At 66.1% G+C, this 48,279-nt stretch carries 52 protein-coding genes, 1 tRNA gene and 1 pseudogene; 4 read left to right on the top strand and 50 right to left on the bottom strand.

Annotated features, from left to right (window positions below; translation table 11 throughout):
* A pseudogene (locus tag WCE37_RS14475) lies at positions 1 to 189 on the bottom strand (hypothetical protein); the annotation flags it as partial.
* 235 nt (positions 190 to 424) lie between these two features.
* Here WCE37_RS14475 and WCE37_RS14470 point away from each other — a divergent pair.
* The 3 genes from WCE37_RS14470 (at position 425) to WCE37_RS14460 (ending at position 3,852) form a co-directional block, all read left to right on the top strand.
* Positions 425 to 2,449 (top strand): NADPH-dependent 2,4-dienoyl-CoA reductase, encoded by a 2,025-nt coding sequence (locus WCE37_RS14470; RefSeq protein WP_343279953.1) that lies wholly within the window; start codon positions 425 to 427, stop codon positions 2,447 to 2,449.
* 272 nt (positions 2,450 to 2,721) lie between these two features.
* Complete coding sequence (locus WCE37_RS14465; RefSeq protein WP_343256215.1) at positions 2,722 to 3,177, top strand: cell wall hydrolase; 456 nt, start codon at positions 2,722 to 2,724, stop codon at positions 3,175 to 3,177.
* Positions 3,178 to 3,240: 63 nt separating this feature from the next.
* Positions 3,241 to 3,852 (top strand): glutathione S-transferase N-terminal domain-containing protein, encoded by a 612-nt coding sequence (locus WCE37_RS14460; protein ID WP_343279952.1) that lies wholly within the window; start codon positions 3,241 to 3,243, stop codon positions 3,850 to 3,852.
* A 72-nt stretch (positions 3,853 to 3,924) separates the two neighbouring features.
* Here WCE37_RS14460 and prpC read toward each other — a convergent pair whose 3' ends face one another.
* The 6 genes from prpC to WCE37_RS14430 form a co-directional block, all read right to left on the bottom strand.
* A complete protein-coding gene (gene prpC, locus WCE37_RS14455; RefSeq protein ID WP_343279951.1) occupies positions 3,925 to 5,079 on the bottom strand; it encodes a 2-methylcitrate synthase in 1,155 nt (384 codons plus the stop codon).
* A 55-nt stretch (positions 5,080 to 5,134) separates the two neighbouring features.
* Positions 5,135 to 6,016: a methylisocitrate lyase gene (prpB, locus tag WCE37_RS14450; RefSeq protein ID WP_343279950.1), complete on the bottom strand. Its 882-nt coding sequence runs from the start codon at positions 6,014 to 6,016 to the stop codon at positions 5,135 to 5,137.
* Between the two features lie 118 nt (positions 6,017 to 6,134).
* Positions 6,135 to 8,024 (bottom strand): propionate--CoA ligase, encoded by a 1,890-nt coding sequence (gene prpE, locus WCE37_RS14445; RefSeq protein WP_343279949.1) that lies wholly within the window; start codon positions 8,022 to 8,024, stop codon positions 6,135 to 6,137.
* Positions 8,025 to 8,188: 164 nt separating this feature from the next.
* On the bottom strand, positions 8,189 to 9,175 hold the full coding sequence (locus tag WCE37_RS14440; RefSeq protein WP_343279948.1) for a malate dehydrogenase: 987 nt from the start codon (positions 9,173 to 9,175) through the stop codon (positions 8,189 to 8,191).
* Positions 9,176 to 9,274: 99 nt separating this feature from the next.
* A complete protein-coding gene (locus WCE37_RS14435; protein WP_343279947.1) occupies positions 9,275 to 10,474 on the bottom strand; it encodes an aminotransferase class I/II-fold pyridoxal phosphate-dependent enzyme in 1,200 nt (399 codons plus the stop codon).
* A gap of 130 nt (positions 10,475 to 10,604) precedes the next feature.
* Positions 10,605 to 11,099, bottom strand: coding sequence for a peptidylprolyl isomerase (locus tag WCE37_RS14430; RefSeq protein WP_343279946.1), 495 nt, complete (start codon positions 11,097 to 11,099; stop codon positions 10,605 to 10,607).
* A gap of 189 nt (positions 11,100 to 11,288) precedes the next feature.
* Between WCE37_RS14430 and typA the strand changes: the two genes are divergently transcribed.
* Positions 11,289 to 13,118 (top strand): translational GTPase TypA, encoded by a 1,830-nt coding sequence (typA, locus tag WCE37_RS14425; RefSeq protein ID WP_343255857.1) that lies wholly within the window; start codon positions 11,289 to 11,291, stop codon positions 13,116 to 13,118.
* A gap of 207 nt (positions 13,119 to 13,325) precedes the next feature.
* Here the strand turns inward: typA and WCE37_RS14420 are convergent, their stop codons facing one another.
* The 43 genes from WCE37_RS14420 to tuf (WCE37_RS14210) all read right to left on the bottom strand — a co-directional run bounded on the left by WCE37_RS14420 (position 13,326) and on the right by tuf (WCE37_RS14210) (position 48,273).
* Complete coding sequence (locus tag WCE37_RS14420) at positions 13,326 to 14,720, bottom strand: 3-deoxy-7-phosphoheptulonate synthase class II (protein WP_343279945.1); 1,395 nt, start codon at positions 14,718 to 14,720, stop codon at positions 13,326 to 13,328.
* 69 nt (positions 14,721 to 14,789) lie between these two features.
* On the bottom strand, positions 14,790 to 15,296 hold the full coding sequence (locus WCE37_RS14415; RefSeq protein ID WP_343279954.1) for a disulfide bond formation protein B: 507 nt from the start codon (positions 15,294 to 15,296) through the stop codon (positions 14,790 to 14,792).
* A 91-nt stretch (positions 15,297 to 15,387) separates the two neighbouring features.
* The gene (gene rplQ / locus WCE37_RS14410) at positions 15,388 to 15,762 is read right to left on the bottom strand and encodes a 50S ribosomal protein L17 (protein ID WP_343255859.1); all 375 of its coding nucleotides are present in this window, start codon (positions 15,760 to 15,762) and stop codon (positions 15,388 to 15,390) included.
* Between the two features lie 25 nt (positions 15,763 to 15,787).
* Positions 15,788 to 16,786 carry a DNA-directed RNA polymerase subunit alpha gene (gene rpoA / locus WCE37_RS14405; RefSeq protein ID WP_343255860.1) on the bottom strand — a complete coding sequence of 333 codons (999 nt, stop codon included), beginning with the start codon at positions 16,784 to 16,786 and terminating at the stop codon, positions 15,788 to 15,790.
* A 49-nt stretch (positions 16,787 to 16,835) separates the two neighbouring features.
* The gene (gene rpsD / locus WCE37_RS14400) at positions 16,836 to 17,471 is read right to left on the bottom strand and encodes a 30S ribosomal protein S4 (protein ID WP_343255861.1); all 636 of its coding nucleotides are present in this window, start codon (positions 17,469 to 17,471) and stop codon (positions 16,836 to 16,838) included.
* A 14-nt stretch (positions 17,472 to 17,485) separates the two neighbouring features.
* On the bottom strand, positions 17,486 to 17,875 hold the full coding sequence (gene rpsK, locus WCE37_RS14395) for a 30S ribosomal protein S11 (protein ID WP_343255862.1): 390 nt from the start codon (positions 17,873 to 17,875) through the stop codon (positions 17,486 to 17,488).
* A 12-nt stretch (positions 17,876 to 17,887) separates the two neighbouring features.
* Positions 17,888 to 18,244: a 30S ribosomal protein S13 gene (gene rpsM, locus WCE37_RS14390; RefSeq protein ID WP_343255863.1), complete on the bottom strand. Its 357-nt coding sequence runs from the start codon at positions 18,242 to 18,244 to the stop codon at positions 17,888 to 17,890.
* 345 nt (positions 18,245 to 18,589) lie between these two features.
* Complete coding sequence (secY, locus tag WCE37_RS14385) at positions 18,590 to 19,945, bottom strand: preprotein translocase subunit SecY (protein WP_343255864.1); 1,356 nt, start codon at positions 19,943 to 19,945, stop codon at positions 18,590 to 18,592.
* A 7-nt stretch (positions 19,946 to 19,952) separates the two neighbouring features.
* Complete coding sequence (gene rplO, locus WCE37_RS14380) at positions 19,953 to 20,387, bottom strand: 50S ribosomal protein L15 (protein ID WP_343279944.1); 435 nt, start codon at positions 20,385 to 20,387, stop codon at positions 19,953 to 19,955.
* A 4-nt stretch (positions 20,388 to 20,391) separates the two neighbouring features.
* Entirely contained in the window at positions 20,392 to 20,589 is a 198-nt protein-coding gene (gene rpmD / locus WCE37_RS14375) for a 50S ribosomal protein L30 (RefSeq protein WP_144892887.1), read from the bottom strand.
* Positions 20,582 to 21,115 (bottom strand): 30S ribosomal protein S5, encoded by a 534-nt coding sequence (gene rpsE, locus WCE37_RS14370; RefSeq protein ID WP_343255866.1) that lies wholly within the window; start codon positions 21,113 to 21,115, stop codon positions 20,582 to 20,584. Before rpsE ends, rpmD begins: the two co-directional genes overlap by 8 nt.
* A gap of 172 nt (positions 21,116 to 21,287) precedes the next feature.
* Positions 21,288 to 21,641: a 50S ribosomal protein L18 gene (gene rplR, locus WCE37_RS14365; protein ID WP_343255867.1), complete on the bottom strand. Its 354-nt coding sequence runs from the start codon at positions 21,639 to 21,641 to the stop codon at positions 21,288 to 21,290.
* A gap of 30 nt (positions 21,642 to 21,671) precedes the next feature.
* Positions 21,672 to 22,199 carry a 50S ribosomal protein L6 gene (gene rplF / locus WCE37_RS14360; RefSeq protein ID WP_343279943.1) on the bottom strand — a complete coding sequence of 176 codons (528 nt, stop codon included), beginning with the start codon at positions 22,197 to 22,199 and terminating at the stop codon, positions 21,672 to 21,674.
* Positions 22,200 to 22,212: 13 nt separating this feature from the next.
* A complete protein-coding gene (rpsH, locus tag WCE37_RS14355) occupies positions 22,213 to 22,608 on the bottom strand; it encodes a 30S ribosomal protein S8 (protein ID WP_343255869.1) in 396 nt (131 codons plus the stop codon).
* A gap of 81 nt (positions 22,609 to 22,689) precedes the next feature.
* Positions 22,690 to 22,995, bottom strand: coding sequence for a 30S ribosomal protein S14 (gene rpsN, locus WCE37_RS14350; protein ID WP_343255870.1), 306 nt, complete (start codon positions 22,993 to 22,995; stop codon positions 22,690 to 22,692).
* A gap of 15 nt (positions 22,996 to 23,010) precedes the next feature.
* A complete protein-coding gene (rplE, locus tag WCE37_RS14345; protein ID WP_343255871.1) occupies positions 23,011 to 23,553 on the bottom strand; it encodes a 50S ribosomal protein L5 in 543 nt (180 codons plus the stop codon).
* A gap of 11 nt (positions 23,554 to 23,564) precedes the next feature.
* The gene (rplX, locus tag WCE37_RS14340; RefSeq protein ID WP_343255872.1) at positions 23,565 to 23,879 is read right to left on the bottom strand and encodes a 50S ribosomal protein L24; all 315 of its coding nucleotides are present in this window, start codon (positions 23,877 to 23,879) and stop codon (positions 23,565 to 23,567) included.
* A gap of 22 nt (positions 23,880 to 23,901) precedes the next feature.
* Positions 23,902 to 24,270 (bottom strand): 50S ribosomal protein L14, encoded by a 369-nt coding sequence (gene rplN, locus WCE37_RS14335; protein ID WP_343255873.1) that lies wholly within the window; start codon positions 24,268 to 24,270, stop codon positions 23,902 to 23,904.
* A gap of 12 nt (positions 24,271 to 24,282) precedes the next feature.
* Positions 24,283 to 24,549 carry a 30S ribosomal protein S17 gene (gene rpsQ / locus WCE37_RS14330; protein ID WP_343255874.1) on the bottom strand — a complete coding sequence of 89 codons (267 nt, stop codon included), beginning with the start codon at positions 24,547 to 24,549 and terminating at the stop codon, positions 24,283 to 24,285.
* Between the two features lie 13 nt (positions 24,550 to 24,562).
* Positions 24,563 to 24,748, bottom strand: coding sequence for a 50S ribosomal protein L29 (gene rpmC / locus WCE37_RS14325; protein WP_343255875.1), 186 nt, complete (start codon positions 24,746 to 24,748; stop codon positions 24,563 to 24,565).
* Positions 24,748 to 25,161 carry a 50S ribosomal protein L16 gene (gene rplP / locus WCE37_RS14320; protein ID WP_343255876.1) on the bottom strand — a complete coding sequence of 138 codons (414 nt, stop codon included), beginning with the start codon at positions 25,159 to 25,161 and terminating at the stop codon, positions 24,748 to 24,750. The genes rpmC and rplP overlap by 1 nt, the downstream gene beginning before the upstream one ends.
* Positions 25,162 to 25,164: 3 nt before the next feature.
* On the bottom strand, positions 25,165 to 25,905 hold the full coding sequence (gene rpsC / locus WCE37_RS14315; RefSeq protein WP_343255877.1) for a 30S ribosomal protein S3: 741 nt from the start codon (positions 25,903 to 25,905) through the stop codon (positions 25,165 to 25,167).
* A 4-nt stretch (positions 25,906 to 25,909) separates the two neighbouring features.
* On the bottom strand, positions 25,910 to 26,245 hold the full coding sequence (rplV, locus tag WCE37_RS14310; RefSeq protein WP_343255878.1) for a 50S ribosomal protein L22: 336 nt from the start codon (positions 26,243 to 26,245) through the stop codon (positions 25,910 to 25,912).
* Positions 26,246 to 26,255: 10 nt separating this feature from the next.
* Entirely contained in the window at positions 26,256 to 26,522 is a 267-nt protein-coding gene (rpsS, locus tag WCE37_RS14305) for a 30S ribosomal protein S19 (protein WP_343255879.1), read from the bottom strand.
* Positions 26,523 to 26,528: 6 nt separating this feature from the next.
* Entirely contained in the window at positions 26,529 to 27,356 is an 828-nt protein-coding gene (gene rplB, locus WCE37_RS14300; RefSeq protein ID WP_343255880.1) for a 50S ribosomal protein L2, read from the bottom strand.
* Between the two features lie 10 nt (positions 27,357 to 27,366).
* Positions 27,367 to 27,666, bottom strand: coding sequence for a 50S ribosomal protein L23 (rplW, locus tag WCE37_RS14295; protein WP_343255881.1), 300 nt, complete (start codon positions 27,664 to 27,666; stop codon positions 27,367 to 27,369).
* Positions 27,663 to 28,268 carry a 50S ribosomal protein L4 gene (rplD, locus tag WCE37_RS14290; protein ID WP_343255882.1) on the bottom strand — a complete coding sequence of 202 codons (606 nt, stop codon included), beginning with the start codon at positions 28,266 to 28,268 and terminating at the stop codon, positions 27,663 to 27,665. Before rplD ends, rplW begins: the two co-directional genes overlap by 4 nt.
* 12 nt (positions 28,269 to 28,280) lie before the next feature.
* Positions 28,281 to 28,934: a 50S ribosomal protein L3 gene (gene rplC / locus WCE37_RS14285; RefSeq protein WP_343279942.1), complete on the bottom strand. Its 654-nt coding sequence runs from the start codon at positions 28,932 to 28,934 to the stop codon at positions 28,281 to 28,283.
* Positions 28,935 to 28,944: 10 nt separating this feature from the next.
* The gene (gene rpsJ, locus WCE37_RS14280) at positions 28,945 to 29,256 is read right to left on the bottom strand and encodes a 30S ribosomal protein S10 (protein ID WP_024891232.1); all 312 of its coding nucleotides are present in this window, start codon (positions 29,254 to 29,256) and stop codon (positions 28,945 to 28,947) included.
* Between the two features lie 473 nt (positions 29,257 to 29,729).
* A complete protein-coding gene (gene tuf, locus WCE37_RS14275; protein WP_343255884.1) occupies positions 29,730 to 30,920 on the bottom strand; it encodes an elongation factor Tu in 1,191 nt (396 codons plus the stop codon).
* 52 nt (positions 30,921 to 30,972) lie between these two features.
* The gene (fusA, locus tag WCE37_RS14270; RefSeq protein WP_343279941.1) at positions 30,973 to 33,063 is read right to left on the bottom strand and encodes an elongation factor G; all 2,091 of its coding nucleotides are present in this window, start codon (positions 33,061 to 33,063) and stop codon (positions 30,973 to 30,975) included.
* Between the two features lie 132 nt (positions 33,064 to 33,195).
* Positions 33,196 to 33,663: a 30S ribosomal protein S7 gene (rpsG, locus tag WCE37_RS14265; RefSeq protein WP_343279940.1), complete on the bottom strand. Its 468-nt coding sequence runs from the start codon at positions 33,661 to 33,663 to the stop codon at positions 33,196 to 33,198.
* 102 nt (positions 33,664 to 33,765) lie between these two features.
* Complete coding sequence (gene rpsL / locus WCE37_RS14260) at positions 33,766 to 34,140, bottom strand: 30S ribosomal protein S12 (protein WP_343255887.1); 375 nt, start codon at positions 34,138 to 34,140, stop codon at positions 33,766 to 33,768.
* A gap of 353 nt (positions 34,141 to 34,493) precedes the next feature.
* Positions 34,494 to 38,738 (bottom strand): DNA-directed RNA polymerase subunit beta', encoded by a 4,245-nt coding sequence (gene rpoC / locus WCE37_RS14255; RefSeq protein ID WP_343279939.1) that lies wholly within the window; start codon positions 38,736 to 38,738, stop codon positions 34,494 to 34,496.
* Positions 38,739 to 38,827: 89 nt separating this feature from the next.
* Complete coding sequence (gene rpoB / locus WCE37_RS14250; RefSeq protein WP_343279938.1) at positions 38,828 to 42,985, bottom strand: DNA-directed RNA polymerase subunit beta; 4,158 nt, start codon at positions 42,983 to 42,985, stop codon at positions 38,828 to 38,830.
* A 228-nt stretch (positions 42,986 to 43,213) separates the two neighbouring features.
* A complete protein-coding gene (rplL, locus tag WCE37_RS14245; RefSeq protein ID WP_343255890.1) occupies positions 43,214 to 43,585 on the bottom strand; it encodes a 50S ribosomal protein L7/L12 in 372 nt (123 codons plus the stop codon).
* A gap of 65 nt (positions 43,586 to 43,650) precedes the next feature.
* On the bottom strand, positions 43,651 to 44,175 hold the full coding sequence (rplJ, locus tag WCE37_RS14240; protein WP_343279937.1) for a 50S ribosomal protein L10: 525 nt from the start codon (positions 44,173 to 44,175) through the stop codon (positions 43,651 to 43,653).
* A gap of 349 nt (positions 44,176 to 44,524) precedes the next feature.
* Positions 44,525 to 45,223: a 50S ribosomal protein L1 gene (gene rplA / locus WCE37_RS14235; RefSeq protein ID WP_343255892.1), complete on the bottom strand. Its 699-nt coding sequence runs from the start codon at positions 45,221 to 45,223 to the stop codon at positions 44,525 to 44,527.
* Between the two features lie 4 nt (positions 45,224 to 45,227).
* Positions 45,228 to 45,656 carry a 50S ribosomal protein L11 gene (gene rplK / locus WCE37_RS14230; protein ID WP_343279936.1) on the bottom strand — a complete coding sequence of 143 codons (429 nt, stop codon included), beginning with the start codon at positions 45,654 to 45,656 and terminating at the stop codon, positions 45,228 to 45,230.
* A gap of 178 nt (positions 45,657 to 45,834) precedes the next feature.
* Complete coding sequence (gene nusG, locus WCE37_RS14225) at positions 45,835 to 46,419, bottom strand: transcription termination/antitermination protein NusG (protein WP_343255896.1); 585 nt, start codon at positions 46,417 to 46,419, stop codon at positions 45,835 to 45,837.
* Positions 46,420 to 46,424: 5 nt separating this feature from the next.
* Entirely contained in the window at positions 46,425 to 46,808 is a 384-nt protein-coding gene (gene secE, locus WCE37_RS14220; RefSeq protein WP_343279935.1) for a preprotein translocase subunit SecE, read from the bottom strand.
* 24 nt (positions 46,809 to 46,832) lie between these two features.
* Positions 46,833 to 46,908: transfer RNA gene (locus tag WCE37_RS14215), tRNA-Trp, on the bottom strand.
* A gap of 174 nt (positions 46,909 to 47,082) precedes the next feature.
* Positions 47,083 to 48,273: an elongation factor Tu gene (gene tuf / locus WCE37_RS14210; protein WP_343255884.1), complete on the bottom strand. Its 1,191-nt coding sequence runs from the start codon at positions 48,271 to 48,273 to the stop codon at positions 47,083 to 47,085.
* Positions 48,274 to 48,279 lie beyond the last annotated feature (6 nt).

Genomic DNA, 48,279 nt, shown 5'->3' with positions numbered 1-48,279 from the left:
CGCCGGGGAAATGAACTTGCCGAAGCCAAGCGTTGCGAACGGCGCATCGCGCGTACCGCGGTCATTGTCCTGCAGGTTGAAACCGGCGCCACCGGTCAGGTACCAGCGGTCGTCGAAATCCTGGGCGAAGGCGGCGGGGGCGACGCCCAAGCCAGCCAGCAGGGCTGCGCACAGCAACTTCTTGTTCATCATGGTGTCGCTCCTTGAAAAGGTGCACGGAATCCGGCCGCGCCGGAACCGCATCACTCGAGTTGTAGGGCACGACGGCCGCCTCCCGGGCCGCCATCGGAGTGCAGGTTAGGTTTGAAGATGTGAAGGTGGCGTTAACACCGCTCTAACAACTCGACCGGCGCGGCCAAGCCGGCCGCTTGCCGCGGATGTCACAAGCCCGCATCGTGACCGATCCGTACGCCGACGAATGTGAATGACCACTGCATCTCCGTACCCGCATCTTCTTTCGCCCATCGACCTTGGATTCACCACCCTGCGCAACCGCGTGCTGATGGGTTCGATGCACACCGGGCTGGAAGACCAGCGGCGCAATTTCCCCAGGCTGGCCGCCTACTTCGCCGAGCGCGCCGCCGGAGGCGTCGGACTGATGGTCACCGGCGGCTTTGCCCCCAGCCTGACCGGCTGGCTGAAGCCTTTCGCCGGCAAGCTCACGCGGCGCGCGGAAGTGGCGCGGCACCGGCAGGTCACCGATGCGGTCCATGCCCATGACTCGCGCATCTGCCTGCAGCTGCTGCACGCCGGACGCTACGCCTACCACCCGCTGTCGGTGTCGGCGTCGGCGCTGAAGGCACCTGTCAATCCGTTCCGTCCCCGGGCGCTGTCCGCGCGCGGCGTGGAGCGCCAGATCAACGCCTTCGCCCACGCCGCGCGGCTCGGGCGCGAAGCCGGCTACGACGGCGTCGAGATCATGGGCTCGGAAGGCTACCTGCTGAACCAGTTCACGGTCGCGCGCACCAACCGACGCGACGACCGCTGGGGCGGCAGCGTCGAGAACCGCATGCGTTTCGCCGTGGAAATCGTGCGCCGCGTGCGCGAGGCCTGCGGGCAGGACTTCATCATCATCTACCGCCTGTCGATGCTCGACCTGGTCGAGGACGGCAACGACTGGCCGGCGATCGTGGCCCAGGCGCGCGCGGTCGAGGCAGCCGGCGCGAGCATCATCAATACCGGGATCGGCTGGCACGAAGCGCGGATACCGACCATCACCACCTCGGTTCCCAGAGCCGCCTTTGCCGGGGTCACCGCCCGCCTCATGCCCGAGGTCTCGGTGCCGCTGGTGGCGAGCAACCGGATCAACATGCCCGATATCGCCGAGTCGATCCTCGCCAGCGGGCAGGCGGACATGGTGTCGATGGCACGCCCGCTGCTGGCCGATCCGGACTGGGTGGCGAAAGCCGCCGCCGGCCGCGCGGATGCGATCAACACCTGCATCGCGTGCAACCAGGCCTGCCTGGACCACGTGTTCCAGAATCGCCGCGCGAGCTGTCTCGTGAACCCCCGCGCCTGCCATGAAACCGAGCTGGTCTATCCACCCACCACCGCGCCACGGCGGATCGCGGTGGTCGGCGCAGGGCCGGCGGGCCTGGCCTGCGCCACGGTGGCGGCCGGGCGCGGCCATGCCGTGACGCTGTTCGAGGCCGGCGATGCGATCGGCGGCCAGTTCAACCTGGCGCGGCGGATACCGGGCAAGGAGGAGTTCGAAGAGACCCTGCGCTATTACCGGCTGCAACTGCGCGAAACCGGCGTCGACCTGCGCCTGGGCACCCGTGCGACGCCGCAGCTGCTGGCCGGCTTCGATGCCGTGGTGCTGGCCACCGGCGTGGTTCCGCGCGCGGCGCAGTTCGAAGGCCACGACCATCCTCGCGTGGTGGGCTACACCGACGTGCTGCTCGGCAACGTCAGCCCCGGCCGGAAGGTGGCGATCATCGGCGCCGGTGGGATCGGCTTCGACGTTGCCGAATTCCTGGTCCATGACGGGCCTTCGACCAGCCTGGATCCGGTCCGCTGGATGGAGGAATGGGGCGTCGATCCCACGTCCGCGAAGCCTGGCGGCCTGCAGCCCCCGCGGCCGGGGCCGCCGGCGCGCGAGGTGTGGCTGCTGCAGCGCAGCGCAGGGCGTCCGGGCGCGCGACTGGGCAAGACGACCGGCTGGACCCACCGGGCGACGCTCAAGGCCAGGGGCGTACGCATGACGGGCGGGGTCGAGTACCACCGCGTGGACGATGCCGGCTTGCACGTGGCCATCGACGGCGTCGAACAGGTGCTCGATGTCGACCATGTCGTGGTCTGTGCCGGGCAGGAGCCGCAGCGGGCGCTGGCCGACGCGCTCGCCGGGCATGGCATTGAGGTGCACGTGATCGGCGGCGCGGACGTCGCGGCCGAACTCGACGCAAAGCGCGCGATCGACCAGGGGAGCCGGCTCGCCGCTGCGCTTTGAGGGATTCCCGCGCCCTTCGCAGCCGGCCGCCGACCCCCTGTTCAGCTGGGATTGCGAAAACCGGCAGTACCTTGCGCGCACTTTCTCCGTCGCCACTTCGGCGGAACCGGCACGACCCGCACTCCCGCGGGCTTCGCGCCCGGGCAGCAAAGCGCCACAGAGTGCCGCCGCCCTCCCCAACACGCCAGGCCGATCCGCACTGCGGTGCCCGGACCCACCCAGGGATCCGGCGCCAGATCCGTGCGGGCGGCGCAACGGAGCAAGGAGCCGCCATGAAACTCGCCTGGATCCTGTGGTTGGCATCGATCATGCCGCCACCGGCCGCAGATTCGCTCTGCCTCAGCACCACGCTGTACCTCGAAGCCCGCGACCAGTCCGTCCTCGGCCAGCATGCCGTGGCCGAGGTCGCCCTGCGCCGCGCCGACAGCGGCCTGTGGGGTGATTCGGTCTGCGACGTGGTCACCGCGCGCAAGCAGTTCGCGCCGACCATCGTCTCGCCGAACACGCGCCTGACCAATACTGAAGCCTGGTCGCAGGCCGTGACCATCGCGCTCGAGTCCCAGAGCAACTGGGCGCTGCCGGCCGGTGAACGCAAGGAAGTCGTGCCCGGTGCCAGCCACTTCCTGGCACATGCCATCGCCAGCCCGAGCTGGCGCAACGCCTACCAGGTGGCGACCATCGGCGACCACACCTTCCTGCGCGTGCAGAGCCTGAAGCCCAGGTCGTGACCCGGCCTTGAGCGGGCCGCCCGCTGCGCGGATGATGACGGCCTACCCATCGCGGAGCCGTACATGAAGCTGTATTCGAAGCCGGGCGCCTGCTCGACCGCCGTCCACATGGCGCTGGAGTGGACCGGCACTCCCTATGAGGTGGACATCCTCGACGGCGACTCGATGAAGGCACCGGCCTTCCTTGCCATCAATCCCGCCGGCGCGGTGCCGGCTCTGGTCGACGGCGACTTCGTGCTCACCCAGAACGCCGCGATCATGGGTTACATCGCCGACATCCGTCCGCAGGCCGGCTTGGCGGGCGACGGCTCGCCGCGCCAACGCGCGGAAGCAGCGCGCTGGCTCGCCTTCGTCAACTCGGATCTGCACCCGGCCTTCAAGCCGATCTTCGGGCCGTCGCGCTACATCGCCGACGACGCGCAGCACGATGCAGTCAAGGCCGCGGCCAGGACGGCCGTGCGCAAGCTCATGGAAACCGCCGACAAGCGCCTGTCAGGCACGGACTGGCTGGCCGGATTCCGCAGCTTCGCCGACCCCTACTTCTATATGACGGTGCGCTGGGCGCACAGGACCGGCGTGGACATGTCCGGGCTGGACAACATCGCGGCCTTCAAGGCGCGGATGGAGGCAGACCCGGGCGTACGCGCCGCGCTGCAGGCCGAGGGACTGGAGTAGGCGGCCCCATCTCCGGCACAAAAAAAAACGGCGCCCATCGGGCGCCGTCTTCATCTGCAGCCTGGCCACGCCTCAGCCGCGGGCGGCCATCGGCACCCAGTCGCGATTCTCGGGACCGGTGTAGTTCGCGCTCGGACGGATGATCTTGCCGTCGATGCGCTGCTCGATGACGTGCGCGCTCCAGCCGCTGGTGCGCGCGATCACGAACAGTGGCGTGAACATCGCCGTCGGCACGCCCATCATGTGGTAGCTCACCGCGCTGAACCAGTCGAGGTTGGGGAACATCTTCTTGGCGTCCCACATCACCGACTCCAGGCGCTCGGCGATGTCGTACATCGTGTGGTCGCCCTGCTCTGCCGACAGCTCCTTCGCGACCTCCTTGATGATGCCGTTGCGGGGATCGGAAACGGTATAGACCGGGTGGCCGAAGCCGATCACGACTTCCCTGCGGCCAACCCGTTCGCGGATGTCGGCCTCGGCCTCGTCCGGTGAGTCGTAGCGCTGCTGGACCTCGAATGCGACCTCGTTGGCGCCGCCGTGCTTGGGCCCGCGCAGCGCGCCGATCGCACCGGTGATGCAGGAATGCATGTCGCTGCCGGTACCGGCAATGACGCGCGAGGCGAACGTGGAAGCGTTGAACTCGTGCTCCGCATACAGGATCAGCGAGGTGTGCATCGCACGCACCCAGCTCTCGCGCGGCGGCTCGCCGTGCAGCAGGTGCAGGAAGTGCCCGCCGATGGAGTCGTCGTCGGTCTCCACGTCGATGACCCGGCCGTTGTGGCTGTAGTGGTACCAGTACAACAGGATCGAACCCAGCGAGGCCATCAGCTTGTCGGCGATGTCGCGCGCTCCGGGATGGTTATGGTCGTCCTTCTCCGGGGAAACGCAGCCCATCACCGAAACGCCGGTACGCATCACGTCCATGGGATGCGCCGAAGGCGGCAGCTCCTCGAGCGCCGCCTTGACCGCGGCAGGGATGCCGCGCAGCGACTTGAGCTTCGCCTTGTAGCCGGCCAGCTCGGCCTTGGAGGGCAACTTGCCGTGGACCAGCAGGTAGGCGACCTCTTCGAACTCGGCCGTGGTGGCGAACTGCGTGATGTCGTAGCCGCGGTAATGCAGGTCGTTGCCGCTGCGGCCGACGCTGCACAGCGCGGTGTTGCCGGCGGCGGTTCCGGACAGGGCAACCGATTTCTTGGGCTTGGGCAGGGTGCTGGGGGTTTCGCTCATCAGGTACTCCGTAGCAACGTGTGTGGGTCGCGCAGCGCGCGTGCCGGCGTGGTGGTCAGTCGGCCGAGAACAACGTGTCGAGTTTGTCCTCGTAGGCGTGGTAGCCGAGGAAGTCATACAGCTCCGCGCGCGTCTGCAGGGTGTCGACGATGTTCTTCTGCGTGCCTTCGCGGCGCACGGTCTCGTAGAAGTTCAGCGCCGCCTTGTTCATGGCGCGATAGGCGCCGCAGCAGTAGAGCGCGATGTCGACGCCGGCCGAGCGCAGCTCGTCGGTGGTGAAGAACGGGGTGGAGCCGAATTCGGTGAGGTTGGCCAGGATCGGGACCTTCACCGCATCCTTGAACCTGCGGTAGTCCTCGAGCGACTTCATCGCCTCGGGAAAGATCATGTCGGCGCCGGCCTCCACGTAGGCGATCGCGCGCTCGATGGCGGCGTCGATGCCCTCCACCGCGGCGGCGTCGGTGCGCGCCATGATCACGAAGCCGGCCTCCGTGCGACCGTCCACGGCGGCCTTGACCCGGTCGACCATCTCGCCCTTCGACACCACTTCCTTGTTGGGCCGGTGGCCGCAGCGCTTCTGGCCGACCTGGTCCTCCATGTGCACGGCGGCAACGCCGGCGCGCTCGAAGCTGCGGATGGTGCGCGAGATGTTGAAGGCACCGCCCCATCCCGTGTCGATGTCGACCAGCAGCGGCAGCCCGGTGGCCTCGACGATGCGGCGGGCGTCGATCAGCACGTCCTCCATGGTCGAGATGCCAAGGTCGGGCATGCCCAGCGAGTTCGCGGCGACGCCGCCACCGGACAGGTACAGGGCCTTGTAGCCGGTGCGCCTGGCCATCAGGCCGGCATAGGCGGTGATGGCGCCCATCACCTGCAGGGGGGATTCTTCGGCGACGGCGGTACGGAAGCGCGCGCCTGCGGAAAGGTGCTCGGACATGGGGGTTCTGCGATGGGGAGACAGGACATCATTCTAGCGGAGCAGGCCATGGTCCCGGCCGGCGCGCCCCTTGCCGGACGAGGCCGGGCCGCGGGCCCGCCCGCGACGCAGGCCCGAATCAGCTGCCGGCGTCGGCGCCGCGCTTGATCGCGTCGGCGATCTCGCCCAGCGCGCCGGGGTCATCGAGGGTCGACAGATCGCCCGGATCGCGATGCTCGGCCAGGGCCTGGATGGAACGCCGCAGCAGCTTGCCCGAACGCGTCTTTGGCAGCGCGCCCACGACATACACCCGCGCCGGGCGCGCGATCGCGCCCAGCTGCTCGACCACCCTGCCTTGCATCTCGTGCGCTGCCAGCGCCGCGTCTGCGGCCTGCCGGAGGGTGGCGAACACCACCGGCACCTGGCCCTTGAGCGCGTCGTGCACGCCGATCACCGCCACCTCGGCCACGCCCGGATGGCCGGACACCGATTCCTCGATCTCGCGGGTCCCCAGGCGGTGGCCGGCGACGTTGATGACGTCGTCGGTGCGGCCGAGGATGTAGGTGTAGCCGTCCTCGTCGCGGATCGCCCAGTCCAGCGAGCTGTAAAGCAACTCGCTGAAATGCGAGAAGTAGCTGTCGATGAATCGCTTGTCGTCGCGCCAGACCGTGGTCATGCAGCCGGGCGGCAGCGGCGGCCGGATCACCAGCACGCCCTTTTCGCCGGGAGCGGTTTCCTCGCCGGTGGCCTCGTCGATCACCGCGATGTCGTAGCCCGGGGTCGGCAGTCCCGGCGAGCCGAACTTCACCGGCTTGAGCTCCACGCCCGGCATCAGCGACAGCACCGGCCAGCCGGTCTCCGTCTGCCAGTAGTTGTCGATCACCGTGGTGCCGAGGGCTCCGGTGATCCACTCCGCGGTCGGTTCGTCCAGCGGCTCGCCGGCCAGGAACAGGTACCTGAGCTGCGACAGGTCGTACTTCTCCAGCCACGCCGGATCCTGTTTCTTCAGCACCCGGATCGCGGTTGGCGAGGAGAACATGGTGCGCACGCCGTACTTCTCGCAGATCCGCCACCAGATGCCGGCGTCCGGCGCGGTCGGCAGGCCTTCGTAGAGGATCACGGTGGCGCCGGCGATCAGCGGGCCGTAGACGTTGTAGGAATGCCCGACCGCCCAGCCGACGTCGGAGGTGGTGAACATGGCCTGCCCGGCGCGAACGTCGTAGATCGCCCACATCGACAGCGCCATGGCGACCGCGTAGCCGCCGACGTCGCGCTGCACGCCCTTGGGCTTGCCGGTGGTGCCGGAGGTGTAGAGCAGGTAACTGGGCTCGTTGGACTCCAGCCACTCCACCGGCACCTCCTCGCCGGCGTGGCGGTCGCGCAGGGTGGCGTAGTCGACGTCGCGGCCGTCCACGCACGCATGGCCGGGCGCGAGGCCGCGGTCGACCACCAGCACGTGCGGCGGCGGCGACTTCGCTTCCGCCAGCGCGGCGTCAACCAGGGGTTTGTACGGGATGACCTTGCCGCCGCGGCTGCCGGCGTCGGCGGCGATCAGCAGCTTCGGCTCGGCGTCGTCGATGCGCACAGCCAGGTTGTGCGCGGCGAAGCCACCGAACACCACCGAGTGCACCGCGCCGATGCGCGCGCAGGCCAGCATCGCGAACACCGCCTCGGCGATGTTGGGCATGTAGATGACCACGCGGTCGCCGCGGCCGACGCCGAGCGAATGCAGGATCGCGGCGAAGGTGTTCACCTCGCGGTAGAGCTCGCGATAGCTGAACTCGCGGGTGCCGCCGGCCTCGGTCGAGATCGCCACCAGCGCGAGCTGGTCGCCGCGCTCCTCGAGATGCCGGTCGATGGCGTTGTGGCAGAGGTTGGTCTCGCCACCGGCGAACCACCTGCGGAACGGCGGCTTGGAGTCGTCGAGGATGGCGTCCGGCTGGCGGTGCCAGTGGATGGCCTTGGCCTGCTCGGCCCAGAACGCTTCGGGCGCGTCGATCGAGCGCCGGTAGAACTCTTCATAGCCCATGGCAGGTCTCCGGGAATCTCCCACGAGGCTAGTCGGCCACGGGCGGTGGCGCGTTAAGACGTTGGTCGTATGCCGCACTGCAGCAGCGCCGGCCGGAAACGGAACGACCGGGCCAGGCCCGGTCGTCCGTGTGGCGCGCGGCGGGGCTGCCCGCCGGCGGCCGGTCAGCCCAGGAGGTGGGCGACGCCGGCGCGCTCTTCCTCGAGCTCGGCCAGGGTCTTGTCCATGGCGGCACGGCTGAAGTCATCGACCTCCAGGCCTTCGACGCGGGTGTATTCGCCGTTTTCGGTGATCACCGGGACGCCGTAGATCACGCCCTCGGGAATGCCGTAGCTGCCGTCGGACGGCACGCCCATGGTCACCCACTTGCCGTTCGAACCCAGCACCCAGTCGCGGATGTGGTCGATGGCGGCGTTGGCGGCCGAGGCGGCCGACGACAGGCCGCGGGCCTCGATGATCGCCGCGCCGCGCTTGCCGACCTGCGGGATGAACGCATTCGCGTTCCAGTCGGCGTCCTTGATCCGGTCCTTCAACGACTCGCCCTTGACGGTGGCGAAGCGGTAGTCGGGATACATGGTCGGGCTGTGGTTGCCCCAGACCACCAGCTTTTCGATATCGCCCACGGCGACGCCGGCCTTGTTGGCCAGCTGGCTCAGCGCGCGGTTGTGGTCCAGGCGCAGCATGGCGGTGAAGTTGCCGGCCTTCAGGTCCGGCGCCGACTTCATCGCGATGTAGGCATTGGTGTTGGCCGGGTTGCCGACCACCAGCACCTTGACGTCGCGCGACGCGACCTTGTTCAGGGCCGCGCCCTGGGCGGTGAAGATCTTGGCGTTCTCGAGCAGCAGGTCCTTGCGCTCCATGCCCGGGCCACGCGGGCGGGCACCGACCAGCATCGCGATGTCGGCGTCCTTGAACGCGACTTCCGGATCATCGGTGCCGACCATGCCGGCCAGCAGCGGGAAGGCGCAGTCCTCGAGCTCCATCATCACGCCCTTGAGCGCGGCCTGGGCCTTCTCCATCGGCAGTTCGAGCATCTGCAGGATGACGGGCTGGTCGCGGCCCAGCATCTCGCCGGAAGCGATGCGGAACAGGAGGGCGTAGCCGATCTGGCCGGCGGCGCCGGTGACGGCAACTCGGACGGGGGTCTTCATGTGGGTGGCTCCGGATACGTGGGACGGGAGGGAACGGTACGCGCGAGACCTGACGGTTGGCGGCCGGGACCGTGACGGCCCCGGCCACTGTCGGCCGGCTCAGGACAGTTCGGCGAAGAATTCCTGGATGCGCGCGAGGCCAGGCGCCAGCTGCGGCGTCGGGCAGGTGTAGCTGATGCGCAGGCCGCGCGGCTCGCCGAAAGCCGACCCCGGCACGCAGGCCACGCCCTTGGCTTCGAGCAGCGCGTTGCAGAGGTCGACGTCGTTGGCGATGACCTTGCCGTCGTGCGACTTGCCGAAGGCGCAGCTGATGTCGGGGAAGGCGTAGAACGCGCCCTGCGGCACCGGGCAGACCACGCCGGGAATGGCATTGAGCGCGGCCACGACCTGGTCACGCTTGGCCTGGAACTCGGCGCAGCGCTCGGTCGGCACGTCCTGGGGGCCGGACAGCGCAGCCGTGGCGGCGGCGGCCACGACTTCGGGCAGGCTGGTGATGTGGTTCGAGTTCATCACCGTCACCGCCTGCGCCACGACCTCGGGGCCGGCCATCAGGCCGACGCGCCAGCCCGGCATGCCATAGGTCTTGGACAGCGAATCGACGAAGATCACGCGGTCGCGCAGCTCGGGGCGCGCCTGCACGAAGTTGTGGTAGCCGAGATCGTCGAACACCATCTTGTTGTAGATGTCGTCGGTGATGATCCACGTATCGGGGTGGCGCACGATGACGTCGGCCAGCGCGGCGATCTCGTCCTTCGTGTAGACCATGCCCGTCGGGTTGGACGGGTTGTTGAACAGGAACACCCTGGGCTTTTTCGCCAGCGCGGCGTCGAGCTGGGCCGGCGTGAGCTTGTAGTCCTGCTCGGGCGGGCACGGCAGCAGCTGGATGTCGGCGCCGACGATCTCGGCGATGTCCATGTAGCTGGTCCAGTACGGCGTGGCGAAGGCCAAGCCGTCGCCCTCGTCCAGCAGCGCTTCGGCCAGGTTGTACAGGATGTGCTTGGCGCCGACGCCGGTCGCGCAGTTGGCGCGCGTGTAACCGCTGAGTCCAAGGCCATCCATGTGCGCGATGAACGCGTCAAGCAGGGCGTTGGCGCCGCGATTGTTGCCGTACTGGCCGGAATCGGACTCCAGCGACCTGCGTGCGGCGTCGTAGACGTGCTCGCCGGGCAGGAAGTTGGGGACGCCGATCGAGAAGCTGATGATGTCGCGGCCTTCGGCCTTCAGGCGCTGGGCCGTCTCGGCCACGACCATGATCGCGCTGGGCTTGGCGCGACCCATGCGCTTTGCAAGCTTGGGCATTGCGGGAACCTCGGGATTCTGGGAGGGATTCTGGGGAGTCCGGGACGCGATGCGCGGCTGTCCGCTGCACGCGCGGCAGCCGCCCATTCTAGCATCGCGCCCTGCCCGGCCCGGCTCGGGCCGGCGTCGCTCAGGCCGACATCACCTTGTTCCACTCGGCCACGCGGTCGGCCTTCGCGGCCAGGACCGCGTCGGCATCGCCCTCGATCTTCACCGACTTGATGGCATCGCCCTGCTTGACGGCATCGACCACGTCCAGCCCCTCGGTGACCTTGCCGAACACGGTGTGCTTGCCGTCCAGCCAGTCGGTCTTGATATGGGTGATGAAGAACTGGCTGCCGTTGGTACCCGGGCCGGCATTGGCCATCGAGAGCACGCCGCGGTCATGCTTCACGCCATTGTTGGTCTCGTCCTCGAACTTGTAGCCGGGACCGCCGGTGCCGGTGCCCTTGGGGCAGCCGCCCTGGATCATGAAATCCGGGATCACCCGGTGGAAGCCCAGGCCGTCGTAGAAGCCGCGCTTGGCGAGATTGACGAAGCTGGCGACGGTCAGCGGGGCCTTGTCGGCGTAGAGCTCGACCTTGATCTGGCCACGGTCGGTGTCGAAAACGGCGTTCAGGGACATGTTGGAACTCCTGCAGTGGGGTTGAAAAGCTGGCCGAAGGCGTCGCCGCCGGCCTCCGGGCTGAGATGGAGCCGCCAGGGCGGTTTGGCAATACTTTTGCGCCAGCCTTGAACGCAGTATAATGATCGGCTCACCCGAACCAGGTCCCGCGCGCCCTGCCCCAAGAAGGCACGAGGTGCGGTTTTCCCGATGTCCATTGAACGCCTCCGCAACATCGCCATCGTCGCCCACGTCGACCACGGCAAGACCACCCTCGTAGATTGCCTGCTCAAGCAGTCGGGCACGTTCAATGAACGCACGGTCATGACCGAGCGCGTGATGGACAGCAACGACCAGGAAAAGGAACGTGGCATCACGATCCTGTCCAAGAACACCGCCATCAACTGGAATGGCAACCGGATCAACATCGTCGATACCCCTGGACACGCCGACTTCGGTGGCGAGGTCGAGCGCGTGCTGTCGATGGTCGACTCGGTGCTGATCCTGGTCGATGCGATGGACGGGCCGATGCCGCAGACGCGCTTCGTGACCCAGAAGGCGTTCGCGATGGGCTTCAACCCGATCGTGGTGGTCAACAAGATCGACCGCCCCGGCGCGCGCCCGGACTGGGTGATCGACCAGGTGTTCGACCTGTTCGACAAGCTCGGCGCCACCAACGAGCAGCTCGATTTCCCGATCGTCTACGCCTCGGCGCTGCACGGCTACGCCAGCCTCGACGACAGCGTCCGCGATGGCGACATGACTCCGCTGTACGAAGCGATCATGAAGCACGTCCCGGCGCCGACGGTGGACCCCGATGGCCCGTTCCAGATGCGCATCAGCCAGCTGGACTACAACAACTTCGTCGGCCTGATCGGCATCGGTCGCATCCAGCGCGGCACGGTGCGGACCAACATGCAGGTGAGCGTGGTCGACCGCCACGGCAAGAAGCGCCAGGCCAAGGTGCTTCAGGTGCTGGGCTTCCTGGGCCTGGAGCGCGTCGAGGTCGAGAGCGGCAAGGCGGGCGACATCCTCGCCCTGTCCGGCATCGCGGACCTGTCGATCTCCGACACCATCTGCGCGCTCGACACCCCCGAGGCGCTGCCCGCGCTGACCGTCGACGAGCCGACCATCAGCATGACGTTCCAGGTCAACAACTCGCCGTTCGCCGGCAACAAGGACCGCAGCGGCGGCAAGTTCATCACCAGCCGCCAGATCCGCGAGCGCCTGGAGCGCGAGACGCTGCACAACGTCGCGCTGAAGGTCGAGGAAGGTTCGGATCCGGACAAGTTCCTGGTCTCCGGCCGCGGCGAGCTGCATCTGTCGGTGCTGATCGAAACCATGCGCCGCGAGGGCTTCGAGCTCGCCGTGTCGCGTCCGGAAGTCATCATCAAGACCATCGACGGCCAGCAGATGGAGCCGGTCGAGCAGCTGGTGATCGACATCGAGGAAATCCACCAGGGCGGCGTGATGGAGAAGCTCGGCATCCGCAAGGGCCAGCTGAAGAACATGGAGTCCGACGGCAAGGGACGCGTGCGGCTGGACTACATGATCCCGGCGCGCGGCCTGATCGGCTTCCAGAACGAGTTCAAGACCCTGACCCAGGGCACCGGGCTTCTGTTCCACGTGTTCGACCATTACGGCCCGAAGGAACAGGGCGCGATCGCCAAGCGCAGCAACGGCGTGATGATCGCCAACGCGCCGGGCGCGACCCCCGCGTACTCGCTTGGACCGCTCGAAGAGCGCGGCAAGCTGTTCGCGGCCGAGGGCGACAACGTCTACGAGGGCCAGCTGATCGGCATCCACTCGAAGGACAACGATCTCACCGTCAATGCCATCAAGACCAAGCCGCTGACCAACATGCGCGCCTCCGGCAAGGACGACGCCATCAAGCTGACGCCGGCGATCAAGTACACGCTGGAGCAGGCCCTGGACTTCATCGAGGACGACGAGCTGGTCGAGGTCACCCCGAAGGAAATCCGCCTGCGCAAGAAGCACCTCAGCGAAACCGACCGCAAGCGGGCCAGCCGTTCGGCGTGAGCGGGGCGCTGTTCCCGGGGTGGCGGACCTGGCGCCGCCGCCCCGACCCTCGTTGGCACGCGACCCTGTGCTCCATCGGCTACGACGCGAGGCCCTGGGCGAGTGACCACTGACCGCCGTCGCGCTACGCAAGCGCCCCTGCAGGCCGGACTTTCCCGGCCCTCCAGCGGCGGCAACGATCGTTGATCCGGCGAACGTCCCCGTCGCTCAGGCCCTGGCGGGGACCTTCAGCTGTTCGTGCTTGCGCACGATCAGCATCGCGATCTCGAGCGACTGCTCGTAGTTGAGGCGCGGATCCACCATCGTGCGGTATGCGCGCTCGAGGTCGCCCTCGGCGAGGTCGCGCGCGCCTCCGGTACATTCGGTCACGTCTTCGCCGGTGAGCTCGAGGTGCACGCCACCCAGCCTGGTCCCCGCGGCCGCGTGCAGGTCGAAGCTCTGCTCGATCTCGCTGCGGATGTTGTCGAAGCGCCGCGTCTTGTAGCCGTTGCTGGTCGACTCGGTGTTGCCGTGCATCGGGTCGCAGATCCACAGTACGCGACGCCCCTCCCGCTTGACGGCCTCAAGCAGCGGCGGAAGCCGCTCCGCGACCTTGGCTGCGCCCATGCGACAGATCAGGCCAAGCCGCCCCGGCTCGTCCGCTGGATTGAGCAGATCGACCAGGCGAAGGAGTTCATCCGGCGCCGTCGACGGGCCGATCTTCACCGCCACCGGATTGCGGATGCCGCGGAAATACTCGGCGTGGGCACCGCCGGCGGCCGCGGTGCGCATGCCGATCCACGGAAAATGGGTGCTGAGGTTGAACCAGCCCCACTGCCGCGGCACCTCGCGCGTCAGCGCTTCCTCGTAGGGCAGCAGCAGTGCTTCGTGCGACGTGAAGAAATCGACCCGGTTGAGGTTGTGGACCTCGGTGCCGGACAGGGTCTCCATGAAGCGCACGGCTTCGCCGATGTTGGCCACCATGCGCTGGTAGTCCTCGGCCATTGGCGACTGCGTCACCCAGCCCAGGTCCCAGTACTCGGGGTGGTGGAGGTCGGCAAAGCCGCCATCGATCAGCGCGCGCACGAAGTTCATGGTCATCGCCGAGCGCGCATGCGCCTTGACCATGCGCCGGGGGTCGGGAATGCGGGAAGCGGGCGTGAACTCGGGGCCATTGACCATGTCGCCGCGATAGCTCGGAAGGGTGACATCGCCGCGGGTTTCGGTATCGGCCGAGCGCGGCTTGGCGTACTGGCCGGCGAAGCGTCCCACCCGCACCACCGGCAGGCGCAGGCCGTGCACGAGCACCAGGCTCATCTGCAACAGGACCTTCAACCGGTTGGAGATCACTTCGGCGCTGCAATCGCTGAAATTCTCGGCGCAGTCCCCACCCTGCAGCAGGAACCGTCGACCCTCCTGGGCCTCCGCCAGCTGCTGCTTGAGCGCCATGATTTCCCATGAGGTCACCAGCGGCGGAAGCGCCCGGACCTCGTCCTGGACGCGCGCCAGCTCGCCGGCGTCCGGGTAGGTGGGCAGCTGCAACGCGGCGCAGCCGCGCCAGCTTCCTGGCGCCCAGGCTTCGGGGATGTTCACGGCTTGGAGGTTTCGTTCTTTTGCGGGCATCGGAGTTCGCGGTTGTTGCACTGCAGCGACAGCCATCATCCGCCGCCGCGCCGCGTATCGCAATGGTCCTCAGCGACGGCTTCGCGTACGGAAGGCCGCGACCACGAACAGCGCCGCCAGCAGCACGAACCACACCAGACTCCACGCCGGCATCGACAGACCGAGGAACGTCCAGTCGACGTTGCCGCAGTCGCCGCTGCCCGTCAGCACTTTGCGGATCACGTTGCCGGTCGACATGGTCTCGCGCATGAACGACAGCGGTGGGCCGCAACCGGGGATCTCCGGTGGGTTGTACTGCATCCAGACATGACGCCCGGCAATCGCCATGCCGACGGCGGCAGCGAGAAAGCCGAGGACTCCGTAGAACGCCCTGGCCCCTGCCCCGCGCGGCGCGTGCAGGGCCGCAAGCAGGAAGACCAGGCCCAGCGCGGCAAACGCGATGCGCTGGAAAATGCACAGCGGGCACGGCTCGAGGCCCCAGGCGAACTGGGAGTAAATAGCAAAGCCGATCAGCGCGACACAGATCGCAAAACCGGCGAAGCCTTGCTGGCGGAATGACCAGCGCAACGGATTCAGGGTCATAAACAGGCTCGCGCGAAACGGACGCCAAGATAACAAAAACCCCGGCGAGTGGCCGGGGTTCCTGCAAAGCGGACGGCTGCGGCAGTTACTCCGCCGCGACTTCCGGCCGGTCGACGAGCTCGACATAGGCCATCGGTGCATTGTCGCCATCGCGGAAGCCGCACTTGATGATGCGCAGGTAGCCGCCCGGACGTTCGCGGTAACGCGGGCCCAGGTCGACGAACAGCTTGCCCACGGCTTCCTTGTCGCGCAGGCGCGAGAAGGCCAGGCGGCGGTTTGCAACGCCGTCGGTCTTGCCCATGGTGATCAGCGGCTCGGCGACGCGGCGGAGCTCCTTGGCCTTCGGGAGCGTGGTCTTGATCAGCTCATGCTTGAGCAGCGACGCCGCCATGTTGGTGAACATGGCATCGCGGTGTGCGCTGGTGCGGCTGAACTTGCGGCCGGATTTCTGGTGGCGCATGGTCTTGGTTCCTGTCTGTCTGGTCTTAGCCGAGCATGCCGTGCGCCGAGACGCCGGCCGGCGGCCAGTTCTCGAGCTTCATGCCGAGCGAGAGGCCACGCTGGGCCAGCACTTCCTTGATCTCGGTGAGCGACTTCTTGCCGAGGTTGGGGGTCTTGAGCAGCTCGACTTCCGTCTTCTGGATCAGGTCGCCGATGTAGTAGATGCTCTCTGCCTTGAGGCAGTTGGCCGAACGCACCGTCAGCTCCAGGTCGTCGATCGGGCGCAGCAGCACCGGATCCACGCCCGGGGTCTGCACCTTCTGGTCGTTGCCCTCGCGGCGGGTGAAATCACCGAAGACGCTGAGCTGGTCGGTGAGGATGTCGGCGGCGGTGCGCACGGCTTCCTCGGCGTCGATCGTGCCGTTGGTCTCGATGTCGAGCACCAGCTTGTCGAGGTCGGTGCGCTGTTCGACGCGTGCCGCTTCGACCTCATAGGCGACGCGGCGGACCGGCGAGAATGACGCGTCCAGCATCAGCCGACCGATGGAACGGGTCTCTTCGTCCGGGCGGCGGCGGGCGGAAGCCGGCTGGTAGCCGAAGCCGCGCTCGATCTTCAGGCGCATGTTGATCGACGCATCCTTGGTCAGATGGCAGATCACGTGCTCGCCGTTGAGCACCTCGACGTTGTGGTCGGTCTTGATGTCGGCGGCGGTCACGACACCCGGGCCGGACTTGGCCAGGGTGAGCGTGGAGCTGTCGCCGGTGCCCATGCGGATGGCGACATCCTTGAGGTTCAACAGCACCTCGAGCACGTCTTCCTGCAGGCCTTCGATGGTGCTGTACTCGTGCAGCACGCCGTCGATCTCGACCTCGGTAATGGCGAAACCGGGGATCGACGACAGCAGCACGCGGCGCAGGGCGTTGCCGAGCGTATGGCCATAGCCGCGCTCGAGCGGCTCGATCACGACCTTCGCGCGATTTCCGGCGAGTCGTTCGATCTGGGGGCCACGCGGGCGCAGGACCTGGTTGGCGGTAACCGTCATGTTTGGTGTCTCCTGTGGCCTGCCGGGATGAGCCGGCGGGCCGGGTGAATTACTTCGAGTACAGCTCGACGATCAGCGCTTCGTTGATGTCCGCAGGCAGGTCGCCGCGGTCCGGGACCGCCTTGAACACGCCGCTGAACTTCTTCGAGTCGACCTCGACCCAGGACGGCGAAAGGTCCATGGTCGCAAACACCGTCAATGCTTCCTGGACGCGCATCTGCTTCTGGGCCTTCTCGGCCAGCGCGATCGCGTCGCCCGCCTTGACCTGGTAGGACGGCAGGTTCACGGACTTGCCGTTGACCGTGACGCCACGATGCGAGACCAGCTGGCGCGCGGCCGGGCGGGTGATCGCGAAGCCCATGCGATAGACGACGTTGTCCAGGCGGGTTTCGAGCAGCTGCAGGAGGTTCTCGCCGGTGTTGCCCTTCGTGGTCGAGGCCTTCTTGTAGTAGTTGCGGAACTGGCGCTCCAGCAGGCCGTAGATGCGCTTGACCTTCTGCTTCTCGCGAAGCTGCAGGGCATAGTCGGAGAGCTTGCTGCGACGTGCGCCGGTACCGGCGCCGTGCTGGCCGGGCTTCTGCTCCAGCTTGCACTTGGAATCCAGCGCGCGGGCGGGCGACTTCAGCGAGAGGTCGGCGCCTTCGCGGCGGGCGAGCTTACAGGTGGGTCCGATATAACGAGCCATTTCTTATCGCCCCCTTAGACGCGACGCTTCTTCGGCGGACGGCACCCGTTGTGCGGGATTGGCGTCACGTCGATGATGTTGGTGATCTTGTAGCCCACGTTGTTCAGCGAGCGGACGGCGGACTCACGGCCCGGGCCCGGTCCCTTGATGCGGACTTCAAGCGACTTCACACCGTAATCGAGCGCAACCTTGCCGGCCTTTTCGGCGGCGACCTGGGCTGCGAACGGGGTGGACTTGCGCGAGCCGCGGAAACCCGCGCCGCCCGAAGTCGCCCACGACAGGGCGTTGCCCTGGCGGTCGGTGATCGTGATGATGGTGTTGTTGAACGAAGCGTGGACATGGGCGATGCCGTCGGTGACGACGCGCTTGATCTTCTTCTTCGGTTTGGCTGCCGGCTTGGCCATGGTGGTGGTTCCTTATTTCCTGATGGCCCTGCGCGGACCCTTGCGGGTGCGGGCATTGGTCCGGGTGCGCTGGCCGCGAAGCGGAAGGCCGCGACGGTGACGAAGGCCGCGGTAGCAGGCCAGGTCCATCAGACGCTTGATGGCCATGCCGATTTCACGGCGGAGGTCGCCCTCTACCGCGAACTTGCCGATTTCGGCGCGCAAGCGCTCGACGTCCGGCTCCGAAAGGTCGCGGATCTTCGTGGACGAATCCACGCCTGCGGCATCGCAGACCTGCTTCGAACGGGTACGGCCAATGCCGTAGATGCTTTGCAGCCCAACCCAGACGTGTTTCTGGGCAGGCAGGTTGACACCTGCAATACGCGCCATGCGCGGATCTCCAACTGTTTGGGGCGGCCGAATGGGTATCCGGCGCAGTGAACAAGAAATTGTATCAGAATCCCGACGGTCAATAAAGCCCGCGGCCGCCAAAAAAGCGTCCGACCGGCCCGGCATGGGGAGTGTGCCCATGCTCCGGCGACGGTTCCCTGGTTGGACGGGTCCTTTGGGGGACCTGCCCGCCCGGCGCTACTCTGGCGCCGGGACGGCCCGGGAACCACCTGCGCGCGGGATCGCCACGCAGGTCGCCCATCAAGGTCCGACCGTGAAACGGCCGGACCTGGATCCTTCGGCGCTGCCGGCGATGCCGGCTGCCCTCTGGATCCGTTCGAATCTTCAGCCGCGCGGCAAGCTGCGCGCGCCACCCTTGAGGTTGGACTTCTTCAGCAGGCTCTCGTACTGGTGCGACATCAGGTGCGCCTGGATCTGGGAGATGAAATCCATCACCACCACGACCACGATCAGCAGCGACGTCCCGCCGAAATAGAAGGACGCATTGAGCTCGGTACGCATGAATTCCGGAAGCAGGCAGACCAGCACCAGGTAGGTGGCGCCGGCGGCCGTCAGCCGGGTCAGCACCCCGTCGATGTAATCGGCCGTGGCCTTGCCCGGCCGGATGCCCGGGATCAGCGCGCCCGACTTCTTCAGGTTGTCCGCGGTTTCCTGGGAGTTGAAGACCAGCGCGGTATAGAAGAACGTGAAGCCCGCGATCAGGCCTGCGTAAAGCAGAATGTACAGGGGCTCGCCGGGCGAAAGTGCCTGGCTTACCCGCTGCAGCCACGTGGCCGAGCCGGCCTGGCTGAACCAGGTCGAGGCCGTGGCCGGGAACATGATGATCGACGACGCGAAGATCGCCGGGATCACGCCCGCCATGTTGAGCTTGAGCGGCAGGAACGAGCTCTGGTTCATGTACGCGTTGCGACCGCCCTGGCGGCGCGCGTAGTTGACCGTGATCCGGCGCTGGCCGCGCTCGACGAACACCACGAAGTAGGTGAATGCGACCACGATCAGCGCGATCATGATCACCGCGATCGGGCTCATGTCGCCGTTGCGGGCGGCCTCGAACGTGGTGATGACCGCGCTCGGAAGCCCGGCCACGATACCGGCGAAGATGATCAGCGACACGCCGTTGCCGATGCCGCGCTCGGTCACCTGCTCACCCAGCCACACCAGGAACATGGTGCCTGCCGTGAGCGCGATGATCGCGGTCAGCACGAAGCCGATGCCCGGCGCGTAGACCACGGGGATGCCGTTGCTGGCGCCCGAGCTCTGCAGGGCGACGGCGATGCCGGCCGACTGGAACACCGCCAGCGGGATCGAGCCGATGCGCGACCACTGGGTGATCCGGCGGCGACCCGACTCGCCTTCCTTCTGGATCGCCTTCAGGCTCGGCACGATCTGCACCAGCATCTGGATGATGATGGATGCCGAGATGTAGGGGATCACGTTCAGCGCAAACAGGCTGAAGCGCGAAAGCGCACCACCGGAGAACATGTTGAACATGTCCACGATGGTGCCTTCCTGCTGCTCCATCAGGCGCAGCATGGCATCGGGGTTCACGCCGGGCACCGGGATGTAGCAGCCGATGCGATAGACGATCAGCGCCCCGACGACGAACAGCAGGCGCTGGCGCAGCTCGGTGAATTTGCCGAGCCCGCCCATGCCACCCATTGCGCTGCCGCTGCGTGCCATGCGTCGCTTACTCCTCGACCTTGCCGCCGGCGGCTTCGATCGCTGCGCGGGCACCGGCCGTGGCCAGCACGCCCTTCAGCATCAATGCCTTGGAGACCTCACCCTTCAGCACGATCTTGGCGCGCTTGGCCGTGGCCGGCACCAGCTTCGCGGCGCGCAGCGCCTTGAAGTCGATGTCGCCCTCGAGGCGGTCGAGGTGGTACAGCATGACTTCGGCGGTATCGCCGGCGATGCGCGAACGGAAGCCGACCTTGGGCAGGCGCTTGCGAAGCGGCATCTGGCCGCCTTCGAAGCCGGCCTTGATCTTGCCCTTGCCCGAGCGGGCGAAGGAGCCCTTGTGGCCACGGCCGGCGGTCTTGCCGAGGCCGGAGCCGATGCCGCGGCCGACGCGCTTGCGATCGGTGCGGGCGCCCTCTGCGGGCTGCATGGTGTTGAGCTTCATGTGCTTATTCCTCGACCCGGACCAGATAGTGGACCTTGTTGATAAGGCCACGGACCTGCGGGCTGTCCTTCAGTTCGCGGACGGAGTTGAGCTTGCCCAGGCCCAGGGCCTTGACGGACAGGCGGTGCTTGGCCTGCGAGCCGCGCAGGCCCTTGACCAGGCGCACCTTGACGGTGCCGGTACCGGCTTCGTTCTTAGCCATTGAGGATGTCCTCCACCTTCTTGCCGCGCTTGGCCGCGATGGCGCCAGGCGAATGCATGCCGGCCAGGCCCTTGACCGTGGCGCGGACGAGGTTGATCGGATTGCGCGAGCCAACGGCCTTGGCCAGCACGTCCTTCACGCCCACCGCCTCGAGCACGGCGCGCATGGCGCCACCGGCGATCACGCCGGTACCTTCGGACGCGGGCATCATGAACACGCGGGCGGCGCCATGGCCGGCCTTGACCGTGTGGAACAGCGTGCCGCCGTTGAGCTCGACGCTGGCCATGTTGCGGCGCGCCTGCTCCATCGACTTCTGGATGGCCATGGGGACCTCGCGGGCCTTGCCGTAGCCGAAACCGACCTTGCCGGCGCCGTCACCGACCACGGTCAGCGCGGTGAAGGTGAACTGGCGACCACCCTTGACGGTCTTGCTGACGCGGTTGACGGTGATCAGCTTCTCGATCATGCCGTCGTCGATTTCCTCGCGGTTGCGGTCGCGACCGCGCGGGGAGCGTTCTTCTGCCATTTTGATATTGCCTGTGTTGTTGAAGGATGTACGGCTTTCAGCCGCTTATGGTTGTGATATGGATCGGTGTACCGCGTTCCCGGACAGAAGCCGGGAGGCGTCCGATGCAGCCCGCATCGGCAGGTAGGCTGGGGTGGGGACGGTGCCCCACCCTTTCAACACGCCGGGACGCCTAGAACTGCAGGCCACCTTCGCGCGCGGCGTCGGCCAGGGCCTTGATCCGCCCATGATACCTGTAACCGGAGCGGTCGAAGGCAACCGAATCGATCCCGGCGGCCTTGGCCTTCTCGGCGATCGCGCGGCCGACCTTGGCGGCGGCCTCGGTGTTGCGACCGTTCTTCAGGCCGTCGCGGACGTCGGCCTGGGTGGTGCTGGCCGCAGCCAGGACCTTGGAGCCGTCGGCGGTGAACAGCTGGGCGTAGAGGTGCTGGCCGGTGCGCAGCACCGACAGGCGCGGCACGCCAAGGTTGCGGATATGCGCGCGCGTGGACTTGGCGCGGCGCAGGCGGGCAATTTTCTTCTGCATGGTCTCGTTCTCCGAAAGCTGAAGGCCGGCTTAGGCCTTCTTGGCTTCCTTGCGGATGATGTTCTCGCCGGCGTACTTGACGCCCTTGCCCTTGTACGGCTCCGGCGGGCGGTAGCCGCGGATCTTTGCCGCGACTTCGCCAACCTGCTGCTTGTCGGCGCCGTTGACCACGATTTCGGTCTGCGTCGGCGTGCTGATGGTGATCCCCGCCGGCGGCTTGAACAGCACCGGATGGGAAAAGCCCAGCGACAGGTTCAGGTCCTGGCCCTGCATCGCGGCACGGTAGCCGACGCCGACCAGCTCGAGCTTGCGCTCGAAGCCCTCGGACACGCCCTGCACCATGTTGGCGATGACCGAACGCATGGTGCCGGTGATGGCCATATGCTCCGGCGTTGTCGGCGAAAGCACGGCCTGGCCGTCTTCCATCTTGAGTTCGACGCCGAGCGGCATCGCCATCGACAGGGCGCCCTTGGGGCCCTTGGTGGCGACGGTGCCGTCCTGGATCTTCAGCTCGACGCCCTTCGGAAGGGCAATCGGCTTCTTGGCAATTCGGGACATTGCGGTTACTCCCTTAGGCCACGAAGCACAGAACCTCACCGCCGACGCCCTGTTGGCGCGCCTGCGCATCGGTCATGATGCCCTTCGAGGTGGAGATGATTGCGATGCCGAGGCCATTGAGGACCTTCGGCAGATCGGCCTTGCCACGATACTGGCGCAGGCCGGAGCGGGAAAAGCGCTGCATGCGCTCGATGACCGGACGGCCCTCGTAATACTTGAGTTCGATCTCGAGTTCGGCCTTGGCGCCATTCTCGATCACGCGCGCCTCGGCGATGTAGCCCTCGTCCTGCAGCACCTTGGCGATGGCCACCTTGGTCTTGGAGGACGGCATCTTCACCGTCGGCTTGCCGACAGCCGCCGCATTGCGCATGCGGGTCAGCATATCGGCGATGGGATCAGTCATGCTCATTGAAAATCACCTTATGAGTGCACCGATATCCGCAGGATTGCGAATTCGTTTTGACCGGCCTTGCGGCCGGCCTGGAACCTGTTACCAGCTGGCCTTGCGCAGGCCGGGGACGTCGCCGTTCATCGTCGCCTTGCGCAGCATGTTGCGGCCGAGGCCGAACTTCTTGTACACGGCGCGCGGGCGGCCGGTCAGGGCGCAGCGGGTGGTCTGGCGCGAAGGCGAGGAGTCGCGGGGCAGCTTCTGCAGCTTGACTGCGGCATCCATCCTCTCTTCGTAGCTCGCGGACTCGCTGCTGACGATTTTCTTGAGCTCGTCGCGCTTGGCGGCGAACTTCTTCGCCAGCTTCGCACGCTTCACTTCGCGATTGATCATTGAAGTCTTGGCCATTGTCTCTCTGTCCGGTCAGTTGCGGAACGGGAAGCGGAACGCTTCAAGCAGGGCGCGGGCTTCCTCGTTGGTCTTGGCAGTCGTGGTGATGGCGATATCCATGCCACGCAGCGCGTCAACCTGGTCGAAGTCGACCTCCGGGAAGATGATCTGCTCTTTCACGCCCATGTTGTAGTTGCCACGGCCGTCGAACGAACGGCCCGACACGCCGCGGAAGTCGCGGACGCGCGGCAGGGCAACGTTCACCAGGCGATCGAAGAACTCGTACATCTTCGCGCGGCGCAGCGTGACCTTGCAGCCGATCGGCCAGCCGTCGCGGATCTTGAACGAAGCCACCGAAACGCGCGACTTGGTGACAAGCGCCTTCTGGCCGGTAATCTTGGCCATGTCGGCGGTTGCGTGCTCAAGCACCTTCTTGTTGGCCGCGGCCTCGCCCACGCCCATGTTGAGCGTGATCTTGGACAGGCGCGGGACCTGCATCGGATTGGTGTAGCCGAACTGCTCGGTGAGCTTCGGCACCACTTCTTCCTTGTAGAACTTTTCCAGACGGGTGGTCATTTCAGCATTCCTCAGGCGTCAATCGCCTCACCACTCGAGCGGAACACGCGGACGCGGCGTCCATCCTCGAGGATTTTGGTACCAATGCGCTCGCCCTTGCCGGAGGCAGGGTTGAAGTGCATCACGTTCGAAGCGTCGATCGGAGCTTCACGCTCGATCACGCCGCCCGGCTGGTTGGCCTGGGGATTCGGTTTGGTGTGGCGCTTGATCATGTTGACGTTGGCGACAACGACCTTCTCGCCGAGCACGCGGACGACTTCGCCCTGCTTGCCCTTGTCCTTGCCGGCGGTGACGACTACGCGGTCACCCTTCTTGATGCGGTTCATGTCGGTTTCCTCTTCGTCCGGCTCAGAGCACTTCGGGTGCGAGCGAGACGATCTTCATGAACTTCTCGGAGCGCAGCTCGCGGGTAACGGGCCCGAAGATGCGGGTGCCGATCGGCTCCTGCTTGTTGTTGAGCAGCACGGCGGCGTTGCCGTCGAAGCGGATCAGCGAACCGTCGGGGCGACGAACGCCCTTGCGGGTGCGCACCACGACCGCGTCGTAGACCTCGCCCTTCTTGACCTTGCCGCGGGGGATGGCGGTCTTGACCGACACCTTGATGATGTCGCCGATGCCGGCGTAGCGGCGCTTCGAGCCGCCCAGCACCTTGATGCACATCACTTCCTTGGCACCGGAGTTGTCGGCCACGGCCAGGTGGCTCTGCATCTGGATCATTTCGGAGCCTCCTTATTCAGCCGAGCGCGCGACGATCTCGACGACGCGCCAGTTCTTGGTCTTGGACATCGGCGCGATTTCCACCACGCGGACGGTATCGCCCTCGTTGCAGGAGTTCTCGGCGTCGTGGGCGTGCAGCTTGGTCGAGCGACGGATGTACTTGCCGTACAGCGCGTGCTTGACCTGGCGCTCGATGAGCACCGTCACGGTCTTGTCCATCTTGTTGCTGACAACGCGGCCTTCGACCGTGCGCAGCTTCTTTTCGGTATTTTCGGTCATGTCTGCCCGGTCCTTACTGCTTGGCGCCAAGGAGGGTGTTGACGCGAGCAATCTCGCGGCGCACCCGACGGGCGTCGTGGGTCTTGGAAAGCTGGCCGGTTGCCTTCTGCATGCGGAGCGAGAACGACTCCTTCTGCAGCTCGAGCAGATGGGCCTTCAGCTCATCCGTCGACTTTTGGCGGAGTTCCTTGATTTCCATCAGCGCACCGTCCGGGTCACGAAAGTAGTGGTGACCGAGAGCTTGGCGGCCGCCAGGCGGAATGCCTCGCGTGCGGTCGCCTCGTCAACGCCCTCGATCTCATAGATCATGCGGCCGGGCTGGATCTGGGCAACCCAGAACTCCACGCTGCCCTTGCCCGAGCCCATGCGCACTTCGATCGGCTTCTTGGAGATCGGCTTGTCCGGGAACACGCGGATCCACATCTTGCCGCCGCGCTTCACGTGGCGACTGATGGCGCGACGCGCCGACTCGATCTGGCGTGCGGTCAGCTGGCCGGTCTGAGTGGCCTTCAGGCCGAACTCGCCGAAGCTGACGGCATTGCCGCTCCAGGCCAGGCCGTCGTTGCGGCCCTTGTGCATCTTGCGGTATTTGGTTCGCTTGGGTTGCAGCATGACTTAGTCCCTCGCCTCGCGATCACGGCGCGGGCCACGCGGACGATCGCGGTCACCGCGGTCGCCACGCTCGCCACGCGGCGAATCGTCCTGCTTTTCCTGGCCGACCTGGGCGAAGTCGAAGATCTCGCCCTTGTAGATCCAGGTCTTGATTCCAATGATGCCGTAGGTGGTCTTCGCCTCGGCAAAGCCGTAGTCGACGTCGGCGCGCAGCGTGTGCAGCGGCACGCGACCTTCGCGGTACCACTCCGAACGCGCGATCTCGGCGCCGTTCAGGCGGCCACCGACGTTGACCTTGATCCCCAGGGCGCCCAGGCGCATCGCGTTGCCGACGGCGCGCTTCATCGCGCGGCGGAACATGATGCGGCGCTCCAGCTGCTGCGCGATCGACTCGGCGACCAGCTGCGCGTCCAGCTCCGGCTTGCGGACCTCGGTGACGTTGATGTGCGCCGGGACGCCCATCATCGCGCTGACTTCCTTGCGCAGCTTCTCGATGTCTTCGCCGCGCTTGCCGATCACCACGCCCGGACGGGCGGTGTGGATCGTGACGCGGGCCGACTTCGAGGGCCTTTCGATCAGGATGCGGCTGATACCGGCGGCCGCCAGCTTCTTGCGAAGCATCTCGCGGACCTTCAGGTCCGAGATCAGGTACTCGGCGTAATCCTTCTTGCCGGCATACCACTTGGAGTTCCAGTCCTTGGCGATGCCAAGGCGGAAGCCGGTCGGATGAACTTTGTGACCCATATGCTTACTTCCCCTCGCCGACAACGACGGTGATGTGGCTGGTGCGCTTGAGGATGCGCGTGCCGCGCCCCTTGGCGCGCGCCATGAAGCGCTTCAACGTCGGGCCTTCGTCGACCATGATCGTCTTGACCCTGAGCTCGTCGACGTCGGCACCGAGATTGTTCTCGGCGTTCGACGTGGCCGAGTACACGACCTTGTAGATCAGGTGCGCGGCCTTCTTGTCGCTGAACTTCAGCAGGTCGAGGGCACGCGAGGCCGAGAGGCCGCGGACCTGGTCTGCGACCAGGCGTGCCTTCTGCGGGGAGATGCGCACGGTGCGCAGGATTGCCTTCGCTTCCATTGTCATCTCCTTAACGCGACTTCTTGTCGCCGCCATGACCCTTGAAGGTCCTGGTCAGGGCGAACTCGCCAAGCTTGTGGCCGACCATGTTCTCGTTGACGAGCACCGGGACGTGGTTGCGGCCGTTGTGCACGGCGATGGTGTAACCGACCATCTCCGGCAGCACCATCGACCGGCGCGACCAGGTCTTGATCGGACGCTTGGTGTTACCCGCGGCTTCCACCTTCTTGACGAGGTGGTGGTCGACGAACGGGCCCTTCTTGAGTGAACGTGCCATGGTCTATCAGCTCCTGCGGTCGCGCACGATGAACTGCTGCGTCCGCTTGTTATGGCGGGTCTTGTAGCCCTTCGTCGGGACGCCCCACGGGGTGACCGGATGCGGGTTGCCCTGGCCGGCCTTGGCCTCGCCACCGCCGTGCGGATGGTCGACCGGGTTCATGGCCGCGCCGCGGACGGTCGGCTTGATGCCGAGCCAGCGCTTCGCACCGGCCTTGCCCAGCTTCTGCAGGTTGTGCTCGACGTTGCCGACTTCACCGATGGTGGCGCGGCACTCGGACGGCACGCGACGCATCTCGCCCGAACGCAGGCGGAGCGTGGCGTACACGCCTTCGCGCGCGACCAGCTGCACGCCGGCGCCGGCGGCACGGGCGATCTGCGCACCCTTGCCCGGCTTCATCTCGATGCAATGCACCGTGGAACCGACCGGAATGTTGCGCAGCGGCAGGGTGTTGCCGGCGCGGATCGGGGCGTCGTTGCCCGCGATCACCTGGTCGCCGGCCTTCAGGCCCTTGGGAGCGATGATGTAGCGGCGCTCGCCGTCGACGTAGCACAGCAGCGCGATGTGCGCGGTGCGATTCGGGTCGTACTCGATCCGCTCGACGCGCGCCGGAATACCTTCCTTGTCGCGCTTGAAGTCGATGATGCGGTAGTGCTGCTTGTGGCCACCACCGATGTGGCGCGTGGTGATGCGCCCATGGTGGTTGCGGCCACCCGAGCGGCTCTGCTTCTCGAGCAGCGGCGCATAGGGCTCACCCTTGTGCAGCTCGGGGGCGACCACGCGGACCGCCGAACGGCGACCGGCGGAAGTTGGCTTGAATTTCATCAATGGCATGGGGGCTTCCTCAGGCCTTGGCGTTCATGACGTCGATCGACTGGCCGTCGGCGAGCTTCACGTACGCCTTGCGCCAGTCGGCGCGACGGCCGTTGCGATTGCGGAAGGCTTTCTGCTTGCCTTTCACGTTCAGCACGTTGACCGATTCGACCTTGACGTCGAACAGCTTCTCGACCGCGATCTTGATGTCGGCCTTGGTGGCATCGACGGCGACTTCGAACGCGTACTGGTTGGACGCTTCCTGCAGGCGCGCGGTCTTCTCGGACACGCGCGGCGCACGGATCAGCGCATAGAGCTTGGCGTCGTTCATGCCAGCCACTCCTCGATCTTCTTGATGGCGTCCGCGGTCACCAGCACGCTGTCGGCGCCGACCAGCGAAACCGGATCCAGGCCCTGGACGTCGCGGATCTGCACGTACGGCAGGTTGCGCGCCGACAGGTACAGGCTGTCCGAGGCCTCCTCGGTGACGATCAGCGGGCGCTTTCCGAGGTCGAAGCCCTTCAGCTTCTCGGCGAACGCGCTGGTCTTGGTCTCGGTGACGTCGAAGGACTCGACGACGTGCAGGCGACCCTGGCGGTTGAGCTCGGACAGAATGGCCGACATCGCCGCGCGGTACATCTTGCGGTTGACCTTCTGCTCGAAGCTGCGCGGCTTGGCCGCGAAGGTGACGCCACCGCCGACGAAGATCGGAGCCGTCAGTGCGCCATGACGCGCGCCGCCGCCCTTCTGCTTCTTCGACTTCTTGGTGGTGCCGCTCACTTCCGAGCGCGTCTTCTGCGCCTTGGTACCGGCACGACCGGCATTGCGGTACGCGACCACGACCTGGTGAACCAGATCACGGTTGAATTCGCGACCGAACACCACGTCGGATACCGACACCTTGCTGCTGCTATCCCTGATAGAGAGTTCCATCGTCATCTCTCCTTAACCCTTGCTCGCGGGACGCACGATCACGTCTCCGCCCGGTGCGCCGGGAACCGCGCCCTTCACGGCGATCAGGCCGCGCTCGGCGTCGACCCGGACCACTTCGAGGTTCTGCGTGCTCTGCTGCACCGCACCCATGTGGCCGGACATCTTCTTGCCCGGGAACACGCGGCCGGGCGTCTGGCGCTGACCGATCGAGCCCGGTGAACGGTGCGACAGCGAGTTGCCGTGCGTCGCGTCGCCCATGGCGAAGTTCCAGCGCTTGATCGTGCCCTGGAAGCCCTTGCCCTTGGTCACGCCCTGGACGTCGACCATCTGACCGACTTCGAAGATGTCGGCCTTCACTTCGCCGCCAACCTCGAAGCCACCGACCTGGTCGTCGGCAACGCGGAATTCCCAGAGGCCACGACCCGCTTCCACCTTGGCCTTGGCCAGGTGCCCGGTCTCGGGCTTGTTAACCAGCACGGCGCGCTTGCTGCCGACCGCGACCTGCACGGCGCTGTAGCCGTCGGTTGCGCTGGTCTTCACCTGCGTGATGCGGTTGGGAGTGGCTTCGATCAGGGTCACCGGAACGGACTGGCCGCCTTCGGTGAACACCCTGCTCATGCCGGCCTTGCGACCGACGATACCCAGCGAATATTTCTTCGCAGTCATGTCAGTGGCCTCAGGTCAGCTTGATCTGGACGTCGACGCCAGCCGCGAGCTCGAGCTTCATCAGCGCGTCCACGGTCTTGTCGTTGGGGTCGACGATGTCAAGCACGCGCTTGTGCGTGCGGGTTTCGTACTGGTCACGCGCATCCTTGTCGACGTGCGGCGACGTCAGGATGGTGTAACGCTCGATCTTGGTCGGCAACGGGATCGGGCCGCGCACCTGGGCGCCGGTCCGCTTGGCCGTTTCGACGATCTCGCTGGCCGAACGGTCGATCAGTCGATGATCGAACGCCTTCAGCCGGATCCGGATCTTTTGGTCCGCCATGACGGAATTCCTTCGTTAAAAGAGCGACGGGCCCGCGGCTGGGTGCGCGGAACCCCAATGGATTCATTGATAACCAGGGCTGACGACCCGCGCCCCGGCAATCTTCCCTGCAAAAAACGAGGCAGGCCGGTTACCCGGCCCGCCCAGACGGAGAAGCGAACGTGACAATTCCCCTGGTCCGCTATGTCCCGAAGAACTTCGGGAGGGACCGGGGTACTGCCGCGCGACGTGTTCCCTGTCTGGCGAAAACGAGGTGCGTCCTGCGCCTCATTTCGCGGTTCCGGCGAATCCCCGAGGGGTTCCACCGAAGTAGTCAGCAAGTATAGCCGGCTCCAGCGGCTCAGCGCAACACCCTGGAGCCAAAAAAAGCCATTGGCGTGAGCCGATGGTCGCTGGCGCTATCCGGGCCGCTCGCGGTCCGGATCAACGCCGGCACATATCGCGACGGCCAACGGCCGCCGCGATATGAGTACTTACTTGATGATCTTGGCGACCACGCCCGCGCCGACCGTACGGCCACCCTCGCGGATCGCGAAGCGCAGGCCCTCGTCCATCGCGATCGGGTTGATCAGCGACACCACCATCTTCACGTTGTCGCCCGGCATCACCATCTCGACGCCCTCCGGCAGCTCGCAGGCGCCGGTGATGTCGGTGGTGCGGAAGTAGAACTGCGGACGGTAGCCCTTGAAGAACGGCGTGTGGCGGCCGCCCTCGTCCTTCGACAGCACGTACACCTCGGCCTCGAAGTCCGTGTGCGGCTTGATCGAACCCGGCTTGCACAGCACCTGGCCGCGCTCGACGTCGTCACGCTTGGTGCCGCGCAGCAGCAGGCCCGCGTTGTCGCCCGCCTGGCCCTGGTCCAGCAGCTTGCGGAACATCTCGACGCCGGTGACGGTCGTCTTGACCGTCGGGCGGATGCCCACGATCTCGATTTCCTCGCCCACCTTCACGATGCCGCGCTCGATGCGACCGGTCACCACCGTGCCGCGACCCGAGATCGAGAACACGTCCTCGACCGGCATCAGGAACGTCTTGTCGATGTCACGCTCCGGCTCCGGAATCCAGGTGTCCAGCGCCTCGACCAGCTTGATGATCGCCGGCACGCCGATGTCCGACTGGTCGCCTTCCAGCGCCTTCAGCGCCGAACCGTGGATGATCGGGGTGTCGTCGCCCGGGAAGTCGTACTTCGACAGCAGCTCGCGCACTTCCATCTCGACCAGCTCAAGCAGCTCGGCGTCGTCGACCATGTCGGCCTTGTTCAGGAACACCACGATGTACGGCACGCCCACCTGGCGCGCCAGCAGGATGTGCTCGCGCGTCTGCGGCATCGGGCCGTCCGCGGCCGAGCACACCAGGATCGCGCCGTCCATCTGCGCCGCACCGGTGATCATGTTCTTCACATAGTCCGCGTGGCCCGGGCAGTCGACGTGCGCGTAGTGGCGGGTCGGGCTCTCGTACTCGACGTGCGAGGTCGAGATCGTGATGCCGCGCGCCTTCTCTTCCGGCGCCTTGTCGATCGCGTCATAGGCATGGAACTCGCCGCCGAAACGTTCCGCGCCGATCTTCGTCAGCGCCGCCGTCAGCGTCGTCTTGCCGTGGTCCACGTGACCGATCGTGCCCACGTTCACGTGGGGCTTGGTGCGCTCGAACTTACCCTTGGCCATGATTGCAGTCTCTTCGAAAGTTGGTTGACTTGGTTGCCGTTTCCGGCGCCGCTTACTTCTTCTTCACCACTTCGTCGGCGATGTTCGCCGGCGCGTCCGCGTAATGGTCGAACTCCATGGTGAAGGTCGCGCGGCCCTGCGACATCGAACGCAGGGTGGTGGCATAGCCGAACATTTCGCCCAGCGGGATCATCGCGTTGATGATCTTGCCCGACGGGCTGTCGTCCTGGCCCTGGAGGATGCCGCGACGACGACTGACGTCGCCCATCACGTCACCCAGGTAGTCCTCGGGGCTGACGATCTCGACCTTCATGATCGGCTCGAGCAGGACCGGCGAGGCGCGATTGAAGCCTTCCTTGAAGCCCATGGACCCGGCGATCTTGAACGCCATTTCCGAGGAGTCGACCTCGTGGTAGGAGCCGTCGTACAGCTTCACCTTGATGTCGACGATCGGATAGCCGGCGAGGATGCCGTTGGCCATCGCTTCCTGGATGCCCTTGTCGACGGCCGGGATGTAGTCCTTCGGCACCACGCCGCCGACGATCGCGTTGTCGAATTCATAGCCCGCGCCCGGCTCCTGCGGCGAGATCTCCAGCCACACGTGGCCGAACTGGCCCTTGCCGCCGGACTGGCGCACGAACTTGCCTTCCGACTTGACCGTCTTGCGGATGGTCTCGCGGTAGGCGACCTGCGGCTTGCCGACGTTGGCTTCGACGTTGAATTCGCGCTTCATGCGGTCGACCAGGATGTCCAGGTGCAGCTCGCCCATGCCGGCGATGATGGTCTGGCCGGACTCCTCGTCGGTGCGCACGCGGAAGGAAGGATCTTCCTGCGCGAGGCGACCGAGCGCGATGCCCATCTTCTCCTGGTCGGACTTGGTCTTGGGCTCCACCGCCATCGAGATCACCGGCTCCGGGAACACCATGCGCTCCAGGGTGATGATCGCGTCCTGCGCGCAAAGGGTGTCACCGGTCGCGACGTCCTTCATGCCCACGGCCGCGGCGATGTCACCGGCACGGACTTCCTTGATTTCGGCGCGATCGTTCGAATGCATCTGCAGCAGCCGGCCGATGCGCTCCTTGCGCGACTTGATCGGGTTGTAGACCTGGTCGCCGGCGTTGAGCACGCCCGAGTACACGCGGAAGAAGGTGAGCGAGCCGACGAACGGATCGGTGATGATCTTGAACGCCAGCGCCGAGAAGGGGGCCTTGTCGTCGGCGGCGCGGGTCTCGATCTCTTCACTCTCGTTCAGGCCCTGCACCGGCGGACGGTCGACCGGCGACGGCAGCAGCTGGATCACGCCGTCGAGCATCGCCTGGACGCCCTTGTTCTTGAACGCGGTACCGCAGTACACCGGCACGATCTCGACCTTGATGACGCGCTCGCGCAGGCCGGCCACGATCTCTTCGATGGAGAGCTCGCCGCCCTCCAGGTACTTGTCCATCAGCTCTTCATTGGCCTCGGCCGCGGACTCGACCATGAAGGCGCGCGCCTCGGCGGCCTTGTCGGCCAGCTCGGCGGGGATGTCGCTGACTTCGAACACCATGCCCTGCGAGGCGGTATCCCAGCGGATCGCCTTCATCTTCAGCAGGTCGATCACGCCCTCGAAGCCGTCCTCGGCGCCGATCGGCACCTGCATCGGCACCGCGCTCGCGCCCAGGCGCGACTTCAGCTGGCCGACGACCTTGTCGAAGTTGGCACCGGTGCGGTCCATCTTGTTGACGAAGGCCATCCGCGGCACCTGGTACTTGTTCGCCTGGCGCCACACGGTTTCCGACTGCGGCTGCACGCCGCCGACCGCGCACAGGACGAACACGGCGCCGTCGAGCACGCGCAGGCTGCGCTCGACTTCGATCGTGAAGTCGACGTGCCCGGGGGTATCGATGATGTTGAAGCGGTGCTGCGGCAGGGACTTGTCCATGCCCGACCAGAACGCGGTGGTGGCCGCCGACTGGATCGTGATGCCGCGCTCCTGCTCCTGCTCCATCCAGTCCATGGTGGCGGCACCGTCATGCACTTCACCCAGCTTGTGGCTGACGCCGGTGTAGAACAGGATGCGCTCGGACGTGGTGGTCTTGCCGGCATCGATGTGGGCCATGATGCCGAAGTTGCGATAGCGGTCGATGGGAGTGGTGCGGGCCACGGCGATCTCTCTGTATTTGGTCCACAAGATTGCGGACGTGCGAATTGGTTTGAAAGGCCGAATGCCGCCCTGCGGCGGCACCCGTTTACGCGATCACTTGGCCGGCACGCGAAGCGTTCCGGCCGCGCGCCATTACCAGCGGTAGTGCGCGAATGCCTTGTTGGCTTCGGCCATGCGATGGGTTTCTTCGCGCTTCTTGACCGCGCCGCCGCGGCTCTCGGAGGCGTCGATCAGCTCGGCGGCCAGCTTGCGCGGCATGCTGTTCTCGCCGCGCTTGCGGGCGGAGTCGATCAGCCAGCGCATCGCCAACGCCATGCGACGCGATGCGCGCACCTCGACCGGCACCTGGTAGGTGGCACCACCGACGCGACGCGACTTCACTTCGACCGTCGGCGAAATGTTGCCGAGCGCCTTCTCGACGACCTCGAGCGGGTTGGGATTCTTCTCGCCGATCACGTCCATGGCGCCGTACACGATCTTCTCGGCAACCGACTTCTTGCCGCTGTACATCACCATGTTGATGAAGCGGGCGATGGTCTCGCTACCGTGCTTCGGATCGGGCAGCACCGAGCGCTGCGGGGTATTTCCTTTACGCGACATTGTTCGATTCTCTGTAGGGCAGGCATTGGCCCGCCGTTTGTTCCGGATGGCGGGACATTACCCGCCTCGCGAAAACCCACCCGGGCGGATCGCCCGGGACACTCAAGCCTTCGGACGCTTGGCGCCGTACTTGGAACGGGCCTGCCTGCGCTTCGCAACGCCGGCGGCGTCCAGCGAGCCGCGGACGGTGTGGTAGCGCACGCCGGGCAGGTCCTTGACGCGACCGCCGCGGATCAGCACCACTGAGTGCTCCTGCAGGTTGTGGCCTTCGCCACCGATGTAGGAGATGACCTCGTAGCCATTGGTCAGGCGCACCTTGGCGACCTTGCGCAGGGCCGAGTTCGGCTTCTTCGGGGTGGTCGTGTACACGCGCGTGCACACGCCGCGACGCTGCGGGCAGTTCTGCAGCGCAGGCGAGTTGCTCTGGTAGGTTTCCGGGCTGCGCGGCTTGCGCACAAGCTGGTTGATCGTTGCCATCAGTGTCGGGTCTTCTGCTCCGGGCACGCGGCCCGCGGTGGTGTGTGGCGGGCCTGGGCCCGGCTCTGGTAGCGCTCCCCGAAGGGATCCGCCGGCCGCACGGCCCAGGTTCCGTACGCGAAAAACGAAGGCAGGCGGACTCAACCCGACCTGCCGAGACGGAAAAGTATAGCGTGCGCCGACGACCAGCGTCAACGCATGCAGGGACGCGGCAGGCGGCACCCCGTCAACCGGGGCACGGCCAGGGCCGCAGTCTTCTTTCCCGCCCTTCCTGGGCCGAACACGAAGCGCCTCCATGGCACCTCATTTCGGGATCTGGGACGGCCCCCTGGAGGGCCGTCACTAACGGTGTATCAGTCTTCCGCGCCCTCGCCTGCGGCGGCGGCGTCTTCGACAGGTGCTTCCTGGACCGCGACCTCGTCGGCCGCGACGACCCCGGACAGGGTCTCCATCTCGGACTCCGTCAGCCCCGAGGCGTTCTTGCGGCGCTGTGCATGGTACGCCATGCCCGTGCCCGCAGGAATCAGGCGACCGACGATGACGTTCTCCTTCAGGCCGCGCAGGCTGTCACGGGTGCCGCGGACGGCGGCCTCGGTCAGCACGCGGGTGGTTTCCTGGAAGGACGCGGCGGAGATGAACGACTCGGTCGCAAGCGAAGCCTTGGTGATGCCCAGCAGCACCGGGTCGTAGTGCACCGGCAGCTCGCCCTTGGCGTTGTGCTTCTCGTTGGCCTCGATGACGCGCTGGCGCTCGGCCTGCTCGCCGTTGAGGAAACGGGTGCTGTCGCCGGCGTCGGTGACCTCGACCTTGCGCAGCATCTGGCGGACGATCACCTCGATGTGCTTGTCGTTGATCTTCACGCCCTGCAGGCGATAGACGTCCTGGATTTCCTTGGTCAGGTACGACGCAAGTTCCTCGACGCCCTTCAGGCGCAGGATGTCCTGCGGACTCGGCTCGCCGTCCACCACGGTCTCGCCCTTCTCGACGTGCTCGCCTTCGAACACAATGATCTGGCGGTACTTCGGGATCAGCTCTTCGTGATCGTCGCCATCCACGGCCTTGATGATCAGGCGCTGCTTGCCCTTGGTGTCCTTGCCGAAGCTGACCACGCCCGACTTCTCGGCGAGGATCGCCGGGTCCTTGGGCTTGCGCGCCTCGAACAGGTCGGCCACGCGCGGAAGACCACCGGTGATGTCGCGGGTCTTCGACGCTTCCTGCGGGATCTTGGCGACCACGTCGCCGACGCCGACTTCGGCGCCGTCCTGCATGTTGACGATCGAGCGCGGCGGCAGCATGTACTGCGCCGGCAGGTCCGTGCCCGGGATGTTGAGGCCTTCACCGGTCTTGGAGTCGACGATGCGGATGGTCGGGCGGAGGTCCTTGCCCTGCGAACCGCGACGCTTGGGATCGGTGATCTCGCGCGAGGCCAGGCCGGTCAGGTCGTCGGTCTTCTCGATCACGGTCACGCCGTCGATGAAGTCGACGAAGCGCATCACGCCCTTCACTTCCGACACGATGGGGTGGTTGTGCGGGTCCCAGGTCGCGATGGTCTGGCCGGTCTTCACCGCCATGCCGTCCTTCGCGTTGATGGTCGCGCCGTAGGGAAGCTTGTAGCGCTCGCGCTCGCGGCCGTGCTGGTCGAGCACGGAGATCTCGCCAGAGCGCGACACGCCCACCAGGTGGCCGGCGGAGTGCGAAATCGACTTGACGTTGTTGAACTTCACCGAGCCGGTGGTCTTGACGGTCACGTTGTCGATCGCCGCCGCACGCGATGCCGCGCCACCGATGTGGAACGTGCGCATCGTCAGCTGGGTACCGGGCTCGCCGATCGACTGCGCGGCAACCACGCCCACCGCTTCGCCGAGGTTCACCAGGTGGCCACGGCCGAGGTCACGGCCGTAGCAGTGCGCGCAGACGCCGAAGGACGACTCGCAGGTGATCGTCGAGCGGACCTGGATGGTCTGCACGCCGGCGTCCTCGAGCTTCTGAACCCAGGCTTCGTCAAGCAGGGTGTTGCGGGTGACGATCGGATCCTCGTCGTCGCCGGGCAGGAACACGTCCTCGGCCACGATGCGGCCCAGCACGCGATCCTTCAGCGGTTCGACCACGTCGCCGCCTTCCACGATCGGGGTCATGGTCAGGCTGTCGAGGGTGCCGCAGTCGGTTTCGGTGATCACCACGTCCTGGGCCACGTCGACCAGGCGACGGGTCAGGTAGCCGGAGTTCGCGGTCTTCAGCGCGGTATCCGCCAGGCCCTTGCGGGCACCGTGGGTCGAGATGAAGTACTGCTGGACGTTCAGGCCCTCGCGGAAGTTCGAGGTGATCGGGGTCTCGATGATCGAGCCGTCGGGCTTGGCCATCAGGCCGCGCATGCCGGCCAACTGGCGGATCTGCGCCTGCGAGCCACGCGCGCCGGAGTCGGCCATGATGAAGACCGAGTTCATCGACTTCTGCTCGACCTTCTCGCCCTTCGCATTCGTCACGATCTCGGTGCCGATGGTCTTCATCATCGCCTGGGCGACGCGTTCATTGGTGCGCGACCAGATGTCGACCACCTTGTTGTAGCGCTCGCCGGCGGTGACCAGGCCCGACTGGTACTGCTGCTGGATCTCCAGCACCTCGGTCTCGGCCTCGGCCAGGATGCCCTTCTTCTCGTCGGGGATGATCATGTCGTCGATGCCGATCGAGACGCCGGCGCGCGTGGCGTACGCGAAGCCGGTGTACATCAGCTTGTCGGCGAACACGACCGTGTCCTTCAGGCCCAGCATGCGATAGCAGGAGTTGATCAGCCGGCTGATGTTCTTCTTGGTCAGCTCGGTGTTGGCCAGCGCGTACGGCAGGCCGTCGGGCAGGATCTCGGCCAGCAGGGCGCGCCCGACCGTGGTGTCCACGATCGAGGTCTTCTTTTCGCGGTTGCCCTCCTCGTCGATCACCGTCTCGGTGATGCGCACCTTGACCTTGGCGTGCAGGCCGGCGGCCTTGTTGTCATAGGCGCGCTTGACCTCGGCGACGTTGGCGAACGCCATGCCCTCGCCCTGGGTGTTCTCGAGCGCGCGGGTCATGTAGTACAGGCCCAGCACCACGTCCTGCGACGGCACGATGATCGGCTCGCCGTTGGCGGGCGAGAGGATGTTGTTCGACGACATCATCAGCGCGCGCGCTTCCAGCTGGGCTTCCAGCGAGAGCGGCACGTGGACGGCCATCTGGTCACCGTCGAAGTCGGCGTTGAACGCGGTGCAGACCAGCGGGTGCAGCTGGATGGCCTTGCCCTCGATCAGCACCGGCTCGAACGCCTGGATGCCGAGGCGATGCAGGGTCGGCGCGCGGTTGAGCAGCACCGGGTGCTCGCGGATCACCTCTTCGAGGATGTCCCACACCTCAGCCTCTTCGCGCTCGACCAGCTTCTTGGCCGCCTTGATCGTCGTGGCAAGGCCACGGCGCTGCAGCTTGGCGAAGATGAAGGGCTTGAACAGCTCCAGCGCCATCTTCTTCGGCAGGCCGCACTCGTGCAGGCGCAGGGTCGGGCCGACCACGATGACCGAACGGCCCGAGTAGTCGACGCGCTTGCCGAGCAGGTTCTGGCGGAACCGGCCCTGCTTGCCCTTGATCATGTCGGCCAGCGACTTGAGCGGGCGCTTGTTGGTTCCGGTGATGGCGCGGCCACGACGGCCGTTGTCCATCAGCGCGTCCACCGACTCCTGCAGCATGCGCTTCTCGTTGCGCACGATGATGTCCGGCGCATTGAGTTCAAGCAGGCGGCGCAGGCGGTTGTTGCGGTTGATGACGCGGCGGTACAGGTCGTTGAGGTCGGAGGTCGCGAAGCGGCCACCGTCCAGGGGAACGAGCGGGCGCAGGTCCGGCGGCAGCACCGGCAGCACGGTCATGACCATCCACTCGGGGCGGTTGCCCGACTCGAGGAAGGCCTCGACCAGCTTGATGCGCTTGGTGAGGCGCTTGAGCTTGGTCTCGGAACCGGTGGCGGCGATGTCTTCCTTCAGGCGCACCAGCTCCGCCTGCAGGTCGATCGTGCGCAGCAGGTCGAACACGGCTTCGGCGCCCATGGCGGCGTCGAAGTCGTCCTGGTGCTCCTGGCGCATCTGCATGTACTGCTCTTCGTTGAGCAGCTGGCCACGCTCCATCGGCGTCAGGCCCGGCTCGGTGACCACGAAGGCCTCGAAGTACAGGATGCGCTCGATGTCACGCAGGGTCATGTCCAGCATCAGGCCGATGCGCGAGGGCAGCGACTTGAGGAACCAGATGTGCGCGGTCGGGCTGGCCAGGTCGATGTGGCCCATGCGCTCGCGGCGCACCTTGGCCAGGGTGACCTCGGTGCCGCACTTCTCGCAGACCACGCCACGGTGCTTCATGCGCTTGTACTTGCCGCACAGGCACTCGTAGTCCTTGACCGGCCCGAAGATGGCGGCGCAGAACAGGCCGTCGCGCTCGGGCTTGAAGGTGCGGTAGTTGATGGTCTCGGGCTTCTTCACTTCGCCGAAGGACCACGAGCGGATCAGGTCCGGGGAGGCGAGCGCGATCTTGATCGCGTCGAAGTCCAGCGCCGGGCGCTGCTGGTTGAACAGGTTCAGAAGGTCTTTCATGAGTTTCTCCGGGAACGGGAATCGAGGACGTGGCTGCGGTGCTTACCGGTGGCGGGCGCGTGGCGCGCGCCCTGCCCCGGGCTGCGTCCTCAGTTCTCTTCCAGCTCCATGTTGATCGCGAGCGAACGGATTTCCTTGACCAGCACGTTGAAGGACTCGGGCATGCCCGCGACCATTTCGTGTTCGCCGTCGACGATGTTCTTGTACATCTGGTTGCGGCCCTGCACGTCGTCGGACTTCACCGTCAGCATTTCCTGCAGGGTGTAGGCCGCGCCGTAGGCTTCCAGCGCCCAGACTTCCATTTCGCCGAAGCGCTGGCCGCCGAACTGCGCCTTGCCGCCCAGCGGCTGCTGGGTGACGAGCGAGTACGGGCCGGTCGAACGCGCGTGCATCTTGTCGTCGACCAGGTGGTTGAGCTTGAGCATGTGCATGTAGCCCACGGTCACCTTGCGTTCGAAGGCGTCGCCGGTGCGGCCGTCGTACAGCTGCGCCTGGCCGCTGATCGGCAGGTCGGCGAGTTCGAGCATGTGCTTGATCTCGGCCTCCGCCGCACCGTCGAACACCGGGGTGGCCATCGGCACGCCGCCGGTCAGGTTCTTCGCCAGCACCAGCAGCTCCTCGTCGGAGAACTGCTTGAGGTCGACGCGCTGCCCATGCAGCTTGTCGTCGTGGTTGTAGATCTGGTCGAGGAACTTGCGGAGGTCGGCGATCTTGGCTTGCGCCTGCAGCATGCGGTCGATCTTCTGGCCCAGGCCCTTTGCCGCCCAGCCCAGGTGGACCTCGAGGATCTGGCCGATGTTCATGCGGCTCGGCACGCCCAGCGGGTTGAGCACGATGTCCACGGTCTCGCCGTTGGCCATGTGCGGCATGTCCTGCACGGGAACGATGGTCGAGACCACGCCCTTGTTGCCATGGCGGCCGGCCATCTTGTCGCCCGGCTGGATGCGGCGCTTCACCGCCAGGTACACCTTGACCATCTTCAGCACGCCCGGGGCAAGGTCGTCGCCCTGGGTGATCTTGCCGCGCTTGTCCTGGAAGCGGCGTTCGAACTCCGCCTCGTGGACCTGGAGCTGCTTCTGCGCGCGCTCGATCGCATCGGCGGCGTCATCGTCCTTCATGCGCAGCTGCAGCCAGTCGGACTTCTTGATGCCGTCAAGCACCAGCGAAGACACGGTGTCGCCCTTCTTCACGCCCGGGCCACCGTTGGCGACCTTGCCCAGCAGCTGCTCGCGCAGGCGGCTGTAGATTGCGCCCTCGAGGATGCGGAACTGGTCGTCGAAGTCCTTCTTGACGCGCTTGATCTCGGACTCTTCGATCTGCTTGGCGCGCTTGTCCTTCTCGATGCCGTCGCGGGTGAAGACCTGCACATCGATGACGGTGCCGTCCATGCCCGGCGGCACGCGCAGCGAGCTGTCCTTAACGTCCGACGCCTTCTCGCCGAAGATCGCGCGCAGCAGCTTCTCTTCCGGGGTCAGCTGGCTCTCGCCCTTCGGTGTGACCTTGCCGACGAGGATGTCGCCGGCCCGCACCTCGGCACCGATGTACACCACGCCCGACTCGTCGAGGCGGTTCAGCGCCTGCTCGGAGACGTTGGGGATGTCGGCGGAGATCTCCTCCGGACCGAGCTTGGTGTCGCGGGCGACCGCGGTCAGCTCTTCGATGTGGATGGTGGTGTAGCGGTCTTCCTTGACCACGCGCTCGGACAGGAGGATCGAGTCCTCGAAGTTGTAGCCGTTCCACGGCATGAACGCGACCAGCATGTTCTGGCCCAGGGCCAGCTCGCCGATGTCGGTCGAGGGACCGTCGGCCAGCACGTCGCCGCGCGCCACCACGTCGCCCACGCTGACCAGCGGGGTCTGGTTGATGCAGGTGTTCTGGTTGGAGCGCGTGTACTTGATCAGGTTGTAGATGTCGACGCCGGCATCGGTCTCGCCGGAAATCTCGTCCTCGTTGATCTTGACCACGATGCGGCCGGCGTCGATCTGCTCGACCACGCCGCCGCGGCCCGCGTTCACCGTCACGCCCGAGTCGCGCGCCACGGCGCGCTCGATGCCGGTGCCCACCAGCGGCTTTTCGCTCTTCAGCGTCGGCACGGCCTGGCGCTGCATGTTCGCGCCCATCAGCGCGCGGTTGGCATCGTCATGCTCGAGGAACGGGACCAGCGCCGCCGCGACCGACACGGTCTGCATCGGCGAGACGTCCATGTAATGGATCTCGCTCGGCGGCTTGAGCAGGTTCTCACCCTGGAAACGGCAGGCGATGAAGGGCGCGTCTAGCTTGCCCTTCGCATCCTGCGGCGCGTTCACCTGGGCGATGACGTACTCGTTCTCCTCGATCGCCGAGAGGAACTCGACCTCGTCGGTGACCTTGCCGTCCACGACCTTGCGGTAGGGCGTCTCGAGGAAGCCGTAGTGGTTGGTGCGCGCGAACACGGCCAGCGAATTGATCAGGCCGATGTTGGGGCCTTCAGGCGTCTCGATGGTGCAGACGCGGCCGTAGTGCGTCGGGTGCACGTCGCGCACTTCGAAGCCGGCGCGTTCGCGGGTCAGGCCACCCGGCCCAAGTGCCGACACGCGGCGCTTGTGGGTGACCTCGGACAGCGGGTTGTTCTGGTCCATGAACTGCGACAGCTGCGACGAACCGAAGAACTCCTTCACCGCCGCCGCGACCGGCTTGGCGTTGATCAGCTCCTGCGGGGTCAGGCCATCGGTCTCGGCCATGGTCAGGCGCTCGCGCACCGCGCGCTCGACGCGGACCAGGCCCACGCGGAACACGTTCTCGGCCATTTCACCGACCGAGCGCACGCGACGGTTGCCGAGGTGGTCGATGTCGTCGACCACGCCGCGGCCGTTGCGGATCTCGGTCAGCACCTTCAGCACGTCGAGGATGTCGGAGCTGTCGCCGTTGGCTTCGCGCAGGCGCGCGGAGTCATCATCCTTGCGCTCGGCAAAGTAGCGCGCGTCGTACAGCACCGGCGCGCCGGTGGTTTCCTTGCGGCCGATGCGGCGGTTGAACTTCATCCGGCCCACGGCCGAGAGGTCGTAGCGCTCGAAGGTGAAGAACAGATTGTGGAACAGGTTCTGCGCGGCGTCCTTGGTCGGCGGCTCGCCGGGACGCATCATGCGGTAGATCTCGACCAGGGCCTCGAGCTGGGTCTTGGTCGGATCGATGCGCAGGGTGTTGGAGAGATACGCGCCGCGGTCCAGGTCGTTGACCCAGATGGTGCCGACCGCCTCGACGCCGGCCTTGCGCAGCGCCTCGAGCATCTCCTCGGTGATCTCGTCATTGGCCGAGGCCACCAGTTCGCCGGTGGCGGCGTCGATGACGTCGTGCGACAGGATGCGGCCCACCAGGTAGATGTCCGGAACGGCCAGGGCCTCGATGCCCGAATCGACCAGCTGCTTGACGTGGCGCGCGGTGATGCGCTTGCCCGCCTCCACGATCACGCGATCGCCGTCGGCGAGGTCGAAGTCGAGGGTCTCGCCGCGCAGGCGCTCGGGCACCAGCGCCAGCTGCACGCCTTCCTCGGGGTCGATGTGGAAGTGGTTGATCTCGAAGAACTCGTTGAGCATTTCTTCGTTGTTGTAGCCCAGCGCGCGCAGCAGCACGCTGACCGGCAGCTTGCGGCGGCGGTCGATGCGGGTGAACAGGGCGTCCTTGGGGTCGAACTCGAAGTCGAGCCAGGAGCCGCGGTACGGGATGATGCGGGCGCTGTACAGCAGCTTGCCCGAGCTGTGGCTCTTGCCGCGGTCGTGGTCGAAGAACACGCCCGGGGAGCGGTGCAACTGGGACACGATGACGCGTTCGGTGCCGTTGACGATGAAGGTGCCGTTGCCGGTCATGAGCGGGATCTCGCCCATGTAGACCTCCTGCTCCTTCACGTACTTGATGGTCTTAGACGACGACTCGCGGTCGTAGATCACCAGGCGCACGGTCACGCGCAGCGGGGCGCCGTAGCTGAGGCCGCGGTTGCGGCACTCGCGCTCGTCGAACACCGGGTCGCCGAGCTTGTAGCCGACGTACTCCAGCGCTGCGTAGCCGTTGTAGCTGGTGATGGGGAACACGGACTTGAGGGCGGCATGCAGGCCACGGTCCTCGCGGCGCGCCGGGTCCTTGTCGGCCTGCAGGAACTCGCGGTACGAGTCGACCTGGATGGCAAGCAGGAACGGCACTTCGAGGATCGAACGGCGCTTGCCGAAGTCCTTGCGGATGCGCTTCTTCTCGGTGAACGAATATGACGTCGTCATGGTGGGCTACCGCCTTTGGCATCTGCGGGCCGCGCGCTGCGCGACCCAGGGGGAACAATGAACCGCCAGTTGGAAGTCGCTGGTATTGCCGGCACCAGCACGCCTTCTCCCGCCACTTCCAACTGCCGACTCGGTGTCGGTTCTATCCGGCCGCTTCAACGGCCGAAGGCCGGGGGCTTACGCCCCCAGCCCCGGTGGTCGCCGATGACGCTGGCGACGCGACAACGCTTACTTGACTTCGACCGTGGCGCCGGCCGCTTCCAGGTCCTTCTTGACCTTCTCGGCTTCTTCCTTCGAAGCGCCTTCCTTGACCGTGCCACCGGCTTCGGTCAGATCCTTGGCTTCCTTCAGGCCCAGGCCGGTGATCGCGCGGACCACCTTGATGACCTCGACCTTCTTGTCGCCGGGCGACTTCAGGATCACGTCGAACTCGGTCTGCTCTTCGACCGGGGCGGCAGCAGCGGCCGGACCGGCAGCCATGGCGACCGGGGCGGCGGCGGACACGCCGAACTTCTCTTCCATCGCCTTGACCAGCTCCATCACCTCGATGAGGGTCTTGCTGCTGATCGCTTCGATGATCTCTTCATTGGAAAGGGACATCTCGATACCTCTGGTTATCTAATGTTGGAAAACGTCTGTGGTCGGTTGTCGACCGAACTGTTGCCTCAAGCCGCCTTCTGCTGGCCGACCGCGTTCGTGACGCGGGCGACCTGCGAGGCCGGCTCGGCCAGCACGCGCACCAGCATGGTGGCGGGCTGGACCATGACGCTGAGCAGCATCGACAGCGCTTCGTCACGCGTCGGGAGCGAAGCCAGGACATCCACATGGGTGCCCGGGTACTTCTGCCCACCGATCGCCACGAGGCGCGGCTTCAGCTTGTCGTTCGCCTTGGCGAACTCCTTGATCAGGCGTCCGGCGGCGCCGGGGTCTTCCTTCGAGAAGGCGTACAGCAGGGGACCGGTCAGCTCGTCCTGGACGATGGCGTAATCGGTGTTCTCCACTGCACGCGAGACCAGCGTGTTCTTCGCGACTTTCAGGTACACGCCTTCGGCGCGCGCCTTCTTGCGCATGCTGGTCAACTGCTCGACGGTCAGGCCCACGTACTCCGCGGCAACCAGCGAGTGCGCCGATGCGGCGACCTCGGCCAGTTCGGCAACGACTTCCTTCTTCTGGTTCAGATTGAGAGCCATTGCACTTCCTCCGTACTTCGCAATCCAGCCTGGCGTATCCACGCCGGGCTGGTCCTTTGGCAGCACCAGTCCCTTGGTGCCGGGGACGCCGCAAGCGGCATCCCGGTGGTGGCCGTTTTCCGTTTGGATCGATGGAGCAATGATCTTCTGGAGGGTCGGCAACCATCTGCGCAGGCCCGTCGCCGCTTGCACGGTTCGAGGATTAAGCGCCCTGCGGAAGCAACGACGGCGATTCCATGCCAGTTCGAGCATCCCTGCCCGTCGTCGTTGCCACACAGGCCGCGCCTGCGGTCTTTGACGGCCCCGCCTCCGGCTTCAGGCCTTCGGCGACGCCCTCAAAACTTGCTGATTACTTCAACGTCAGCGTCGACTGGTCCACGGCAACGCCGGGGCCCATGGTCGAGCTGACCGAGATCTTCTGCAGGTACTGGCCCTTGGCGGTGGCCGGCTTGGCCTTCACCAGGTCGATCAGCAGCGCCTCGAGGTTTTCCTTCAGGCGGGCGGACTCGAAGTCGGCCTTGCCGATGGTGCAGTGGATGATGCCGGCCTTGTCGGTGCGATAGCGGACCTGGCCGCCCTTGGCGTTCTTGACCGCCTCGCCCGGGTTGGCCGACACGGTGCCGACCTTCGGGTTGGGCATCAGGCCGCGCGGGCCGAGCAGCGTGCCGAGCTTGCCGACCACGCGCATGGCGTCCGGGGTGGCGATCACCACGTCGTAGCTCAGGTCGCCGCCCTGCATCTTCTCGGCCAGGTCGTCCATGCCGACGATGTCGGCGCCAGCGGCCAGGGCTTCTTCAGCCTTGGCGCCGGCCGGGGCGAACACCGCCACCCGAACCGACTTGCCGGTGCCCTGCGGCAGCACGGTCGAGCCGCGGACCTGCTGGTCCGACTTGCGGGCATCAACGCCCAGGCGCACGGCCACGTCGACGGCTTCGACGAACTTGGCCTTGCTGTTGTCCTTGACGATCGTCAGCGCGTCATCGATGGCATAAGCCTTGCCGGGGACGGTCGCGGCCACGATGCTCTTCTGTCGCTTGGTCTGTGCCATGGTCTCAGCCCTCCACCGTCAGGCCCATCGAACGGGCGGAGCCCTCGATGGTGCGAACTGCTGCTTCGAGGTCGGCCGCCGTCAGGTCGGCTTCCTTCATCTTCGCGATGTCCTCGAGCTGGGCACGGGTGATCTTGCCCACCTTTTCGGTGTTCGGACGCTTGGAACCCGTCTGGACGCTGGCAGCCTTCTTCAGCAGCACCGCGGCCGGAGTCGACTTGGTGATGAAGGTGAAGGTGCGGTCCGAGTACGCGGTGATGATGACCGGGGTCGGAAGGCCCGGCTCGAGCTTCTGCGTCGCGGCGTTGAACGCCTTGCAGAACTCCATGATGTTCAGGCCGCGCTGGCCGAGGGCAGGGCCCACCGGCGGCGACGGATTCGCCTGGCCGGCCTTGACCTGCAATTTGATGTAACCGACGACTTTCTTAGCCATTGTCCTCTCCGGGTGCGAACGCCTGTCAGGCTCCCCATCGGGCCGGGAATCACGCGTCCCGGTATCGCGTTGTCACGCGCAAAGGCCGCCAGGGCGGCGGCCATTGCGATTTGCCCGATTTCCGGGCAGGAAGCCGCCAACTATAGCAGCTTCGGCACTCCCGGCCAAGCGGCCGGGATCAGGCTTTCTCGACCTGCCCGAATTCCAGCTCAACCGGGGTCGAGCGGCCGAAGATGAGCACGGCCACGCGCAGGCGGCTCTTCTCGTAGTTGACTTCCTCGACCACGCCGTTGAAATCGTTGAAGGGGCCGTCGATGACGCGGACCATCTGGCCAGCCTCGAACAGGACCTTCGGACGCGGCTTCTCCACGCCTTCCTGGACGCGGGCAAGAATGGCATCGGCCTCCTCGTCGCGGATCGGGAGCGGCTGGGCGGCGGTACCGCCGATGAAGCCCATGACCTTGGGGGTTTCCTTCACCAGGTGCCAGCTTTCGCTGTCGATGCGGGGAATCCCGCCCTCGTCATGGGTGGCGATCTGCACAAGGACATAGCCCGGGAAGAACTTGCGCTCGGAGCGGCGCTTCTGGCCGGAGCGCATTTCGATGATTTCCTCGGTCGGCACCATGACGTCGCCGAACTTCTCGTCCATCTCCATGCGCACGATGCGGTCACGCAGCGCCTGGGCCACCGACTTCTCGAAGCCGGAATAGGCATGAACCACGTACCAGCGCTTGATGATCTCGCTTTCCATCGACTCAGACATCTCCATCAGTTGCCGAGCAGCAGGCGGATGACCCACTGGATGACCAGGTCGAAGCCGGCCAGCAGCAGGCTGATGATCACAACGACCAGCATCACGACCCAGCTCATGCGCATCGCTTCCTGGCGCGTCGGCCAGACCACCTTGCGCAGCTCGAAACGTGCCTCGGAAAGGAATCCGCGCATCTGGACGCCCTTGGCGCTGGTCAGGAAGACCACCAGCGCGGCGGCAACGCCAGCAACCACGGCCAGCACGCGCAGCGGCGTCGGCCACTGGCCGTCGAACCAGTAGAACGCAACCAGCCCGCCAAGCAGCAGCAGGGATGCAGCCACGTACTTGGCAATGTCGGCCGCCGAAGTCTGGCTCCGGGTGTGTTGGACCCTGCTGTTCAAGTCGCTATCGCCCTCGTTGTGGCATGGCACGCCAGGAGGGACTCGAACCCCCAACCTGCGGTTTTGGAGACCGCTGCTCTGCCAATTGAGCTACTGGCGTGTACAAAAAATTGGCACCTCTTAGACGCCAACGGCGAGCCGTCCCCGACTCGCCTCGTCGTCCCCACAGGCCGCCGGCGTGAGCCGATGGTCGCTGGCGCTATCCGGGCCGCTCTCGGTCCGGATCAACGCCGGCACATATCGCGACGGCCAACGGCCGCCGCGACATGAGTACTTACTTGATGATCTTGGCGACCACGCCCGCGCCGACCGTACGGCCACCCTCGCGGATCGCGAAGCGCAGGCCCTCGTCCATCGCGATCGGGTTGATCAGCGACACCACCATCTTCACGTTGTCGCCCGGCATCACCATCTCGACGCCCTCCGGCAGCTCGCAGGCGCCGGTGATGTCGGTGGTGCGGAAGTAGAACTGCGGACGGTAGCCCTTGAAGAACGGCGTGTGGCGGCCGCCCTCGTCCTTCGACAGCACGTACACCTCGGCCTCGAAGTCCGTGTGCGGCTTGATCGAACCCGGCTTGCACAGCACCTGGCCGCGCTCGACGTCGTCACGCTTGGTGCCGCGCAGCAGCAGGCCCGCGTTGTCGCCCGCCTGGCCCTGGTCCAGCAGCTTGCGGAACATCTCGACGCCGGTGACGGTCGTCTTGACCGTCGGGCGGATGCCCACGATCTCGATTTCCTCGCCCACCTTCACGATGCCGCGCTCGATGCGACCGGTCACCACCGTGCCGCGACCCGAGATCGAGAACACGTCCTCGACCGGCATCAGGAACGTCTTGTCGATGTCACGCTCCGGCTCCGGAATCCAGGTGTCCAGCGCCTCGACCAGCTTGATGATCGCCGGCACGCCGATGTCCGACTGGTCGCCTTCCAGCGCCTTCAGCGCCGAACCGTGGATGATCGGGGTGTCGTCGCCCGGGAAGTCGTACTTCGACAGCAGCTCGCGCACTTCCATCTCGACCAGCTCAAGCAGCTCGGCGTCGTCGACCATGTCGGCCTTGTTCAGGAACACCACGATGTACGGCACGCCCACCTGGCGCGCCAGCAGGATGTGCTCGCGCGTCTGCGGCATCGGGCCGTCCGCGGCCGAGCACACCAGGATCGCGCCGTCCATCTGCGCCGCACCGGTGATCATGTTCTTCACATAGTCCGCGTGGCCCGGGCAGTCGACGTGCGCGTAGTGGCGGGTCGGGCTCTCGTACTCGACGTGCGAGGTCGAGATCGTGATGCCGCGCGCCTTCTCTTCCGGCGCCTTGTCGATCGCGTCATAGGCATGGAACTCGCCGCCGAAACGTTCCGCGCCGATCTTCGTCAGCGCCGCCGTCAGCGTCGTCTTGCCGTGGTCCACGTGACCGATCGTGCCCACGTTCACGTGGGGCTTGGTGCGCTCGAACTTACCCTTGGCCATGATTGC

The organism is Luteimonas sp. MJ250 (genome assembly GCF_039548455.1).
Lineage (GTDB): Bacteria > Pseudomonadota > Gammaproteobacteria > Xanthomonadales > Xanthomonadaceae > Luteimonas.
This window is presented reverse-complemented; position numbering and strand designations above follow the sequence as displayed.

Coding starts and splice junctions, on each gene's coding strand:
- WCE37_RS14470 (WP_343279953.1), top strand. CDS start 425: ATGACCACTGCATCTCCGTACCCGCATCTTCTTTCGCCCATCGACCTT.
- WCE37_RS14465 (WP_343256215.1), top strand. CDS start 2,722: ATGAAACTCGCCTGGATCCTGTGGTTGGCATCGATCATGCCGCCACCG.
- WCE37_RS14460 (WP_343279952.1), top strand. CDS start 3,241: ATGAAGCTGTATTCGAAGCCGGGCGCCTGCTCGACCGCCGTCCACATG.
- prpC (WP_343279951.1), bottom strand. CDS start 5,079: ATGAGCGAAACCCCCAGCACCCTGCCCAAGCCCAAGAAATCGGTTGCC.
- prpB (WP_343279950.1), bottom strand. CDS start 6,016: ATGTCCGAGCACCTTTCCGCAGGCGCGCGCTTCCGTACCGCCGTCGCC.
- prpE (WP_343279949.1), bottom strand. CDS start 8,024: ATGGGCTATGAAGAGTTCTACCGGCGCTCGATCGACGCGCCCGAAGCG.
- WCE37_RS14440 (WP_343279948.1), bottom strand. CDS start 9,175: ATGAAGACCCCCGTCCGAGTTGCCGTCACCGGCGCCGCCGGCCAGATC.
- WCE37_RS14435 (WP_343279947.1), bottom strand. CDS start 10,474: ATGCCCAAGCTTGCAAAGCGCATGGGTCGCGCCAAGCCCAGCGCGATC.
- WCE37_RS14430 (WP_343279946.1), bottom strand. CDS start 11,099: ATGTCCCTGAACGCCGTTTTCGACACCGACCGTGGCCAGATCAAGGTC.
- typA (WP_343255857.1), top strand. CDS start 11,289: ATGTCCATTGAACGCCTCCGCAACATCGCCATCGTCGCCCACGTCGAC.
- WCE37_RS14420 (WP_343279945.1), bottom strand. CDS start 14,720: ATGCCCGCAAAAGAACGAAACCTCCAAGCCGTGAACATCCCCGAAGCC.
- rplQ (WP_343255859.1), bottom strand. CDS start 15,762: ATGCGCCACCAGAAATCCGGCCGCAAGTTCAGCCGCACCAGCGCACAC.
- rpoA (WP_343255860.1), bottom strand. CDS start 16,786: ATGACGGTTACCGCCAACCAGGTCCTGCGCCCGCGTGGCCCCCAGATC.
- rpsD (WP_343255861.1), bottom strand. CDS start 17,471: ATGGCTCGTTATATCGGACCCACCTGTAAGCTCGCCCGCCGCGAAGGC.
- rpsK (WP_343255862.1), bottom strand. CDS start 17,875: ATGGCCAAGCCGGCAGCCAAACCGAAGAAGAAGATCAAGCGCGTCGTC.
- rpsM (WP_343255863.1), bottom strand. CDS start 18,244: ATGGCGCGTATTGCAGGTGTCAACCTGCCTGCCCAGAAACACGTCTGG.
- secY (WP_343255864.1), bottom strand. CDS start 19,945: ATGGCACGCAGCGGCAGCGCAATGGGTGGCATGGGCGGGCTCGGCAAA.
- rplO (WP_343279944.1), bottom strand. CDS start 20,387: ATGAAGCTCAACACCATGCAGCCCGCAGAGGGCGCCCGCACCGATCGC.
- rpmD (WP_144892887.1), bottom strand. CDS start 20,589: ATGGCTAAGAACGAAGCCGGTACCGGCACCGTCAAGGTGCGCCTGGTC.
- rpsE (WP_343255866.1), bottom strand. CDS start 21,115: ATGGCAGAAGAACGCTCCCCGCGCGGTCGCGACCGCAACCGCGAGGAA.
- rplR (WP_343255867.1), bottom strand. CDS start 21,641: ATGCAGAAGAAAATTGCCCGCCTGCGCCGCGCCAAGTCCACGCGCGCG.
- rplF (WP_343279943.1), bottom strand. CDS start 22,199: ATGTCCCGAATTGCCAAGAAGCCGATTGCCCTTCCGAAGGGCGTCGAG.
- rpsH (WP_343255869.1), bottom strand. CDS start 22,608: ATGAGCATGACTGATCCCATCGCCGATATGCTGACCCGCATGCGCAAT.
- rpsN (WP_343255870.1), bottom strand. CDS start 22,995: ATGGCCAAGACTTCAATGATCAATCGCGAAGTGAAGCGTGCGAAGCTG.
- rplE (WP_343255871.1), bottom strand. CDS start 23,553: ATGACCACCCGTCTGGAAAAGTTCTACAAGGAAGAAGTGGTGCCGAAG.
- rplX (WP_343255872.1), bottom strand. CDS start 23,879: ATGAACCGCATCAAGAAGGGTGACCGCGTAGTCGTCACCGCCGGCAAG.
- rplN (WP_343255873.1), bottom strand. CDS start 24,270: ATGATCCAGATGCAGAGCCACCTGGCCGTGGCCGACAACTCCGGTGCC.
- rpsQ (WP_343255874.1), bottom strand. CDS start 24,549: ATGACCGAAAATACCGAAAAGAAGCTGCGCACGGTCGAAGGCCGCGTT.
- rpmC (WP_343255875.1), bottom strand. CDS start 24,748: ATGGAAATCAAGGAACTCCGCCAAAAGTCGACGGATGAGCTGAAGGCC.
- rplP (WP_343255876.1), bottom strand. CDS start 25,161: ATGCTGCAACCCAAGCGAACCAAATACCGCAAGATGCACAAGGGCCGC.
- rpsC (WP_343255877.1), bottom strand. CDS start 25,905: ATGGGTCACAAAGTTCATCCGACCGGCTTCCGCCTTGGCATCGCCAAG.
- rplV (WP_343255878.1), bottom strand. CDS start 26,245: ATGGAAGCGAAGGCAATCCTGCGCACCGTGCGCATCTCCCCGCAGAAG.
- rpsS (WP_343255879.1), bottom strand. CDS start 26,522: ATGGCACGTTCACTCAAGAAGGGCCCGTTCGTCGACCACCACCTCGTC.
- rplB (WP_343255880.1), bottom strand. CDS start 27,356: ATGCCATTGATGAAATTCAAGCCAACTTCCGCCGGTCGCCGTTCGGCG.
- rplW (WP_343255881.1), bottom strand. CDS start 27,666: ATGAACGACGCCAAGCTCTATGCGCTGATCCGTGCGCCGCGCGTGTCC.
- rplD (WP_343255882.1), bottom strand. CDS start 28,268: ATGGAACTCTCTATCAGGGATAGCAGCAGCAAGGTGTCGGTATCCGAC.
- rplC (WP_343279942.1), bottom strand. CDS start 28,934: ATGACTGCGAAGAAATATTCGCTGGGTATCGTCGGTCGCAAGGCCGGC.
- rpsJ (WP_024891232.1), bottom strand. CDS start 29,256: ATGGCGGACCAAAAGATCCGGATCCGGCTGAAGGCGTTCGATCATCGA.
- tuf (WP_343255884.1), bottom strand. CDS start 30,920: ATGGCCAAGGGTAAGTTCGAGCGCACCAAGCCCCACGTGAACGTGGGC.
- rpsG (WP_343279940.1), bottom strand. CDS start 33,663: ATGTCGCGTAAAGGAAATACCCCGCAGCGCTCGGTGCTGCCCGATCCG.
- rpsL (WP_343255887.1), bottom strand. CDS start 34,140: ATGGCAACGATCAACCAGCTTGTGCGCAAGCCGCGCAGCCCGGAAACC.
- rpoC (WP_343279939.1), bottom strand. CDS start 38,738: ATGAAAGACCTTCTGAACCTGTTCAACCAGCAGCGCCCGGCGCTGGAC.
- rpoB (WP_343279938.1), bottom strand. CDS start 42,985: ATGACGACGTCATATTCGTTCACCGAGAAGAAGCGCATCCGCAAGGAC.
- rplL (WP_343255890.1), bottom strand. CDS start 43,585: ATGTCCCTTTCCAATGAAGAGATCATCGAAGCGATCAGCAGCAAGACC.
- rplJ (WP_343279937.1), bottom strand. CDS start 44,175: ATGGCTCTCAATCTGAACCAGAAGAAGGAAGTCGTTGCCGAACTGGCC.
- rplA (WP_343255892.1), bottom strand. CDS start 45,223: ATGGCACAGACCAAGCGACAGAAGAGCATCGTGGCCGCGACCGTCCCC.
- rplK (WP_343279936.1), bottom strand. CDS start 45,656: ATGGCTAAGAAAGTCGTCGGTTACATCAAATTGCAGGTCAAGGCCGGC.
- nusG (WP_343255896.1), bottom strand. CDS start 46,419: ATGTCTGAGTCGATGGAAAGCGAGATCATCAAGCGCTGGTACGTGGTT.
- tuf (WP_343255884.1), bottom strand. CDS start 48,273: ATGGCCAAGGGTAAGTTCGAGCGCACCAAGCCCCACGTGAACGTGGGC.